This window comes from Micromonospora sp. NPDC005205, assembly GCF_040608275.1.
Classification (GTDB): domain Bacteria; phylum Actinomycetota; class Actinomycetes; order Mycobacteriales; family Micromonosporaceae; genus Micromonospora.
Genome location: NZ_JBEXHV010000009.1, coordinates 144509 through 200787, shown reverse-complemented (window position 1 = coordinate 200787; position 56279 = coordinate 144509). Strand labels below are relative to the sequence as shown.

Below are 56279 nucleotides of genomic sequence, written 5' to 3'. Positions count from 1 at the left end.
GCGGCAGGCGATGGTGCGCGATTTCCTCGCTACCGTCACGCCGGACGTGCTGGCCGAGTCTCGGCCGAGCGCGTGGTCGCCCGAGCACATCGTGTCCGTCCGGCACTGCCTTCACGTGATCCTGAACGAGGAGTGGCAGCACCTGCGCTTCGCGCTGCGTGACCTCGACGCGCAGCGCTGACACCTGCCCCTCACTGCCGCTAGGGCCGCTGTCCGGTGGCCGGTAGTCGCCGGGTCAGCTCGCGACGCAGCGCGTCGGTGCGCGGCTCCATCCAGGTGAGCCGGACGACCAGTTCGTAGGGACCGCGCCCGGGAGTCGACCACTGTCCGGCTCGCATGGGCGGACGAGTCTGCTGCGGGTCGCGGGTCACGACCACCAGCCGCGGATCCAGGCGTCCCCGCACCTGGGCGCTGGCCACGTTGACCCAGTCGATGCTGAGTGTGGTCCCCTTCGGTCCGCTCAGGTGCAGCGTTTCGTCGGTCAACCGCAGCGGCAGGCGCGGCTGATGACGCAGCTGCCAGTTGGTGGTCAGCCCGACGGCGGCGCCGATCATGCCGAAGCGCAGCAGCACCTTCCACCACGCCTCGTCGAACACCACCGTGTAGAAGGTGAGGAGAGCCGCGGCGACCAGCACGGCGAGAACCATGGCGAGGCGATGTCGGCGCGGGGAGTACCGGAACTCCACGACTGACGACGCATCGAGATCGGCCACGGTCGCCCAGTGCCCGAGTGGTCGGTCGGCCAAACGATGCCCCTCCTTCGCTCGGTCGGCATGAGTTCGTCGGGTTCGTCGATGTCAAGGGCTCCCGGTCGGGTGGGATACCCCGATATCGCTGATCTGGAGTGGATCTAGCCCTGAAACAGGCGGTCGGATCGGGTTGCTGTCGTACCCGGTGGTTAGTGTCGATGTCACCGACGGTGCCCGGTCGGCGACAACAGGAGTCGCCCGTGCGCCGCGAGCCGATCAGGAGGCGTGATGCTCATCGACTGCGACGGGTGCGCGAAGCGGGCCGACGGCTGTTCCGGCTGCCCGCTGACCGCCCTGTTCGACGAGACGTCCCCGGCGGCCGGGTTGGTCGCCGCCGAGGTCGAGGCCATCGAGGTGCTCGCCCGGGCCGGCTTCGACGTGGACGTGCTGACCGCGCCCGCGCGCCCGGAGGTCGCTCCCCGCCGTCCCGCCCGCCGGGTGGCCTGAGCCTTACACCGCGCCCGGAAGCAACCTTCTCGCGGGCCATAGGATGAGCGGTCACGGCGGGAGGAGCGGCGCGATGAGCGAGGTACGGCGGGACGACGGCGGGCTCGTCGGCGGCGCTGCGTCCGGTGGCGCTGCGTCCGGTGGCGCTGCGTCCGGTGGCGGCGATCCGGCCCACCGGGCGGTGACGCGGTGACCCCGCGGGGTTGGGCGCTGCTGACCCTGGCCGGGCTGGCCCTCGTGCTGGTCGTGCTGGCCGCGCTGCTCATCCCGTGGCACCGCCCGCCGGCACCCCGGGCCGACCAGCTCGCCGCGCTGGGCGACCTGCCGGCCGAGCAGGTGGCCAAGGGGCGAGAGTTCCGGGCCGCGCTGCGTCCCGGTGGCTACACCGCGCTCGCCGTCGGGCTGCTGATCGCCCTCGCGCTCGGGTTGACCCCGCTGGGCAGTCGCCTGGTCGAGCTGGTCGGCCGGCCGTTCGGTGGGCACTGGGCAGCGCAGGCCGTGCTCGGCGGGCTGGCGGTGGTGCTCGTCGCCGACCTGGTGACGCTCCCGTTCGCTGCCTGGCGGCAGAGCGTGCTCACCCGCTACGGGTTGAGCACCAACGGCTGGAGCGGCTGGGCTGTCGACCTGCTCAAGTCGTACGCCGTCAGCGCGGTGATCGGCGCGGTGGCGCTGTTCGGCTTCTACGCGGTCATCCGGCTCGCGCCCCGCTGGTGGTGGGCGTTCGGTGCGGCCGGCGCCGCCGTGCTCGTGGTGCTGCTGTCGTTCGTGCTGCCGGTGCTGGTGGAGCCGGTGTTCAACCGGTTCACCCCGATGGAGCAGGGTCCGTTGCGCACCGAGCTGATGAGCATGGCCGCCCGCGACGGGGTGCCGGTGCGTGACGTGCTGGTCGCCGATGCCTCCCGGCGCACCAGGGCGGTCAACGCGTACGTCTCCGGTCTCGGGCCGACCCGACGGGTGGTCGTCTACGACACGCTGCTGCGCGAGGCGACCCCGGCCGAGGTGACCGCCGTCGTGGCGCACGAATTGGGGCACGCGAAGGACTCCGACGTGGCGGCCGGCACGCTGACCGGGGCGCTGGGTGCCGCGGCCGCCGTGGTGGCGCTCTACCTGCTCGGCTCGTGGGGGCCACTGCTACGGCTGGCCGGTGTCGACTCGGTGGCCCAACCGCGCGCGTTCCCGCTGCTGGTCGCCCTGGTCACGGTGGCCGGGCTGGTTGTCGCTCCGGTGCAGGCGCTGATGTCCCGACGGGTGGAGGCGCGGGCCGACGCGCACGCGCTCGCGCTCACCAACGACCCGGAGTCCTTCGAGTCGATGCAGCGCCGGCTCGGCTCGGTCAACCTCGGTGACCCCGACCCGCCCCGCTGGGAATATCTCTACTCGGCCTCACACCCGTCCACAGTGGAGCGGATGGCCGCCGCCCGCGCGTACGCCCGGGAGGCCGGCCGATGAACCGCACCCTGCTGATCACCAATGACTTTCCGCCCCGCCCGGGTGGGATCCAGTCGTTCGTGCACAACCTCGCGGTCCGTCAACCGGCCGGCTCGGTGGTCGTCTACGCGTCGAGCTGGCGCGGGGCGGCGAAGTTCGACGCCGACCAGCCGTACGAGGTGATCCGGGAGCGCACGCGGGTGTTGCTGCCCACCCCGTTGATCGCCCGCAGGGCGGCCCGGTTGGCTCGCGCGTACGACTGCGACACGGTGTGGTTCGGCGCGGCGGCCCCGTTGGGCCTGCTCGCGGCCGGCCTGCGGCGGCGGGCCGGCATCCGTCGGGTGGTGGCGCAGACCCATGGCCACGAGGTCGGTTGGGCGGCTGTGCCGGCCGCCCGGCCGGCGCTGCGGCGCATCGGTCGGGGTGTGGACGTGACCACCTATCTGGGCGAGTACACCCGCAGCCGGTTGGCCCGGGTGCTGGACGGGGTGACCGAGCTGCGCCGCCTCGCGCCCGGGGTCGACGTGGACACCTACCACCCGAGCGTGGACGGTGAACAGGTCCGGGCCCGGCTCGGTTTGACCGACCGGCCGGTGGTCGTCTGTGTGTCCCGGCTGGTGCCGCGCAAGGGTCAGGACACCCTGATCCGGGCCCTGCCGGAGATCCGCCGCCGGGTGCCCGACGCGGCGCTGCTGATCGTCGGTGGCGGGCCGTACCGGGCGACCCTGGAGAAGCTGGCCCGCCAGGCCGGTGTGGAACGGGATGTGGTGTTCACCGGCACTGTGCCGTCGGTCGAGTTGCCGGCGCACTACGCGGCCGGTGACGTCTACGCGATGCCGTGCCGCACCCGCAACCGTGGCCTCGACGTCGAAGGGCTGGGCATCGTCTACCTGGAGGCATCCGCGACCGGCCTGCCGGTGGTGGCCGGTGACTCCGGGGGAGCGCCGGACGCCGTCCGGGAGGGGGAGACCGGCTACGTCGTGGGCGGCCGGGACGTCGCCCAGCTCGCCGACCGGGTCGCCCGGCTGCTCGCCGACCGGGACCTGGCCCGTCAGCTGGGCGCGGCCGGCCGGGCCTGGGTGGAACGGGAGTGGCGCTGGGAGGCGCAGGCGGACCGCATGGCGGCACTGCTCGCCGACTGATCGCCGCCCGCGTTCAGCTCTCCCGGGCGGGCGCGTAGTGCGGCACGTACTCCTGGCCGGTGAGCTGCTGGATCGCCGCCATCACCTCGTCGGTGACCGTCCGGATGTCCCGCGGCCCGTTGATCCGCTCCGCGACCGGGATCGGCGGGCCGAACCGCAGGGTGATCGGGTGGCGGCGGGGCAGCCGCGCGTCGACCGGCAGCACCTCCGCGGTGCCGAGCACGCCGACCGGGATGATCGGCACCCCGGCGTCGCGGGCCAGCCGGGTCATGCCGACCCGGCCCCGGTAGAGCCGCCCGTCCGGGGAGCGGGTGCCCTCCGGGTAGACGGCGACCAGGCCGCCGGAGCGGAGTACCGGGACGGCGGCGTCGAGGGCGCGCAGGGCGGCCCGGCCGTCGGCGCGGTCGACCGGGATGGCGCCCATGCCGGCGACGATCCGCCGGTTGAGCCAGCCGCCCGGACCCCGGCCGTTGAAGTACTCGACCTTCGCCCAGAAGGTGACGTGTCGGGGCGTCGAACAGACGAGGAACAATTCGTCGGCGACGGACAGGTGGTTGCCGGCGAGGATCGCGCCGCCGTCCCGGGGCAGGTGCTCCAGCCCTTCCACCCGGGGCTGCCAGCCAAACCGCAGCGCGGTGCCGACGGTCAGCTTGGTGACGTCGTACAGCAGGGGCACGTGTCCTCCGGGTCGTTTTTCAGGCGGGCGTCGGGCCGAGGTGCGCGTCCAACGCGGAGTGCAGCAGGGCATCGTCGTTGGTGGCGCCGGTGGCCAGCGGCAGGCTGCCCCAGGCCCAGAGTTGGGCGATGCCGTGCAGGTTCGCCCAGAGCGCACCGGCCAGCACCGCCGCGGGCGCGTCGGTGGGCCGGCGTGCCTGCGCCACCAGGTCGGCCAGCATGGCGAACAACGGCAGGCTCGTCTCGCGCAGCCGAAGTCGGCCACTGTCCAGCAGGTCGTGGCGGAACATCAGCTCGAACATGCCGCGGTGGGCCGCCGCGAAGTCCAGGTACGTCCGGGCCAGCGCGGTCAATCGGGTACGGGGGTCCGGATCGACGTCGCGCAACGTTCGCTCGATCTGGGCGGTGAGGTCGGCGAAGCCCTCCCGGGCGATGGCGGAGAGCAGGTCGACGTGGGTGGGGAAGTAGCGGCGCGGTGCGCCGTGCGAGACCCCGGCGCGCCGGGCGATCTCCCGCAGTGACACCGCCGACTGGCCCTCGCGCAGCACAAGGTCCACCCCGACGGCCACCAGCCGAGCCCGCAGCCCCGTCTCGTCCGCGTCCATAGACACTGTCTACCAGCCGCCGTAGACGGTGTCTACCTCGGGGTGCGAGGTCGTCCTGCCGTGTCTTGTTGGGATCAGTGTGATGTCTGTGAGTCATCCTGATGACTCACAGACATCACACTCAACGCAGTATCCGGGCCAGCTCTGTCCGCCCGCGTCGTCCGCTCGACCCCCGGCCTCGGTTGCTCCCCTGCGGGTTTCGTGAAGCGCCCAACTGGTGAGCCGCAGTGTGGGAAGTAGGCGGGAACGGATGGGGGCGTGGGGGCCGAGGGTCAGCGGATGCGGGCCAGGATGCGATCGGCGGGGGCCGGGCGGCCGAAGTGCCAGCCCTGGGCCGCGTCGCAGCCGATCGCGCGTAGCCGTTCGGCCTGCCCGGCGGTCTCCACCCCCTCGGCGGTGACGGTCAGGTCCAGCGCGTGCGCCAGCGAGACCAGGGAGGCGAGGATCCGCTCGTCGGTGCGGCCGACGGAGGGCGACCGCAGGCCGGCCACGAACTCCCCGGCCACCTTCAATTCGGTCACCGGCAGGTCCCGCAGGTAGGCCAGGTTGCTGTAGCCGGTGCCGAAGTCGTCGATGGCGATGCGCACCCCGAGGTCGGCAAGGACCCGCAGGGCGCGGACGGGCTCCTCGGCGGTGCTCATCATCGTGCTCTCGGTGATCTCCAGTTGGAGCCGCTCCGGTGGCAGGCCGGTCTGCCGCAGCAGCGCCCGGACCTCCTGCACCAACCCGGGCCGGTGCACCTGGCGTACCGCCAGGTTGACGCTGACGAAGGGCGCGGCGGCGCCCCCGGCCGACCACGCCTCGGCCTCGCGGCACGCCTCGGCCAACACCCAACCGCCCAGCTGGACGATCAGGCCGGTCTCCTCGGCCAACCCGATGAAGCTGTCCGGGCGCAGCACCCCCAACTCGGGGTGCCGCCAGCGGACCAGCGCCTCCACGCCGACCAGGCTGCCGTCGCGCAGTGAGGTCAGCGGCTGGTAGTCGAGGTAGAACTCGCCGCGCTCCAACGCCGCCGGGATCGCCGCGGAGAGCGCGTAGCGGGCCAGTTCACGCTGGTTGCGCTCGGCGTCGTAGAGCGCCCAGCGGGCCCCACCGGCGGACTTCGCCCAGTGCAGGGTGCTGCCGGCGGCCCGCATCAAGTCCGTGGGGTTGGCCCCGGCAACCTGGCGCTCGACGATGCCGATGCTCGCGGAGATCTGCAACTCGTGCCCGTCGACCAGGGCCGGTGTGCCTACCGCGGCGAGCGCGGTCTCGGCCACCGCCACCATGTCGTCGGTGCCGGCGGTGTGTTCCACCAGGATGACGAACTCGTCGCCGCCGAGCCGGGCCACCAGGTGCTCACCCATGGCCTTGCGCAGCCGCTCGGCCACCGTGGCCAGCAGCAGGTCACCGATCTGGTGCCCCAGCGTGTCGTTGACCACCTTGAAGCGGTCCAGATCCAGGAAGCACACCCCGACCCGCTGCGCGCCCCGGCCCGGTTCGTTGAGCGCGGCGGCGAGCCGTTCGGTGAACAGCGTCCGGTTGGGCAGGCCGGTCAGCGGGTCGTGGGTGGCCTGATGCCGGAAACGGGCCTCGCTGGCCCGCAGCGCCCGCTCGGCCTGGGTGCGAGCCCGCATGGCGGCGCGGCGGATCGACTCCTGCTCGTCGAGCGTCCGGTCGCGCAGCGCGCGGGCGTAGCCGGTTGCCACGGCCGCCAACAGCCGGGCCATCCGGTCCTCGACGTCCTCGGCCACCAGGCCCAGGTCGCGCACCAGGCGGAGCTGGATGACCTCGACGGTACGACCCAGCCCCTCGGCGGAAGCGATGTGCGCGGCGACCAACTCGGCGCCGACCCGGTGCCCGGCACGCAGGTCGAACGGCTCGGTGAGCAACGCGCCGGCCAGTTGCCCGGTGAGCCGGTCCAGCAGGGACTCCAACTGGGCCTGGGTCATCGGTAGGTAGCTGGTGCCGGAGACCGCCTTCGCCCAGGCCCGGGCGAAGGTCCCCGGGCGGGAGGTCGCCCCGGGCGACTCAGTCACCGAGGCGCCCGACGCCGCCCATGAAGACCGCGCGCTCGGCGTCCTCCGCGCTCTCCGGGGTGTCCGGTCGCCACTGGGGCACCCAGACCACGCCGGGGTCGAGCAGCTCGAAGCCGTCGAAGAGCGCGGTCAGCTCGGCGCGGCTGCGTACCGACAGCGGGTTGTCGGTACGCCGGTAGACCCGCTCCGCCTCGGCGCGTTCGTCCTCGCTGCGCCCGTCGTCGCTGGCCTGCGACAGCACCAGGTAGCTGCCGGGCGCCAACGCGTCGCGCAGCGTCCGCAGCAGCTCCGCCGGCCGGTCGTCGTCGGGGACGAAGTGCAGGACGGCCACGATCATCACGGCCACCGGTTGGCTCAGGTCGAGCAGCTTGTGGACGTCCGGATGGGCCAGGATCGCCTCCGGGTTGCGCAGGTCCTCCTGCACGACTGCGGCCTGCTCGTTGCCGGCGAGGATCTCGCGGCTGTGCGCCACCGCCACCGGGTCGACGTCCACATAGACCACCCGCGACCGCGGGTCGAGCTGCTGGGCGATCTCGTGCACGTTGCCGACCGTCGGGATGCCCGAACCGATGTCCAGGAACTGCCGGATGCCGGCGTCGGCGAGGTGGTGCACGGCGCGGCGCAGGAACGCCCGGTTGGCCTGGGCCATCAACGGTGCCTCGGGCACCGCGGCGACCATGGCCTGCGCCGCGGCCCGGTCGGCGGCGAAGTTGTGCGAGCCGCCGAGGTAGTAGTCGTACATCCGCGCGACGCTCGGGCGCTCGATGTCGATGGTCTCGGGTGCCCAGTCCGGCCGCTGCATGCGTTTCACCCCTCGAATCCGCGACGCGAGCATCAGCGCCCGCGCGGGTATTGTGCACCCGCCACGCACGCCAGACCATAGCGCGCCGAAGGTTGCCCGCCGACGTCGGTCGATGCGCGACGGTCCGCGCCGGCAAGAGCTGGCGCGGACCGTCGGTCGCGTCATCCCGCTCGACGAGCGGGAGGCAGGTCAGAACTTCGGCGCGTCCGGTGCCTCGAGCAGGCCCAGCCGCAACGCGGTCATCAGGGCCTGAGCCCGGTTGGCCGCGCCGAGCTTCTCGTAGAGCTTCGAGATGTGCGTCTTCGCCGTGGACTCGCTGACGAACAGCTGCTTGGCGATGCCCGCCACGCTCATGCCGTCCGCGAGTAGCCGCAGCACCTGCCCCTCCCGGGGAGACAGCTGCGGGCCGGACGGGGCGAGCCGGCGCTTCATCGCCTCGGCCAGGTCGGCCGCGGTGAACGCGCTGGGGGAGGAGGCGGCGTGCCGTGCGGCAGCCACCACCTCGTCGGCCGGGGCGGTCTTCGGCACGAAGGCGCTCGCGCCGGCCTCCAGGGCGCCGAAGAGCTGGTCGTCGCCGGCATACATGGTCAGGACCACGATGCCCATCGACGCGCTGGACTTACGCAGTGCGCGGGTGGCCTCCAGGCCGCTGCCGTCGGGCAGCCGCAGATCCATGATCACCACGTCCGGCTGCAAGGCGCCGGCCTGGCGTACTCCCTCCGCCGCCGTGGCCGCCTCACCGACGACCTCGAACTGGCGGTCGCGCTCGAAGGCGTGCCGCAAACCCTTGCGAATCAGGTCATGATCGTCGACAAGGAGGACCTTGGTACGGGTGGCCGGTATCGGACTTGTGGTCATCCTCGGGTTACTCCCCTTCTGGTGCTGCGCTGCCGCGCACGTTATCGCGCCGGGCCGAGGTGCCGAGAACCACCGCCACGGTCGTGCCGCTGGGTTGCCGCGGCCTGATCTCCAACCGGCCCCGGATACGTTCCGCCCTCTCGGCCATGATCGCAAGACCGTACCGTCCGTCCGGGCGCTGGTCAGCCATCCCCTGACCGTCATCCGACACTTCTATTTGCGCGTACGGGGGGTCGATCTCGCACGTGACCCACAAATTCGACGCCCCGGCGTGCTTGCGCGCGTTGGTCACCGCCTCCTGCGCGATGCGCAGCAACTCGGCTTCGGTGGCGGCCGGCAGCCGGGCGGTGGACTCGTCCAGCGAGAGGTGCACCCGCAGCCCCCCGGACGCGCCAACGGTGCGCGCGTACTCGGCGATCGCCGCGGCCAACCCACCCTGCCGGTCCACCTCGCTGCGCAGCTCGAAGAGGCTCAGCCGCAGCTCCTGAATCACCCGGGTGACCTCGCCGCGCAGCGTACGCAGGGCCTCGGCGGTCTCGTCGGCGTCGTCGAAGACGGTGGCCAGGGCGTTGTCGATGCCGTAGCCGACCATCACCAGTTCCTGGGCCACCCCGTCGTGGATCTCCCGGGCCAGCCGCTGCCGCTCCTCGTTGGTGGCCAGCGAGCGCACCTCGTCGAAGAGCAGCGCCGCCTCCAGCCGCAGCGCGGCCGGGCGGGTCAGCGCGGTCACCCGGGACACCACCGGCGGTGGGTACGCCTGCGTGGCGTCGGCCTCCAGCACCACGAGCCCCACCGTCCGGACCCCGGCGACCAGCGGGACGATCAGCGCGGACACGTCGCCGCCGCGGTGCGAGCGGGACTGCGACCGGGCGGCCGTGGTGGCCTGCTGGGTGGCCCAGGCGTCGGCGATCGCCGAGTCCGCGTCCAGCGTCGTCTCCCAGTCCACCCGGTCGACGCCGGCCTGGGCGAGCACCACGAGGCGACCGCCGCCGCTGGCCGACAACACCGCGCCCCGGTCCGCGCGGGCCACCGTCCGCAGCTCCTCCAGCAGGTGCTCGGAGATGCCGCCGGGGTCCAGGGTCGCTCCGGGCAGCTGCCGGGCCACCGTCCGCAGTTGGGTCAGCAGCCTGGTCGCCTCGGCGTACGGCTGGGGTTTGCCCTCACCGCGCACCGCCATCACCCGGTGCAGAGTGCCGGCGGCGTAGAGCCCCAACGCCGCCAGGATCAGCCACTGCGCGCAGACCGCGAGGTAACCCGGCTGGCCGAGCTGAAGATCACCGTCGACCCGGGTCAGCGCGCCGCTGAGCAGCAGGGTGGCGGCGGTGATCACGAGCAGCGCGGCACCCTCCGGGAAGCGGCGGCGCAGCGCGGTGACGGTCACCGGGACCGCCAGGTACGGCAGCACCGCCGAGGCGCCCAGGCCGTCGACGGTGCCACCGATGGACGCCACCGCGGCGACGTGGCTCGCGGCCAGCCCCAGCACCACCACCTCGGCCACCCGGCTCAGCGGGCCGACCCGCCGGTGCTGCGGTGCCAGCAGCGACGGCAGCCCGGCCACCGCCAGCAGCGCGATCCACCACAGCTGGGTGACGTCGCGGGTGGCGAACAGGGTCAGGATGGCGACCAGGGCCAGCATCACCACGCGGGCGGCCGCGGCGAGGGGATGCGGGTGCGGGGCGGTGGCTGTGGATGCGGACACGTGACGGATGGTAGTCAGCCTCGGTAGATATCGGCGATCTCCGCCGCGTACGTCTTGTGGACAACCTGGCGCTTGACCTTGAGCGACGGGGTCAGCTCGCCGGTCGCCTCGGTGAAGTCGTGCGGCAGGACCCGGAACACCTTGATCGCCTCGGCCTTCGACACGGCCTGGTTCGCGGCGTCGACCGCGGCCTGGATCTCCTTGCGGAGGCCCTCGTGCTCGCGCAGTTGCTCGACGGTGGTGTCGAGGGGCAACCCGGCGTTCTCCAACCAGGTCGGCAGCGCCTCCTCGTCGACGGTGACCAGCGCCGCGATGAACGGCTTGGCGTCACCGACCACGACACACTGGCTGATCAACGGGTGCGCGCGGACCAGGTCCTCGAGCACCGCCGGGGCGACGTTCTTGCCGCCGGCGGTGACGATCAGCTCCTTCTTGCGGCCGGTGATGCTCAGGTAGCCGTCGGAGTCGAGCTGGCCCAGGTCGCCGGTGCGGAGCCAACCGTCGGCGCTGATCGCCTCGGCGGTCGCGGTCTCGTTGCGCCAGTAACCCTGGAAGATCAACTCGCCGGAGATCAGGATCTCGCCGTCGTCCTCGATCCGCACTGCCACGCCCGGGAACGGACGGCCGACGGTGCCCATCCGGGTGCCGCTGGGCAGGTTCGCGGCGGCGGCGGGCGAGGTCTCGGTGAGGCCGTAGCCCTCCAGCACCGTCACGCCGATGCCCCGGAAGAAGTGGCCGAGCCGGGCGCCGAGTGGCGCGCCGCCGGAGATCGCGTCCCGGCACCGTCCGCCGAGCGCGGCGCGCAGCTTGCGGTAGACCAGCCGGTCGAAGACCACGTGCTGGGCGCGCAGCGCCAGGCCGGGCCCGCCCGGGGTCTCCAGCGCCTCGCTGTACGCGATGGCGACCTGCTCGGCGCGGGCGAAGATGCCGCCCTTGCCGTCCGCCTCGGCCTTCTGCTTGGCGGCGTTGTAGACCTTCTCGAAGACCCGGGGTACGGAGAGCACGAAGGTCGGCCGGAACGCCTGCAGCTCGGCGACCAGGTTCTTGGTGTCGGCGCAGTGCGCCATGGTGGCTCGCGCCTGCACGACGCCGATCTGGATGAGCCGGGCGAAGGCGTGCGCCAGCGGGAGGAAGAGCAGGGTGCTCGCGCCGGCGTTGAACAGGTTCGGCAGCACCGGTACCGCGTTGGCGATGTCGGCGTACATGTTGCGGTGGGTGAGCACGCAACCCTTGGGCCGGCCGGTGGTGCCGCTGGTGTAGATGATCGTGGCCAGGTCGCCGGCGCGGACGGCCTTGCGCCGCAGCTCGACCTCGGCCAGTTCGACGGTGGCACCGGTGGTGACCAGCTCGTCGACTCCGCCGCTGTCGATCTGCCAGACCTGACCCAGCTCGGGCAGCCGGTGCCGGACACCGGCGATCAGGGCGGCGTGCGCCTCGCTCTCCACCACGACTGCCACCGCGTTGGAGTCCTCGAGGATCCACGCGGCCTGCTCGGCGCTGGACGTCTCGTAGATCGGCACTGTCACCGCGCCGACGGCCCAGATGGCGTAGTCCAGCAGCGTCCACTCGTAACGGGTGCGGCTCATCAGCCCGACCCGGACGCCCGGTTCGATGCCGGCGGCGATCAACCCGCGGGCCACGGCGGCCACCTCGTCGCGGAACTGGAGGCAGGTCACCTCGGTCCATTCGGTGACGGTGCCGTCGGCGCGCGGAGTGGGGCGGGCGAACTGGACGGCGTCGGGCGCGACTTCGGCGTTGTCCCAGACCGGATCGGTGAGGTTGGCCGCGTCGCCAACGGTGACGATCGGTGGGACGGAGAACTCGCGCACCTGCACTCCTTCGTGCTCGCACTGGTGGGGCTGGTCGGGCTGGTCGGGCTGGGCGTCGGTTGTGTCGAAACCTACCCGGTGAGGAAGGGCACCCTGCTAACGGCCAGCGGGTATGGGTCCTGCCGAGCGCCGGGGGCGGCGCAGCGTGCCGGGCGGTACTCGCCGGGTAGCCTGCCCCCCATGGCGGACTCCTCCACCCAGTCGATCATCATCGGCGCCGCACCGGATCGGGTGACGGCGGTCATCTGCGACTTCGCGCGCTACCCGGAGTGGACCGACGCGGTGCGTCGCGCCGAGGTGATCGAGGAGTACGAGGACGGTTACGCCAGTCAGGTGCGTTTCACCATCGACGCCGGGGTGATGGCCGACGAGTACGTGCTCGCCTACGAGTACGCCGAGGACCTGTCCCGGATCGAGTGGCACCTTGTCGCCCCCTCGAAGATGCAGAAGGCCCAGCGTGGCTCGTACGACCTGGTGGGTAACCCGGACGGCGGCACGACGGTGACCTACACGCTGGAGGTCGACCTGTCGGTCGGCATGCTCGGGATGTTTCGGCGCAAAGCCGAGAAGATGATCATGGACACCGCGTTGAAGCAGCTCAAGCGCCGGGTAGAAGCAACCGGTGCGGCGCAGTGACGTGTCCGGTGGCACGGTAGAGGAGCCGACGGTGGGCGGAACGGATCCGGGTTCGGCCCGGGAAGAGGCGGAGCGGCTGGTAGCCACCCTGCTGGCAGGGGCGCGACTGGCCTCCGCCGGCTCGGCGGGCGGCGCGTTCGGCTCGTTGGGCGGGATGCTGTCCGGTGTCCTCGGTCACAGCGCGGGTCCGGACGCCCGCTCCGGCACCGGTGGTGCTTTCGCCACCGGTTCGGCCGAATGCTGCGTCTGCCCGGTCTGTCGGGGCATCGCCGCGTTGCGGGACCCGAGTCCGGAATTCGCCGAACGGCTCGCGACTGGCGCCGGTGACCTCGCCGCGGGTGTCGCCAGCCTGCTCCGCGCGTTCTCCCCGGCGGAACCATCCGCGGCGGGGACCGCCGAGCCGGCCGCCGAGCAGGCCACCCCGTCCTCACCGGCACCCGCCGCGAGCACCGACGACGTGCTCCCCGAGCCACCCCCGAGCGGCCGGCCCACCGCGACCCTCGACGAGCACGTGTGGCGCGATGCCACCCGTACCGGGCATGATTCTCAGCCGGCGCCGGAACGGGATGTCTGGTCGGTCGCCACCCGGACGGCGGACCCACTCGCCCCGGCCGCCGTACCACCCGTCGACGAGGCCGGGACGGCGACCGTACCGGCGCCGACCACCCGTCCCGTGGTGCCCGCATCGCGGGTGCCCGACGACGCCGACGCGGAAGCATCGGGCGACGGCGCCTGAGCGCGGGACCTTCCGACCCGGACCGGCACTGGGCCGGGACCCGGGCCGGACAGCAGCAGAGGGGGGCGGTAGCGGTGACGCTGACCATCGGAGTCGACGTCGGTGGCACGAAGGTGGCCGGCGGTGTCGTGGACGACACCGGCACGGTCCTCGTGCAGACCCGACGGGACACTCCCGCCGATGACGTGGCCAAGACCCGCGACGTCATCATCGAGTTGGTCGGCGAACTGGCTGCCGGGCGGACCATCGAGGCCGTCGGCATCGGCGCGGCCGGTTGGATCGACGCCAGCCGTTCGACTGTGCTCTTCGCGCCCAACCTGGCCTGGCGTGACGAACCGCTGCGCGAGTACGTCAGCGAGGCAATCGGGCTGCCCGTGATCGTGGAGAACGACGGGAACGTCGCCGCGTGGGCCGAGTTCCGCTACGGCGCGGCCCGCGACGCCGACGACTCGATGATCATGTTCACCATCGGCACCGGTGTGGGCGGCGGCGTCGTCCTCGGTGGCGACCTGATGCGCGGCGCGCACGGCATCGCCGCGGAACTGGGCCACATGCTGGCCGTGCCGGACGGGCACCAGTGTGGCTGCGGTCGGCTGGGCTGCATCGAGCAGTACGCCAGCGGCAGCGCCCTGGTCCGCTTCGCCCGGGCCGGCGCCCGGCAGGAACCCAACCGGGCCACCGCACTGCTGAAGCTGGCCGGCGGTGAGGCCGAGGCGATCACCGGCCCGATGGTGACCGCCGCGGCGCAGGGCGGCGACCCGGTCTCCGCCGAGGCGTTCGCCCAGATCGGCCGGTGGCTGGGCACCAGCCTCGCCGACATGGCGCAGATCCTCGACCCGCAGACCCTGGTGGTCGGCGGCGGCGTGATCGACGCCGGTGACCTGCTGCTCGGCCCCACCCGCCGCTCGTACCTCGACGCGCTCGCCCAGCGGGGTCGCCTGCCGGTGGCCGAGGTGCTCCCGGCGGAGTTGGGCAACAGCGCCGGGGTGATCGGCGCCGCCGACCTGGCCCGCCGGATCTGAGGCGGTCCACCGATGGGCGTGCCGCTGCGCGTGGTGTCGTACAACGTCCACAGCCAGCGCGACGACACCGCCGCGCTGGCGGCCGTGGTCCGGGCCGCGACGCCGGACGTGGTGATCGTGCAGGAGGGGCCGCGCCGGTTCCGGTGGCGGCAGAAGTCCGCCACGTTGGCCGAGTCGTTCGGTCTGGTGGTGGCCGCCGGTGGGCTGCCCGCGCTGGGCAACCTGCTCCTGACCAGCCTGCGGGTCCAGGTGCTGGGCACCCGCTGCCAGCGCTTTCCGCTGACCCCGGGCCGGCACCTGCGCGGCGCCGCGTACGCCGACTGCCGCGTCGGTGACGCCCGGTTCACCCTCGCCGGCTCGCACCTGTCCACCGACCCGGCCGAGCGGCCCTCGCAGGCCACGGAGTTCAAGCGCGGTCTGGACGCGGCGACCAGCCCGGTGCTGGCCGGGGCGGACCTCAACGAGGGTCCGGACGGGCCGGCCTGGGCCACCGTGTCGCGCGGGTTGACCGACGCGGCGGTGGCGGCCGACCGGGCCGAGCGGCTCACCTACTCCTGCGCCGACCCGCGCCGACGCATCGACGCGCTCTTCGTCGACCCGAGGATCACAGTGGTCGACTACGACGTGGTGGACACCCCGCAGACCCGCCGGGCCAGCGACCACTTCCCGGTCCTGGTCGACCTGCTGCTGCCTGCCACCGGCTGACCCCCGACCCCGGCTCGACCGTCGGCGTCTCCGGTTCAGGACTGGACATCCGGCCCGGTTGTGGAGAGGATTTCGCGGCGACCGGCACGCCTGCCGTACCAAAAGGAGATGTCCCCGGTGTCCACCTCCACCGACCACGGCCGGCCCGACCCGGAGGCGACCTCGCCCACGGCGAACAGCGACGGGCGCCCGGTCTCCGACCGGGGCGACACGGTCTGCGTCATCGGGGCCGGGGCCAGCGGGCTGACCGCCATCAAGAACCTGCGTGAGCACGGGTTCGGCGTGGACTGCTACGAGCGGGAGACGGGCGTCGGCGGCGCCTGGAACTGGCGGCACGACCGCAGCCCCGTGTACGCCAGCACCCACCTGATCTCGTCGAAGCCGTTCACCCAGTTCCCCGACTTCCCGATGCCGGACTCCTGGCCGGACTACCCGCACCACGGCCAGCTGCTGTCCTACTTCGAGCGGTACGCCGACCACTTCGACCTGCGTTCGCACATCTGGTTCGGCACCGAGGTGATCCGGGTCGAGCCCGTCGAGGGGGACCGGTGGGACGTGACCACCCGCTCCACCGGCGGGTACGGCCCCGAGCGCACCGCCCGGTACGCCGCCGTGGTGATCGCCAACGGCCACAACTGGTCGCCGAAGCTGCCCCGCTACGAGGGCCTGGAGGAGTTCCGCGGCGAGATCATGCACGCCTCGTCCTACAAGGACCCGGCGCAGCTGCGCGGTAAGCGGGTGCTGGTGGTCGGCGCCGGCAACACCGGCTGCGACATCGCCGTCGAGGCCGCCCAGCAGGCGTCGCGCTGCTGGCACTCCACCCGCCGGGGCTACTGGTACGCGCCGAAGTACGTGCTCGGTCGCCCCGCCGACCAGGTGAACGACACCCTCTTGGCGCTGCGGGTGCCGCTGCGGGTACGGCAGTGGCTCTACCACTGGACGCTGCGGCTGACCGTCGGCGACCTGACCCGCTTCGGCCTGCCCAAGCCCGACCACCGGGTGTACGAGACGCACCCGATCGCGAACAGTCAGCTCGTGTACTACGTGGGCCACGGCGGGATCGGCCCCGTGCCGGACGTCGCCCGGTTCCACCCGTACGCGGTGGAGTTGGCCGACGGCCGCGAGATCGACCCCGAGGTGGTCGTCTTCGCCACCGGTTACCTGCCGCGCTTCGAGTTCCTCGACGCGTCGGTGTTCGGTGACAGCGCGGGCGCGGGCCGGCCCACGCTGTGGCTCAACGCGTTCACGCCGGGGCACCCGACCCTGGCCGTCGCCGGCCTGCTGCAACCGGACTCCGGGTTGTTCACCCTGTCGCACTGGCAGACGGTGCTCTTCGCCCGGCTGCTCCAGGCCCGCCGGGACCGGCCGGAACGGGCCACTGCGTTCGCGGCCCGGGTGCGGGACCGGGCGGGGGAGCGGTACTCCGGCCCGGTCAAGGACAGCAGCCGGCACTGGTTCGAGGTCGGGCACGCCGACTATCTGCGCGCCATCCAACGCGCCCTGGTCGAGCTGGAGGGCAAGTGAGCGCGAGTAGCGAGCTGCGGATCATGCGGGGTCGGGAGTGGTCCCGGCCGGTCCGGCCGGCCCGGCGGGAGGTGCTCAGCGCGGTCCCCGAACTGGAGCAGGGGCGGCCACCGCTGCTGTTCGTACCCGGGTTCGGGCACGGCGCGTGGGCGTTCGCCGAGCACTGGTTGGGTCACGTGGCGTCGCGGGGGTTCCCGGCGTACGCGGTGAGCCTGCGCGGGCACGGTGGCAGCGAGCCGGCGCCGGAGGCGACGCTGCGGGCGTACGCCCACGACGTGGTCCAGGTGGCCGCGAGCCTGCCGCGGCAGGCGGTGCTGGTGGGGCACGGCGCCGGGGCGCTGGTGGTGGCACACGCGTTGGCCCGCTACCCGGCGCGGGGCGCGGTGCTGGTGGCGCCGGTCTTCGGCGGCTGGGGAGTGCTGGGCGCGGCGTTGCGCCGCAACCCGGCGGGTACGTTGCCGGCGGTGTTCGGCGGGCCGTTGCGGCTCAACCGGGGGCAGTTGTTCAGCCGCGAGTTGCCCGACGAGGATGCCCGGCGGTATGTGGGACGCCTCGGTCGGGCGGGCCGGCGGGCCCAGTGGGCGCTGCTGGGCGAGCCGGAGGCTGAGCCGGCCGTGGGCACGCCCCCGGTGTTGGTGCTGGGCAGCCCGGACGACCGGGTGGTGCCGGCGTCGGCGTTGACCCGGGTGGCCCGCCGCTACGGGTCGGCCCCGCTGCTCTTTCCCGGGATGGGCCACGACCTGATGCTGGACGCGCGATGGGCGGAGCCGATCGACGCGATCCTGGACTGGCTGGAGAAGGAGCCGGCGGCGCACTGAGCAGCCAGGCCGCCGGCGGTCAGCCGCCGGCCTGGTGGCCGGCCGGGCTGCCGGTCGGGGTGGCCGGTCGGGGCACCCGAGCGGCGCCGTCGGTGTCGGTGTCGGTGCCGGTCAGGCGACTGATCAGGGCGCCGCCCTCGTCCAGGGCACGCAGGTAGGAGCGGGCCCAGGCTCGGATGTCGTGCTGGTGCAGGTGGGCGCGCATGGCCCGCATCCGCTGCATGGTGTCGGCCGGGTCGGCCCGCAGCGCCTCGCGCAGCCCTTGTTTGAGCCCTTCCAGGTCGTGCGGGTTGACCAGGTACGCCTGGGACAGCTCGGCGGCGGTGCCGGCGAACTCACTGAGCAGCAGTGCGCCGGTGTCGTCGACCCGCGCGGCCACGTACTCCTTGGCGACCAGGTTCATCCCGTCGCGTAGCGGGGTCACCGCCATCACGTCGGCGACCCGGTAGAGCGCGGCCAGCTCGGCCCGGTCGAAGGGCTGGGTGAGGTAGTGGATCGCCGGCTCACCGACCCGGCCGAACTCGCCGTTGATCCGGCCGACTTCGCGTTCGATGCGTTCGCGCAGGATCTGGTACTGGCCGACGCGTTCCCGGCTCGGCATGGCGACCTGCACCAGAACCGTGTCGCGGACCTTGACGTCGCCGCTGGCGAGCAACTCGCTGTACGCCTTGAGGCGCTGCTCGATGCCCTTGGTGTAGTCCATCCGGTCCACGCTGAGGACGACCTGCCGGGGATCGCCGAGGTCCTGACGGAGCCGGTGGGCCCGGGCGGCAACGTCCGGGCGGTCGGCGAGCGCGGCCATCTCGGCGGTGTCGATGGAGACCGGGAAAGCGCCGATGCGGACGACCCGGTCGTCGACGCCGATCCGCCGGTCGGTGGCCGGCAACTCCAGCACCCGGGTCACCAACTGGGCGAAGTTGTGCGCCGCCTGCCCCCGCTGGAAGCCGACCAGGTCGGCGCCGAGCATGCCGCGCAGCAGTTCGGCCCGGCGGGGCAGTTGCATGAACAACTCCGGCGGCGGGAACGGGACGTGCAGGAAGAACCCGATGCGCAGGTCCGGGCGGAGGGCGCGCAGCAGACCGGGGACCAGTTGCAGGTGGTAGTCCTGGACCCAGACCACCCCGCCCGGCTCGGCCACCTCCGCGGTCGCCTCGGCGAAGCGCTGGTTGACCCGCTGGTACGCCTCCCACCACCGGCGGTGGTGTTGCGGCTGCTCCACCGAGTCGTGGTAGAGCGGCCAGAGGGTGGCGTTGGCGAACCCCTCGTAGTGGTCGCGCAGGTCTTCCGGGGTGAGCGCGACGGTGTGCATCCGCACGCCGTCCACGTCCGGCAGGGCGGGGGCCGGCCCGGTGCCACCGGCCCAGCCGACCCAGGTGGCCGGGGTGTGTCGCAGGAGCGGAAGCAGCGCGCTGACCAACCCACCCGGGCTGCGCCGCCACTCGCAGGCCCCGTCGGGGGCCTGGTTGTCGTCGATGGGGAGGCGGTTGGCCACCACCACGAGAGAACTCTGTCGCATCTCGGGCATTCCGATCAGCAGAGGACTGACCGCCGCGAGCAAGGAAAAACCGGTCAGTCAGCGGGGGAAGTGACGTACAGCGGTATTCCTACTGACAGTAAGTTACACCACTGTTACGCGCCCGGCGGGGCGCTGCTGTCTCGGGATGCGGGCCGACCGTCAGACGACGGCGCCGTTGTCCGGGTCGTCCTCGTCCTCGTCGCCGGGGCGCAGCCGCCAGATCAGCGTGACGAAACCGGCCAGGATGCCGGTGAACCCGAACAGCGTGACCGCCGAGCGGTCGATCGGGAGCAGCCACGGGAAGAGGAACAGCACGAACCCGACGACCACCCCGAGTACGCCGATCACCGCGTACTTGCTGACCCGCGGCAGCGGCGGCGGTGGTGGCGGGTGGTAGCCCTCGTCGTCCTCGTCGTCGGGCAGGTCGGCGCCGAAGGTGTCCAACCCGTCCAGCAGCGACGGCTCGTCCGGTCGGGTGCCGCGCCCCAGCGAGATTCCGGAGATGTCCGTCGCGTACGGCAGCCGACGAACGTCGGTGGCGGTCGGACCCGGTTCGTCGGTGCCGGAGCGGGTCAGCGGCCCGGAGGTCGACTCGTCCCGGTTGTCCCGCTCGTCCACGTCCTCCGAGGCCGGCCACGGGTTGTCACCGGGCGTGGAGGTGGTGTGGAAGCCCGCCACGATCCGCGCCCACTCGGCGTCGATGTCCGGTTCGTCGCGAGCCGGTGGCTGCTCCGGAGCGGTCTCGTCGGCGAGCTGGGTCAGGTAGTCCCGGGCGGTGGTCAGGTGCGAGCGGTCGACGTATAGCCGGTCGACCGGCCGGGCCGGCACCGTGGTGGTGCGGGTGACCGGATTGAGATCGGCGGAGGGCTGGAGGTAGGCGGCGATCCCACCGGCGGCCAGCACGTCGAGCAGGTGCTCACCGACGCGCGGATCGACGTCGCCGACGACGGCGTACTCGTTCGCGTCGAGCCCGTTGTCCCGCCGTCCCCGGCGGGCCCCACCCGCTGACACCCGGACATCCCCCTTAACGCGCCTTTCGGCGCGGCCACCGCTGCCCTTCGGCGCCAGTCCGCACGCCGTGCTCTGAATCGTGACACGTCAGGGCATGGTTCCGGGAGTGCGTTGTGTCGCGTCTTCCAAAGTCACGGCTGCTCCCGCAGGTCGCGGCGGGGCTTCTTTGTCCGTTTTTGCTAATCCTTGCCAACCGGAGGTCTCCGGGGATGGCGCTTCTCGCCGACTCGCCGACCGCCCGCATGATCTCGCTGTGACCGCGACGTCAGGTCAGGTTCTGGAGCGGGACCGCCGGGGCCGGAGTGGGAGTCGAAGCCGCCGTCAAATGGCCCAACCGACGCAGACCCCGACCCCGTATTGGCGGATCATGGACCGCAGCGGGGCCGAGCCGTCGGAACGGCTCGGCCCCTTCGAGCAGGTGCCCAACTGCGGCAGCCCCTTCCGACCCCCGCCAGTCGGCTCTGCCCGGCGTCCTGGTGCTCTACCCGGTGTCATTGTCGTTCGACGCGGTACTGCTCCACGAGACCGTCGTGCAGGCCAGCAGGGAGATCGGTATCCCTGAGCAGGTCGATGGACCACGGCACCGGACACGGGCCCGGGTGGACGTCATCAGGGCACAGCAGGGCCGCGATCTGGTCCACCAAGGCGCGGGCGTCTTCTGCGCTTGCATAGATGCCGACGCGAAGTTCCCAGATGGACGGTTGCCCGACCATACCGCCTCCTTTGGGGGAGTTACCGCCGAGGAGCCAGGCTACCGGGTCAGACCGGGTGACAGTGGCGCTTGTAGTGACCCGGCGGCACCTTGCGGTTGGCGTCCTTCTCGGCGTTCAGTTTGGCGCTGTTGTACGTCGTTCCGGTGCCAGTGCCGTAAATGACGTCCACGACGGTGGTGTCCTTGATGCGGACCACGTGGCAGCGGACGGTGACGGTGTATCGGGCCAGGGTTTCCGAGACCGCGGTGGTCGATGTTCCTGCACGGTCCGCATGGGCCGCCGTGATCGGTTCAGCGGCTGATGCTGGGCCGCCGGCGAACGCCATGGCGGCTGACGCCACGATAGGAAGCAAGGCCGCAGCTAGCTTTGGCGTACGGTTCATGGAACATCTCCTTCAATGTTTTGACGCCTGGGATGCGGGCTGAACGACTGCATCACGGACGCCATTCGATGCTGCTGGCTCCACCGACGCCGAAGATGCAAGGACCGGCTTGAAGCCGTTGGGTCGGGTTGCCGGCCTTCGGCGCCGCCCATCCGGAGTACTTGTCGGGCGCGCCGTTGCAGTCCGCCCGCAGTCGGACCTGTCCCCCGTAGACGCGGCACCAGGTGTAGGCGTACTGGCCGGTCGTGTGGATGCGCGGGCAGTCGACGTCAGGGCCGGCGGCCTGCGCCGCCGCCGAATTCACGGACATGCTGACCGTCGCGGTTGGCGTATGTGCCGAGGCCAGTGCCGGTGCGGGCGCCAGTACGGCCAAGCCGAGCGTCAGTGTGGCGGCAGCGCCGAGAGTTCTTAGCTTCATTCCAGATCCAATCTGTGATCTCCGCCGATTACTGCGACAGCCTCCGCGGCGGGACGGCGGCTGTCGCAATCAGCTTTTGCGGAGGCGGCGCAGTCGGACAAGCGAAAGCCTGTTCGGAACCATTCGGAACAAGTGATCGAACAGTTCCGTCCGGGCGTCCCACTCGGAAGAGCGCCCTGCCTTGGCCCGGGCTCGACCGCGAACATCTACGGCGCAATGAATGCGTGGCACATGGGCCTGCCACGCATTGAGTGGTCGAGATGAATCTGCCCCGGGCATCAGCCCGCTGCCCGGCCGGCCCCGTCGCGCGGTTCCTCAAAGCCGCCCGCGGCATGCAAGGGGTAGGAAAGTCGAGGCGATACGTCCGCTACGAGCTTGGTCCGTTGTGGTGAGAGCGCTCGCTTCGTAGGCTCGTCGGCGACGACGGCTGGCGCTGTCGCGAGCACACCATGGGAAGGGACGCCGGTGCTCTACTGGCTGCTGAAGTACGTCATCCTCGGTCCGCTGCTCAAGCTGATCTTCCGCCCGCAGGTGGAGGGCCTGCGCAACGTCCCGGCGACCGGTCCGGTGATCCTGGCGAGCAACCACCTCTCCTTCTCCGACTCGATCTTCACGCCGTTGATCACCGCCCGGAAGGTCACCTTCGTCGCCAAGGCCGAGTACTTCACCGGCAAGGGAATCAAGGGCTGGCTGACCAAGATGTTCTTCGTGGGCACCGGCACGATTCCGGTGGACCGCTCCGGCGGCCGGGCCGCGCGCGCCGCCCTGGACACCCAGTTGCAGGTGCTGCGGGCCGGGGGAGTGGCCGGCATCTACCCCGAGGGCACCCGCTCCCCGGACGGACGGCTCTACCGAGGCAAGACCGGGGTGGCCCGGCTCGCACTGGAGAGCGGCGCGGTGGTGGTGCCGGTGGCGATGCTCAACGCCGACGAGATCCAGCCCCCGGGCAAGCTCATCCCCAAGATCGATAGGGTGCGGATCCGGTTCGGGGCGCCGCTGGACTTCTCCCGCTACGCCGGGCTGGCCGGCGACCGGTTCGTCGAGCGCGCGGTCACCGACGAGATCATGTACGAGTTGATGGAACTCTCCGGCCGGGAGTACGTGGACGTCTACGCCCAGAAGCTCAAGCAGCCCGTCCCGACGCCGCTGGCCGCCTGAGCCGCCGCTGTCGGCCCCGGTCGGCGGTCAGGGCAGGTGGAGCAGGGCGGGGGCGTGGTGGCGGCTGGCGAAGTCGTGCAGGCGGGCCCGGGTCGCCTCGGCGGCGGGCGGGTCCGTCTCGGCAAGCGGGCCGATGGCCAGCGCCAGCGTGATGATCTCGTCGGTCACGTCGCTCATCCGGGCGTAGCTCGCCGCCGCCGAGCGGAGCAGGTTCGCCGCCGTCGATGAGTCCCCGGCGTGCCGGGCCAACGTGGCGTCGGCGACCTGACCGGCCGCGTGAGCCCACGGGGTCGTCCGGGGCGCCCGGTCGAGCAACTGTCGGACCAGCCGGGCCGCGTCCGCGCCGAGCACCCCGGCGACGTGCCCGACGGCCGGCACCCACTCCGCGAACGGAATCATCCGGGTCCGTTGCCAGTCCTCGTCCAGCTCCGTGAGCAGCGCCATCGCCTCGTCACGGCGGCCCTGCGCCGCCCGGCAGAGGGCGGCGTGCGCCAGGGTGGAGCGCAGCACCCGGTGGAATCCGGTACGCCGCGCCGCGACCAGCGCCTGCTCGACCAGATCCCCACCCGGCGCGTCCGACCCCGCGGTGTCGTCAGGCCCGTCGGGTCCGACCATCTCGGCTCCGGCCAGACCGCGCATCCAACCCGAGACCGCCACGATGTGCAGATCCCACTCCGCTGTCGGCCGCCGGGTCGACTCCGCCGCCATCGCCAGCGCCGCCGTCCAGTCACCCGCGTAGTACGACCGCGCCCACTGGTCGGCGAAGCTGGTGGCCAGGCTGTGCTCGCCGCCCAGGTCGAGGGTGAGCTGCTCGTCGACCAACCGGGCCGAGCCGGCCAGGTCGCCCTCCTCCTGCAACGCCCAGGCCAGGTTCTGCACCGCCCGGCGGCGACTGGTCAGCCGCTCCACCCGACAGTGCTCGGTCACCTCCGCCAGCTCCGGGAACGCCTCGGCGGAGCCGGCCAGGTAGCGCGCCACGGCCAGGGTGATCCGCGCGTTGGCCTGGACCTCGCGCAGCTGGAGCCGCTCGGCGAGGGACGCCGCCGCCCGTGCCGCGGTGCACGCCGGCTCGGTCTCCGCGTTGAGCATGTGCACCCGGGCCAGCTCCAGCAGCGCGCCCGCCTTCTCCTGACTGTCCGGCAGGTCGCCGTAGATGCCGATCGCCTGGTCCAGGCAGTGCAGGGTCGCCGACCGGTCGGCCCGACTCCAGGCGGCGGTGGCGAGCAGCGTCCAGGCGCGCGCCGCCCCCGTCCGGTCGCCGCTCGTGGTGAGCCGCGCGGCGAGCCGGGAGAGGAGGTCCGTGCCCCCCGCCACCAGGAAGGCGTCCCCGTCCCGATAGAACGCCAGCTCGGCGTCGAACAGCTCCAGCGCCGGGTCCGGCCCGACGTCCAGGGCCAGCGCCCGGCCGACCAGCGCCGCGGCGGTGTCCAGCGCGTGCAGCTCGTACGCGCGGCGGGCCGCCTGATGCAGCGCGTCCCGCGCCGACGGGGCGTAGGGGGCGGTGTCCAGCCCGACCGTACGGGCGATCTCGTGGGCCGCCCAGCGATGGTTGGCAAGCACCTCGGCCAGGTCGTACTGCCGGTCGTCGGTGAGCTGTGCCATCCAGTCGGCGGTGCGTTGGTGGCGCAGCACCCGTTCGGCCCTGGGCAGTCGCTGGTAGCAGACGTCGCGTACCAGGATGTGCCGGAACCGGTACTCGGACTTTCCGGGCATCGTCGACGTGCTCTGCTCGTACACCAGGTCGCGACGTTGCAGGCGGTCCAGCGCGCGCTCCACCCACTCCACCGGCCGTCCCAACGCCATCGCGACCGGCGCGGCCCAGAACACCACGCCGACCACGGCGGCGGCCTGGAGCACCGCCCGGTCGGCCGGGTCCAGCAGGTCGAGCCGGTTGGCGATGACCGCCTGCACGGTGCGGGGCATCTCCGCGCCGCCGTCGAGGTCGGGGTGGGCGGTCGTACCGACCGCGTCGAGCAGGCCGCCGTCCAGCAGCATCCGGGCGTACTCCTGGGCGTAGAGCGGGTTGCCGTCGGCAAACTCGATCAGCGGGGTACGCGAGCTGGACGGCAGCGTCGCCTGCCCGAGGAGCAGCGAGTAGAGCGTGTCGATGTCGGTGTCGTGCATGGGCGGCACCGAGATGGACATCGCGCCACTGATCGTGCCGGTCCAGGCCGGGTGCCGTTCCCGCAGCTCCGGCCGGGCGGTCGCCACGACCAGCAGCGGTACGCCGCGGGCTGACGCGCCCAACTGCTCGACGAAGGCGAGCATCTGCTGGTCCGCCCAGTGCATGTCCTCGAAGACCAGCACGGTCGGGCCGGTCGTCGCCAGGGTGATCAGGAACCGCCGCCAGGCGGCCTCGGTCTCACCGGGGGTGAGCCGTTCACCGGGTACGCCGATCAGCGGGCCGAGCGCCTCTGCCAGCCGGGTCGCGTGCGGGTCGGCGAGCTGTCCCAGCCGGGACCGTAGCCGTTCGCGCAGCGCGGTCGGGCCGTCGACCTCCGGCACGCCCACCCAGGTCTTCACGATGTCGGACAGGGCGGCCCAGGTGACGTTCTCGCCGAACGGCGGGCACTGCCCGACGAGCCAGGTGATCGGCGGGCCGGGCAGGCTGCCGGCGTGCCGGGCCAGCTCGCGCAACAGCCGACTCTTGCCCACCCCGGCCGGGCCGAACACGGTCACCAACTGGGACGTCCGTTCGGTCACCATCCGGTGCAGCGCGTTGACCAGCAGGCCTCGCTCGTGCTCCCGGTCCACCATCGGGGTCAGCTCGGCGCCGCGCGGATCCCGGTGTGGTCGCACCTGGACGGCCAGCCAGATCCGGCTCACCGCGGACCGGCCGCGCAGGGTGACCGGTGGTTGGTCCGCGTACTCCATCTCGTGTCGGGTGGCCGACCAGGTGCTCTCGTCGACCACGACACCGCCCGGTGGGGCGAACCCCTGCAGGCGGGAGGCCGTGTTGACCACGTCTCCGGTCACGAAGGCCTGCCCGCCGTCGCGGGTGGCGGAGAGGTCGACCAGGGCCTCGCCGGTCGCGATGCCGACCCGGAAGCTCAGCGGGGGCTGCGGACCGGCGGGCTGGCGGGCCAGGTTCCGTTGCAGCTCCAGGCCGGCGCGGACGCACCGCAACGCGTCGTTGTCGGTGGCCACCGGCGCGCCGAACAGCGCCATCGCCGCGTCGCCGATGTACTTCTCGACCACCCCGCCGTACTGGTGCACGATCCGGCGCACCGTGGCGAAGTAGGTCTGCTGCAGACTGCGGGCCTGCTCCGGGTCGGCCCGCTCCGCGTAGCTGGTGAAGTCCACGATGTCGACGAAGAGCACGCTTACCTGACGCCGGTCCTCCTGCACCGCTACGGCATGGTCGCGCAGCGGTTGACCACAGCTGGTGCAGAAGTTGACCTCGGTGCTGTTGGCGTGCCCGCAGTGCGCACAGTTGACCCCCAGCGGCTGGCCGCACCCGCCGCAGAAGCGGTCGTCCGGCCCGGCCGCGCGTGCGCAGTGTCCACACTTGAGGTCGATGTTCAGCTCCGTGGGCGAAAGAGGTCAGTATCGCGGCCGGTCGGCCAGTCGGGTACCCGACGTGCGGGCGGGCAACGGCATCGATCGGTCGGGGTTAGTGTTCCGTACCAGGAAGTTTCATGTCAGGGAGAGTCCCGTGCAGGTACGACTGTCCGCCTCGTGGACCGATCCGGGTGGCACGCTTTGGGCGCCGGGCGACACGGTCGACGTCGATGCGGTCACTCTCGCCGAACTGGAGGAGCAGGGCATGGTGGAAGAGCCTGAGGGTCAGTCGGGCGGGTCGGGGGAGACCACGACCACCTCGTCGAGCACGTCCACGGCTGGTAAGCCGACCGATCCGAAGAAGATCGGGCCGGGGCCGGGTGCGCCGCCGGCCGACAGCACGGAGAACTGATCGCCCGGGTGCGGTCGGCGGGCCTTGAGTCCACCGGCCGCACCCGTCGGGCGGTCTCACCCGTTGGCCGCTGCGAACCTGCCCGGCGTCGGCAGGCGTAGCCCGAGGGCCCGGGTGAGCAGGGGAGCGATCAGCGCCAGGGTGGCCAGCACACCCAACCCCGAGATGACCAGCACCCATCGTGGCCCGACCATCGCCAACAGCGGTGCGCCGACGGCGTAGGCCAGTGCCTCCGCCGCGTACGGGAACATGTAGACGGTGCCGAACACCACGCCGAGCCGCTCGGCCGGCACGTTCTGCTGGATGAGGGTGTCGGCGGCGACGTTGTGCCAGCCCGCGCCGACGCCGGCCACCGCCTGACCGGCAATGGCGAGCGCGATCACCGGGCTGATGCCGGTGACAAGCGTTCCGGCGCCGAGCGCGAGCAGCGCACCGTAGAGGACCAGGTCCATCCGGATGCGTACGCCGGTTCTCGCCAGGCACATCGGACCGAGCACCATGCCGACGCCGTAGGCGGTGCCCAGCAGACCGATCGTGACCTCGGTGGCGCCCAGTTCGGCGCGTCCGAGAGGGACGATGGCGAGGTTGTCCAACGCGGCGAACATCACCATCACCAGGAACCCGACCGAGACCGCACGGACGACGCTGTGCCCTCGGACCACCCGCAGCCCGTCGCGCAGCACCGTCTGCAGTGGCTCGGGCCGGCGGGTCGCGCCGGTCGTCGAAAGCGCCCTGACTCCGCCGATCAGCAACGCGGAGAGAACGAATGTCGCCGCGTCCACGAGCAGCGTCGCGGTCAGCCCGAGGGTCGCCAGCAGGAGGCCGCCGACGGCTGGCCCGGCAGCGAGCCCGATGTTGACGCCTGTCGCGAGTTGCGCGTTCGCCGCCGGTAGCTGCTCGCGTTCGACCAGACGGGGGAGCAGGCTGCGCCCGGCGGGAGTGAACGCGGTAGCGGCCGTGGTAGCCGCGGTGATCAGCGCCAACAGGACGGGCAGGGGTGGCGCGAGCAGCGCGACGGCGACGTACGTCAACGCCTGGGCGGTGTCGCAACCGATCATCAGCCGGCGTTGGTCGAAGCGGTCGGCCAGGGCGCCGAGCAACGGTCCGAGCAGCCGGGGCACCGTCGAGGCCAGCAGCAGCAGGGCGACCGCGCCGCCGCCGTGCCGGTCGTAGACGGCGATCAGCAGCGCCGTCCGGGCGAGTTGGTCACCGGTGTACGACACCAGGCGTGCCGACCAGTACCGACGAAATGCGACATTGCCGCGGAGTAATGACATGACCGGTGGCTCCTCACTGCTGCGGGTATGTCGGCACGGGCCCTGGAACAGGGGCGGGCGCGGCAACCTTGTCAGCGCGGTGTGGGGGCCAACAACCGCTCTTCAGCCAGTGATTGATGTCGATTTGTCCTATTTCGTCCCACCGCTCTACGCCGTAGCGTCCTCGGCAAGACAAGCGCAACGAGCACCACACACCGACCAGGAGGGCGACATGGCGACGACGACGACCACCACCACCACCACCGCGAGCGGCTGGGCCGGACCGGGCTTCTGGGCCGGACCGGGCTTCTGGGCCGGACCGGGCTTCTGGGCGGGCCCCGGCTACCAGCCGGTCGCGACCCGCTGAATCGGCCCGACCCGCTGAACCCCACCCGCTGAACCGCGAGCACGGTGACGCCGGCTGCCACTGGCAGCCGGCGCAGCCGTGCGTACGGGTAGGAGAGTGGGTGGCGACGGATAGGGCCTGTCCAGATCGGATGCCCGAGCGACGTGCCGGTCGGTCAGCGGTCGGCCATGCCGGCGCGGCGGCGCAGCGCGGCCACGTCGGTCACCACGATCCGGCGGCCCTCGGTGCGCAGCCAGCCACGGCTGGCGAACGAGCCGATCGCCTGGTTGACGCTCTGCCGGGAACCACCGGCCATCTCGGCCAGTTGGCTCTGGTTGAGCTCGATCGTGATCATCGGTGCCTGGCTCTCGCCCGCCAGCCGCACCAGCGTCTTCGCCACCCGACCGGGCAGGTCGAGGAAGACATGGTCGGCGTTCTGCTCGGTGAGCCGGCGGATCAGCCCGCCCAGTGAGCGCATCACCGCGTCCAGGATGCGGGGGTTGGAGTGCACCAACTCCATGAACGCGCCCCGCGAGAGCGCGAGCGCCGCGCAGTCCTCGATGGCCTCCGCCGAGGCGGACCGGGTGGACGCGTCGAGCAGGGAGACCTCACCGAGCACGTCCGGTGGACGGATAACCGACAGCACGGCCCGCTCGCCGGTGGGTGCGGTGCGAAAGACCGCCACCGCGCCGCGGCGCAGCACGATCAGGGACTCGCCGGGATCGTTTTCCACGAAGAGCAGTTGGCCCTTGCGGTAGGTGCGCGGGACGGCGGCCGCGATGACGCGCTGCCGCACCTCGGGCTCCAGCCCAGCGAACATCTCGACACCCGTGAGCGCGTCACCCGGCTCCGGCAGGCGAACCTCCACGGCCCAACCCCTCCCCCGGTCATGGACCACAATTCGCTCACCGGGCGAACCTGATGGGCCCCGACAAGGTGAACTGACACCGATTCGGCGTCCGGTAGCGGTACACATCAGATCATGACGGTCCGGTCGCTTGCTGTACACCCCTCGAAGCACTTCCGTGACCGTCACGGCCTGCGACGTGCCGTACACGAGGTGTCGCGACGGTGGGCTCACCGTCGGACGGGCCCCGCCGGACGCGGCCGGGCGGCGGTGGGCGAGGATGCCCGGAATGGTCTACCGCTACTTCTACGACTGCGAGTTCATCGAGGACGGCACGACCGTCGACCTCGTCTCGATCGGTGTCGTCGACGAGTACGGCCGCGAGTTCTACGCGGTCTCCACCGAGTTCGACGACTCCCGCGCCGTGCCCTGGGTTCGACGCAACGTGCTCGACAAGCTGCCCTCCCCGGCGGACCGGGCCTGGCGCTCGCGTGAGCGCATCCGCGACGACCTGTACGACTTCCTGATGGAGCCGATCCGGGACCGGCCGGGGGAGCAGCTGGAGCTGTGGGCCTGGTTCGCCGCGTACGACCACGTGGTGCTCGCCCAGCTCTGGGGCGCGATGCCGGCGCTGCCCCGGGAGATCCCCCGCTACACCAAGGAGCTGCGGCAGCTCTGGGACGACCGGGGTCGGCCGCCCCTGCCGGACGCGGATGCGGCCCGGCACGACGCTCTGGTCGATGCCCGGCACAATCTGGCCCGCTGGCGGGCGATGACCGCCCGTTGAGTGGTGGCCGCGCCGCCGGAGGTTTGACCGGTTCTGTCCCGGGCAACGGTTCGACCAGCCGAGCCGAGGGAGATTGCCATGAGCCACCAGCCGAGCAGCGCCGCGGAGGCACGCGCCCGTGTCACCGGCCTGGCCCGGGCCGCGCGGATCTGCATGCTCACCACGACTGCTCTGGACGGGCGGCAGGTGAGTCGTCCGATGGGGCTCCAGGAGGTCGAGTTCGACGGCGAGCTGTGGTTCTTCGCCTACGCCGACTCGGCCAAGGTCCGCCAGCTCCGGGTGAACCCGGAGGTCAACGTGGCCTTTTCCGACCAGAAGCACAACGTGTGGGTGTCGATCTCCGGCACCGCCACCGAGGGGTTCGACCGGGCCCGGGCCGAGCGGCTGTGGAACCCGCTGCTCAAGGCGTGGTTCCCCGACGGGCTGGACACCCCCGGTCTGACGCTGATCAAGGTGCACGCCAGCTCCGCCGAGTACTGGGACTCGCCGAACAGCACCGTGGTGAACCTGCTCGACTACGCCAGGGCCGCGGTCACCGGCCGGCCGCCGCAGGCCGGCGAGAACCATGAGGTGACCTACTGACCGGGGGCGGGTGCCCGGGGCGCGCTGTCGTCGTACCGGCGGGCCGACTACAGTTCGCAGTGACGGCCCGCCCCGGGCCGGCAACGGCGCCGATGGTCTGACCTGACACATACCCTGGGGCATATCGGGCTTTACCTGATGCTCCAGGAGGATGAGCGGATCATGCGTATCGGCGTGCTCACCGGCGGCGGCGACTGCCCCGGTCTCAACGCGGTCATCCGGGCGGTGGTCCGCAAGGGCGTCGCCACTTACGGTCACGAGTTCGTGGGCTTCCGGGACGGCTGGAAGGGCCCGCTCGAGGGTCTGTCCCGCCCCTTGGACATCGCCGACGTTCGCGGCATTCTGCCCCGCGGCGGCACCATCCTCGGCTCGTCCCGAACCAACCCGTTCAAGATCGAGAACGGCGTCGAGCGGATCAAGGACAACCTTGCCGCCCAGGGCGTGGACGCGCTGATCGCGATCGGCGGCGAGGACACCCTCGGCGTGGCCACCAAGCTCTACGAGCTGGGCGTGCACGTCGTCGGCGTGCCGAAGACGATCGACAACGACCTCGGCGCCACCGACTACACCTTCGGCTTCGACACCGCGGTCAACATCGCGATGGAGGCCATCGACCGGCTGCACACCACTGCGGAGAGCCACCACCGCACCCTGGTCGTCGAGGTGATGGGCCGGCACGCCGGCTGGATCGCCCTGCACGCCGGCCTGGCCGGTGGCGCCAACGTGATCCTGCTGCCCGAGCGTCAGTTCGACGTCGACCAGGTGGCCGGCTACGTCGAGAAGCGTTTCCAGCACCAGTACGCCCCGATCGTCGTGGTCGCCGAGGGCGCCCAGCCGCTCGACGGCCAGATGGTGCTCGCCAACCAGGAGCTCGACTCGTTCGGCCACGTCCGCCTCGGCGGCATCGGCCAGTGGCTCGCCGAGCAGCTGGAGGCCAAGACCGGCAAGGAGGCCCGCACCGTGGTGCTGGGCCACATCCAGCGCGGTGGCACCCCGACGGCCTTCGACCGGGTGCTCGCCACCCGCCTGGGCCTGCAGGCCATCGACGCCGTCAACGACGGCGACTGGGGCAAGATGGTCGCGATGCAGAGCACCGACATCGTCCGGGTGCCCCTCGCCGAGGCCACCCGCGAGCTGAAGACCGTGCCGCTGGAGCGGTACGCCGAGGCCGAGGTCTTCTTCGGCAGCTGATCAGATCGTCGGCGGCGCGGCGGGCCTGCGGGTCCGCCGCGCCGCGACCCGATGCGAGGGGGTACGGGCCGACATGTCAGCCGGAGTGCACACGGTCGCGGTGATCGGCGCGGGCAAGATCGGTGAGCTGATGCTCTCCGGGCTGCTGCGCTCGGGATGGCCGGTGGACCGGCTGCTGGCCACCGCCCGCCAACCCGCTCGCGCGGAGGAGTTGACCGCCCGGTACGGCGTACGGGTGGTCGACAACCTGACCGCGGTGGACGAGGCCGCTGTGCTCGCGGTCTCGGTCAAGCCGCAGGACGCCGCCGCGCTCCTCGACGAGATCGGCCCCAAGGTGCCGGCCGACAAGCTCGTCATCTCGCTCTGCGCCGGTCTGCCCACCAGCTTCTTCAGCCGCCGGTTGCCCGAGGGCACCCCGGTGGTGCGGGTGATGACCAACACCCCGGCGCTGGTGGACGAGGCGATGACCGCGATCTCGGCCGGCGAGCACGCCACCGGGGCGCACCTCACGCTGGCCGAGGAGATGTTCAAGCCGCTCGGCCAGACGATCCGGGTGCCCGAATCGCAGCAGGACGCTGTCACCGCGCTCTCCGGTTCCGGCCCGGCCTACTTCTACCTGCTGGTCGAAGCCATGATCGACGCGGGGATCCTGCTCGGGCTGCCCCGTCAGGTGGCGCACGAGTTGATCGTGCAGACCGCGATCGGGTCGGCGGTGATGCTGCGCGACTCCGGTGAGCACCCGGTCAAGCTGCGCGAGGCGGTCACCTCGCCGGCCGGCACCACCATCTCCGCGATTCGCGAGCTGGAGAAGCACGGCGTACGCGCGGCGCTGCTCGCCGCGCTGGAGGCCGCTCGGGACCGCGCCCGCGAGTTGGCCGCACAGGCCGACTGAGCGATCGGGGCGCGATGAAGCGACTGTTCTTTGACCGTTGCAACTTGACCATGCAGGCTGTTGTGGGGCGAGAGGTCTCCCTCCGGTTCTCCAACCTGTGCTAAATCACGGCCCCGCCATGAACTGCCATCGGAGGATTCGTGGTCATCGGTAATGGCAACGTAGATGGGGCACATCATCGGATCCCACGGCGGGACATGACCATCCGCCCGTTCCCTCTGCCGGCCGAAGGGCAACAGTCGCCTGACGTTGTCCTGCACCGCCTGCGCGAGTGGGCAGAGGCACAGGCCGAGGACTCGATTGCCTGGTATCTACGTGACAAGGCGGTCCGCCGCAGAATCTCGCGCGTGTTGCGCGGTTGCGCCATTCTGCTGGGAGTCGCAGGAGGGGTCGTCCCCCTGGTCAGCGCGGCCAGCGCCGGCAGTGGTGCCAGTTGGGGGTATGTCCTACTGGCTATGGCCGGTGGGTGCTTGGCCTTCGACCACTTCTTCGGGCTGTCGTCCGCATGGATGCGCGATATCGCCACCGCGCAGGCACTCCAGCGGGTGCTCACCGAGTTTCGGTTGGATTGGGCAACCGCAGAGCTTCGCACGGCGAGCGAAGACCACGACGTCGATTTAGTGGTACAACGGCGCGAGAAACTGATCCGCGTGTTGGTGATGCGCACCGCCGAGTTGGTGGAAGCGGAGACTGATGAGTGGCTGAGCGAGTTCCGAAGCAACATCGGTGATTTGAGTCGGAGGAGCGGGTGGTCGGCCCCAGCGGCCCAGCCCTCCGCCGGCTTCCCTCACTCCGTCGAACCGGCGGTCAGGCAGTCGGATCCAACCTGAGATCGCCCTGAGCCTGGAGCTGGGCCGAAGGCGTAGTGATCCCGCAACTCATGAAAGGCGTCGAGCGTGACGTCTGGCGCAAACCGTGTTGAGTCGTCGTCCGTGCTCTCTGCTGCGCTGACGGCCGCAGGATCCCAATGGGACAGCGCCACCAGCTCGCGCCAGAGCTCGGGGTCGTGGTGGGTGCCGTAGCGCGCCCACGCTGCCACCATTCCCGCTCGCTTGGCCATAACCACGTCCTTGCTCAGGTTGTCGCCCACGTAGAGGCAGCGGGCGGGCGGAACGTCGAGTTGCTCAGCGATCCGCCGTGCGATGTCTGGGTTGGGCTTGCGTGCCGTCGGCGGGAGGACGCGAACCTCGATCGCCGCCGGAGCCGACCGCCGGTCGACGCCGAGCGGGTGCGGCGGTCCAACGAAACGAGGCGCGTAGACCGCTTCCAGCATCGACTCCAATCCGAGAGCTCGTGCTCGGCTGCTGATGTTCACGTCCTTGGCTTCGGTGTGGCCCACTATGCGACAACCCGTGGCCTTGACAGCCTGGAGGGTGCTCTCTACGTCCCTGTAGAGGTGGAGATGGTGTCGCCGGACTTCGTTAAAGGCGGCGAAAGCTGGCAGCATGTACTCGTGTCGCGCCCGCTGGCTCATCGCGGGCAGATGTCGCTCGACCGTCGCGGTCTCGAGCAACGCGAAGGGATGTTCGGTGTTGCCGCGTAAGCGGTGCACGAATTGGAGATCGCTACGCACCTCGTCATCGGGCACGCCTAGGAGCTTGGCAGCCACGGTCACCATCGCTCGGACCGCAGGTACGAAGTACGCCACCCAGTCGTACAACGTGTTGTCCATGTCGAGGATGAGCGCGTTTATGATCGGGCGTTTGTCAGCCATTCGGAACGACCTGCCACGCAGCGATCTCCAGTCGACCGTCCGCTCCGGTGGCCAACGGTGCCCGCCAGGTCATGAAGCGCTCGAACGCGCCTTGCTGATGACTTCGGTACATCTCCAACTCCACAACGGAACCTACCACCCTGATCAGGTTGAAAAAGTTACGCCGCCCGTCTGACGATCTCGAGCCGCTGCTCCCGCCACCGACAATGTTGAAGCGTCCCAACTCCCAGCGCTCGTTGCTGTACTCCGGGAGGTGGTACGCCTCGGCACGCCAGACGAACGCACGGTGCTTGTGGCCGTGCACTACGAGGTGTACACCGTCACGCGCACCCATGCGCTGGATCCTGGGCGCATCGATGGCGATCCCGAAGCCGGTGGCATACTCGTCCGGCGATTCGAGGTCCTCGGTCAGCGCGAGATGATGGTGCAACGCGAGCACTCGTAGGGCTGAGCCAGGGCTCGACCAGGTGAGGGCGCTCGCCACCTCGCGGTATGCGGACTCCTGCACCCGGCCCATGCCGGCGAGGAAAGATTGTCCCTGCTCCAGTGAGCTGGAGTTGACTGCGGCGATGTCGAGGAGATTGCCACCGGGGAAGACAAAACGACGAGCCATAGAGAGGTGAGGAGAGGCGGGGTATCCGTAGAGTGCGCGGAAGAAATTTCGATAGCTGGCAGTGGCCTCTGCCGGTGCCACCTCGACGGGCGCGCCATATTCGTAAGCCTCACCCCGCGTCCACGCTATGTCGTGATTGCCGGGAATGACCACGAGATGCTCCATGCCCAGTCCGAGCAGACCGTTGGTCAGCTTGAAGAGACCCGCTCGTGCCGCGTCGAACTCCTCAGGGGCGGCGACATAGGTGAGGTCGCCGGTGACGAGGACCGCTCCCACGGACCGCTGGTGATGAGCAAGCGCGTTGGAGATCGCGTCGACCATTGTGGGCCGCGTCGCCCCGTCCTCGGTCTCCAAACGCCACTGATGCTCCTGTCGGAAGCGTCCGGTCGCGTAGTGCGGATCGGTGAGGTGCAGTAGCCACGGCCCTGGGCAGGCGATCGGCTCTGCGGAGAGCGCGTCGTCCTGGCGCTGTGACGCGGTGAGGAATCTTTCGCTGGAGTCAGCCGGTTGGAACGGCCGTATTTCCCAGATGGTGGTGTCCATCGCTCGTAGCTCGTCGGCGTCCAGGATCCGCTTGCCCACCAACCGCTCCAGCTGGCTCTTGGGGTGATGCGGTAACGGCGGGGCAGAGGCGAAGGAGAACTTCCCAAAGAACTCGATCGGCTCATCGGCCAGGGCCACCAAGCGCAACCAGCCCCGACTGTGCCGACTGGATCGGTAGTAGGGGGGAACGCCATCCCGCTCCGAGCTGGGCGGATTGAGGGATGTGAAGCTGCCGAGCTCATCGGCCTGCGGCACAATGACCCGCTCGACGACCGCCGGATGCACGGCGCCCGTTCCCGAGTGGAACAGTCCGATCAGAACCCGTTGCCCAGCAAGCGTCTCTCGTTCGAGCGCCTGCCATATCTCCAGCCGACCGGGTTCGTTGGGCCGCTTCCACCAGCCCCACCAGCACCATCCCCGCTCCTGCAGGACCACACGATGTTCGGGCAGCGTGTCGGCGACCAGATCTCGGTAGCGGAAGAGGAATCGAAGAGCCGGCGAACTGGTGAGAGGGGAACCATCGCTCATGCCAGTGAGCCTCCATGACGCCAACGAAATTCCCGGAGAAGGTAGGGCTGCTCTACGAGGAGCACTCTGTATACCCGAGTGGAACGAGGCGCGACATCCCTGAACCGTGCTCAGGGGGGCACCACCGAGCGATGCGACGGGCATACTGACTCGGTGTTCACACTTGCCCAGGCCCGGCACCTGGTGGCCACCCTGCAACCGCGCGTCGACGAGTTGATCCGGGTCCGGGCCGACCTGGCCGAGTTGCGCGCCGACCTGGCCGACCACGGCATGAGCGCGCTCGGCGGGCTGGCCGAGGTCAAGGCACTGGAAGCTCGGCTGCACGCCGTCGTCGACGAGCTGCACCAGCACGACATCCAGGTCAAGGGCATCGCCCCGGTGCTGCTCGACTTCCCCGGCGAGCGGGCCGGCCGCGCCGTGCTCTGGTGCTGGCTGGAGGGCGACTCCGACGTGCGCTGGTACCACCGGGCAGAGTGCGGCTTTGCCGGCCGCCGCCCCCTCTGACAGTGCGCCTCACCCGCTTGATCCACTCGGGTTCATGGAAATCGCGCTATTCGAGCGCGGCGGACGCCCCGACTTCCGTGAACCCGAGTGGATCAAGGCTGCGTGACTCAGCCTGCCGCGGACGTCGGCAGGACCGGGTCGGGGGCATCGGTCACCGCGAACACCACAACGTTGTCGACGTAGTGGCCCCGCCGCCGGTCGAAGTCGCCCCCGCAGGTGACCAGGCGTAGCTCCGCCCCGGGCGTCGGGCCGTAGACCACCGCTGTCGGAAACTGGTCCTTGCGGGTACGCAGCGACCCGGTCACCCGGAACGGCAACCGCTGCCCGCCGCGCCACACCTCCACCAGGTCGCCGGGTCGTAGCTCGCCGAGCCGGGCGAAGACCGCCGGGCCGCGTCGGGAGTCCAGATGCCCGGCGAGGACGGCCGGACCGGTGTCGCCCGGGGCCGGACCGCCGCCGTACCAGCCAGCGGTGTGGAAGTCGGTCGGCGGAATCAGCACGCCGGCGCGGTCCAGACCGAGCACTGTGAGCGGTGAGTCGACGTCGATGCGCGGTACGCGTACCCGCGTGGGTGGACCGTGTGGCGTGGGCGCGGCGGCCACCGACGGGCAGTCGTCGCCGCAGCCGGGGTGCCAGCTCGCCGCCGGCGGTGGCGGGCCGGTGGTGGCCAGCCCGACCCCGGTGCCGGCGGCCAGGCAGACCGCCGCGCCGGCCGCGACCAGCGCGGCCAGCGGTGTTCGGCGCTCACGGTGCCGCCGGATCGACGGGTCCGGCTCGGCGCTCACCAGGTGGTGCGCCGCCGCCGACGCCAGAGCAGCAGGGCCACCGCGCCGGCCGCCGCGGCCAGACCGCCGGCCACCAGGGGGTACGCGTCGAGCCCGGCCCCGGCGGCGCCACCGGCGCCGGTGTCCACCCCGCCGGCCGGGACGACGGTGCCGCCCTCGGCGTCGCGGCGCAGCTCGGCGGTGAGCCCGCCCTGTTTCGCGTCGAGCACCAGCAGCGAGTAGACAGCGCCACCGGTGAGCCGTACCTCGGCGTCGGTGCTCGGCCCGCCGGCGCCCGTCAGCTTCAGCCGCCAACTGCCCGGCTCGACCTGCTGGTAGTCGGTCGTGGTGGCGAACTGCACCCCGTCGGCGATCGTCGGACCGTTGGCGGCGGCCACGTCGAGCACCGGGGTCCGCACCGAGGCCTGTACGACCCGCACCTTCGCGCGGCCGTCGGTGGGGGCGCTGAGATCGTCGTTGAGCACCCGCAGGCCGAGGTCGGCGTGCCGCCCGACACCGGCCACGGTGAAGGCGTCCCCGCTGGTCACCGCGACCTCGGTGGTGAGCACCGGGGGGTCGCTGGCGGGCGCGCCGGCCTCGCGCATGGCCACCGCGTACCGGCCCGGCGCGAGTTCGAGGTAGTCGGAGACCACGCCGTAACCGACCCCGGGGAAGACCTGCGGCTTCGCCGCGCCCGGCGCGGCAAGGTAGACGTCCACCGCCGGGGTGTCCGGGGACAGGTGCGCGAGCCGGACGTATCCGACGGTGTCCGCGCCGGTCGCGGCGTCCGCCGGAACCGGAATGGCGGCGGTGGCGAGGGCGGTGCCGAGCAGGAGCGCGCCGGAGCCGGCCAGCAGCCGGCGGGGCACGGTACGGAGCGTGTGCATGTCGCCTCCGGGGGCACGTTCGGTGAGCGGGCGGCAACCCAGAGAACAGGGTCCCGTGAACAGGACTGTGACGCAAGTTGCCACAGCGATCTTTTTGTCGCTCGCCCCTGCCGTAACCCCTGCCCTCGCTTCCGCGCCGCCGCCTTCGCGCTTTGCGCCCTCAAGATCCGCGCAACTTCGGGGATGTTGCTGTGCCTGGTCGTCTTGAGGCAGCAACATCCCCGAAGTTGCGCAGGTTCAGGCTCTCGTTGCTGCGGCGGGTGCTCGTCTACCGCTCTCGAACGGCGAGGAGGCCGAACAGGTCGGGGACTCCGCCCGGTCCCGCTTCGACGACCCGGACCAGCCGAAGGCCGGCGTCCACTGTCGCGTTCACCAGGTCGGCGAGGGGGACGTGCCAGGCTCCCACCCGTACCCGCACGCCGGTGACGTTCCAACTGTCGAAGCTGTGTGAGGGGTCGGCGTACCGGGCGTCGACGACGACACGCGGATGGTGACTCCAGTCGGCGAACGCGCCCACGAAACACGGGTGCACACCCACGTGGACGAACCGTCCGCCGGGGCGCAGCACCCGGGCGATCTCGCGCAGCACGGCCGGGTAGTCGGGCAGGTCGGTGCTGGCCAGCACGCACATCGCGGCCGGCAGCGACGCGTCGGCGACCGGCAGGGCGCCCGCGTCACCCCTGGCCACCGGCAGCCGCCCTCGCGCGTGCCGCAACTGCTCGCCGGAAAGGTCCACCCCCACAGGCGTCCAACCCAGAGCCGCCAGTACCGGAGCGTGCGCGCCGGTGCCGCAGCAGATGTCGAGGCAGGGACCTTCGCCCGCGCCGAGCAGGTCCGCCACCGTCGCGTGCACCCGGCGCAGATAGTCGCCGCCGCCGGAGATGAAGCCCTCGTACCAGTCCGCGTGGGCGTCGTACGCCGGTGTGCTCGTCGTCCCCATTCGCCGAGGCTACGAGTCGGCGCCCACCCGGGAAACCCGTTCTTCCGGAGGCAGAAGTGGGGCGTTTGCGGCTGCTCACGTGTGGCTGTCCGAAGCCCCGCGCCGGCCGTTTCCGGGTTCACCGGGACCACGGCGGTCGCCTATTCTCGGGCGATGCGGGATCGCCGGGTGGCGCTGGCGTGGGCGGCCTTCGTCGTCGTCGCGCTGGTGTCCTGTGTGCTCGTTCTGCGCCGTCCGCATCCCCTCTCCGACCTGCACATCTACTACGGTGCGCTGTCCGACCTGCAGGCTGGCGAGCCGCTGTACGGGTATGTGGCGGCGAACGGCGGTCCGTTCACCTATCCGCCGTTCGCCGCTCTCGTGCTGTGGCCGATCACCGCCCTCAGTGAGGGCGTACTCCAGGGGATCTGGCTGGTGGCGACGTGCGCGGCGGTCGTCGCCATCGCCGGGTCGGTGGGTGTCGCGCTGACCACCCGACGTTCCCGACGCCCGCTCGTCGTGGCGCTGGCGGCCACGGTGCTGATGCTCTCCGCGCCGGTGCAGAGCAATCTACGCTTCGGGCAGGTCAGCATCTTCATCGTGTTGATGGCCCTGCTCGACGGGCTGCGCGTCGTCCCACCCCGACTGCGCGGGACGCTGGTCGGGGTGGCCGCGGCTGTCAAGCTCACCCCGCTGCTGTTCGTGGTCTACTTCCTGGCCGTCGGGCGCTACCGTGACGCCGGCCGGTCGGTGGCCGCGTTCGGGGCCTGCGCGGGGCTCGCCGCGATCGTGCTGCCCCGGGAGAGCTGGTCCTACTGGACCGAGACCGTGCGACAGACCTCCCGCATCGGCAATCTGTCCTCGTTGGGCAATCAGTCCCTGCACGGAATGTTGCTGCGCGTCGGCGTCGACGAGACGGCGCTGCCTCTGCTCTGGGCCGCCATGGTGGCACTGATCTGCGTGGTGGCGCTGCTGCGGGCCCGGCAGCTGACGCGGCAGGGCTGCCCCGGGCACGCCGCGGTGCTCGTCGGCTGCGCCACAGTGGCCGCGTCCCCGGTGTCCTGGACCCACCACCAGGTGTGGCCGGTGCTCGCCGCGATGCTGCTGATCGGCGCGTCCGGCGTCACCCAGCGGGTCGCCGGCGCGGCGCTGCTCGCCGCCGTGGTCGTCTCGTTGGGCGCGGTGCTCAGCCCGATCTCGACGCGGCCGGGGGTGCAGTTCCTTCTCGAGAACGCCCGTGCCCTCGGGGTGTGCGTCCTGTGCCTCGTCGGCTTCGGCGGCGTCGCCGTCGCCGCCCAGCGCGCAAGCAGACGACCGGCCGCCGGCAGGGCCTGGCTGCGGGTGGGCGTCACGGCAACCGTGGCTGTCGCGTTCTTCGCCGTGCAGCCGCTGCCGGCCGGGGCCGACCCCACCTTCAAGGCGTACAACCTCGACGACGTCGTCAACCCGCGATACTTTTTCGTCTGCCGTGGTCCGGCCGAATGCGCCGCCTACGCCACCGACGTGCCGGTCACCTTCGGCACCCGCGCCGAGAAGACCAAGGTGCGGGTCAACGGCGTGGTCTCCCCGCAGGTGACCCGCCTGGAGTACTACTCAGCACCGGGTGGAGCGCCCCGGGCCATTCCGCTGCTCGCCGCGTACCCGGGGCCGCGTACCTTTTCGTTCCGTTCGGCGACGATGGCTCACGGTCGCCTCGTCGCGTACGCCGCGGATGGGCGGCCGATCGCCAGCTACGACGACGAGCTCGCCGCCGCCCTCCGCGCGACGCCCAGGTAGGCGGTCGTGGGCGGGGCGGCGGCTGGCAGTGCTCAGCGGGTGGCGGCGGCCACGGCGGCGCGTACCTTCGCGGCGTCGCCCGGGGCCGGGTGATCCCAGTCGGTCGGGCTCGCGGAGTAGAGCGTGCCGTACGCCGGGGAGTCCGGCTGGTAGCGCCACCCCTCGGCCAGCGGGCCGACGTCCACCGCGTCGTAGCCGATCTGGTCCAGGAAGGCGGTCACTTCGGCCTTCGCGGCGGCGTCGTCACCGGCGATCGCGAGGGCGCTGCGGTCGGCCGCGCCGGTCGGCCGGGAGAGCGCGGCCAGGCCCTTGAAGTAGATGTTGTTGAAGACCTTGACCACTCGGGAGTCTGGCAGGTGCCGCTGGAGCAACTCGCTGCTGGTGGTCTCGCCGGAGTCCAGCTCCGGGAAGGTGCCATCGCGCTGCGGGTAGTAGTTGTTGGTGTCGATGACGACCTTGCCGGCCAGCGGTTTGACGGGCACCGCCCGGTACGCCTTCAGCGGGACGCTGACGACCACCAGGTCGCCCACCTGCGCGGCGTCCTGCGCGGTGCCGGCGCTGGCGTGCTCGCCCAGGGTCTCCACCAGGTCGGTGAGGGTCTCCGGGCCCCGCGAGTTGCTCAGCACCACGTCGTAGCCGGCGTCGACGGCCAGCCGTGCCACGGTGCCGCCGATGTTGCCACTGCCGATCAGTCCCACAGTTGTCATGCTCGTTCCCAACTCCGTCCACCCACGACGCATTCCCGACCAGACTGGTGGGTTATTCTGGCCACCCGCTGTCGGTAGCTGCGCAGACTGCTCGCGATCGTCGCAGGCCCGGCGGATGCTTGGTCGCGCTGCGGGCCTGCCCGCCCAACGTACCGCTCACGCCGACCGCGAACCGGCTCTCCGAGGACCTGCCACTCTCCGGTGCGGACCGGAGTCTGGAGGCCCGGCTCAGGGGGTGGGGAGGGTCTTCTCGATGGCTGCGCGCAGGTCGTCGGCGTCGGGCGCGACAGTGGGGGCGAACCGGGCGGCGACCGAGCCGTCCGGGGCCACCAGGAACTTCTCGAAGTTCCAGCGCACGTCGCCGGTGTGCCCGTCGGCGTCCGGGGTGTTCACGAGCGCGGCGTAGAGCGGGTGCCGGTCCGGGCCGTTGACGTCGACCTTCTCGGTCAGCGGGAAGGTGACCCCGTAGTTGACCTGGCAGAAGTCGCTGATCTCGGCGGCGCTGCCCGGCTCCTGCCCGGCGAACTGGTTGCACGGCACGCCGAGTACCACGAGGCCCCGGTCGGCGTAGGAGTCGGCGAGCGTCTGGAGGCCGGCGTACTGCGGGGTGAGGCCGCAGCGGGAGGCCACGTTGACGACCAGCATCGCCTTGCCGCGGTGGCGGGCCAGGTCGGCGGGGCCGCCGTTGAGGGCGTCGATCGGGATGTCGAAGACGGTCATGGGCCGAGGTTACGCGTCGGCCGCGCGTCGACCCGGGGTGGGCGCAGCGTACGCACTCCGTGCACCAGGAGAAATCGAAACATGCGCATCTTGACGAACTGATGACGGCGTGAGTACCGTCTCACCATCTCTTTTGGAAAGTTTCCTAACAGTTCGGGAGACGCCGCATGAAAAGATCGCTCCGCCGGGCCCTCTGGGCCGGTGCCGTGGTCGCCGTGACCGTCGCAGCGGTGCCGGTGACCACCGCGTTCGGCGCCGGCACGGTCACCACCTCCTTCACCAAGGCGCAGGACTGGGGGACCGGTCACGAGACGAGGGTGACAGTCACCAACGGCTCCAGCGCCACTGTCACCACCTGGCGCATCGAGTTCGACCTGCCGTCGGGCACCACCATCAGCAGCGCGTGGGACGCCGACGTCACCAGCAGCGGCAACCACTACGTCGCGGTCAAGAAGAGCTGGGCCGGAGGCATCGCGCCCGGCGCCTCGTTCAGCTGGGGTTACAACGGCACCGGCGCCTTCAAGGCGCCGCTGAACTGCACCATCAACGGTGCCGCGTGCGGCGGCGGAACGCCCCCGCCGACCACCACGCCCCCGACCACCACCCCACCGACGACGACGCCGCCCACCACCCCTCCGCCCACCACGCCACCGCCGACCACTCCGCCGCCGAACACCGGCGGCAAGAAGGTCGTCGGCTACTTCGCCGAGTGGGGCGTCTACGGGCGCAACTACCACGTCAAGAACATCCAGACCAGCGGCTCCGCCGCCAAGCTGACCCACATCCTGTACGCCTTCGGCAACACCACCGGTGGTCGCTGCTCCATCGGCGACAGCTACGCCGACTACGAGAAGGCGTACACCGCGGCGGATAGCGTGGACGGCGTCGCCGACACGTGGGACCAGCCGCTACGGGGCAGCTTCAACCAGCTGCGCAAGCTCAAGCAGTTGAACCCGCACCTCAAGGTGATCTGGTCGTTCGGTGGCTGGACCTGGTCCGGCGGCTTCACCCAGGCCGCGCAGAACCCGGCCGCGTTCGCCGAGAGCTGCTACAACCTGGTCGAGGACCCGCGCTGGGCGGACGTCTTCGACGGCATCGACGTCGACTGGGAGTACCCCAACGCCTGCGGTCTGACCTGTGACACCAGCGGCCCGAACGCGTTCAAGAACGTGATCGGCGCGCTGCGGTCGAAGTTCGGGTCCAGCGCCCTTGTCACCGCCGCCATCACCGCGGACGGCAGCAACGGCGGCAAGATCGACGCCACCGACTACGCCGGCGCCATCGGCAACCTCAACTGGCTGATGCCGATGACCTACGACTACTTCGGCGCCTTCGCGGCCCAGGGTCCGACGGCACCGCACTCGCCGCTCACCTCGTACACCGGCATCCCGCAGCAGGGCTTCAACTCCGACGCGGCGATCCAGAAGCTCAAGAGCAAGGGCGTCCCGGCCAACAAGCTGCTGCTCGGCATCGGCTTCTACGGTCGGGGCTGGACCGGTGTCACCCAGGCCGCTCCGGGTGGCAGCGCCACCGGCGCGGCACCGGGCACCTACGAGGCCGGCATCGAGGACTACAAGGTCCTGAAGAACACCTGCCCGGCCACCGGCACGATCGCCGGCACCGCGTACGCCAAGTGCGGCAGCAACTGGTGGAGCTACGACACCCCGTCGACCATCAACGGCAAGATGACGTACGCGAACAACCAGGGCCTCGGTGGCGCGTTCTTCTGGGAGCTCTCCGGTGACACGAGCAACGGCGAACTCATCGGCGCCATCAAGGGCGGTCTCGGCTGAGCCGAGGGCCGACGCACCACCCACACGGCGGGAAGGGACCCGCACCGTCCCTTCCCGCCCGTGACACAGCGGCCCGGCCGACGCCCAGCGCGTCGACCGGGCCGCCGCCCTTGGGCTCGTACAGCCGGATGTGGCAGACTCGCGGCTCGGCACGTCTCGATCTCACCGCCGACGGAGGTGATCATGCGACCGACACACAGCAGGCTGGCGGCGACCGCCGCCGGGCTGATCCTGCTGCCGGTTGCCCTGGTCGGCTGCGGGATCGGCGACAAGGACGAGGAGAAGTCGGCCCCCAAGCCGGCCCGGGCCCCCGCCGAGGAGGCCGCCACCCGCTCCCGTGAGCGCGTGCAGGCGTACCTCGACGCGATGACGGCCAAGGACGCCGCCGCCGGCCGCAGCCAGCTCTGCGCTCTGCTGCACGACGGCTTCGACCGTGGCGCCACCGGCCCCAACGGTGACTTCGCCGACCACTTCCAGGTGCCGGAGGCGGCCATCACGGACATCCGGTCCGGTCCGCTCGGGCAGGAGGTCCGCGTCTCGGTCTCGGTCGCGGTCGGCAAGCGCACAGTCGTCCGGCCGTTGGTCTTCACCGTCACCCGCGACGGCAGCGACTGGTGCATCGCCGGGGAGGCGCCGGACGCAACTACGGTCGCCAGCCCGACGCCGACCGGTGTGGTCCCCTCGCCCGCGTCCTGACCAGCGCCCGGCAGATTGATCTCCCATCTGCCGGAACCGTCCCCCTCGCCGCCCGGCCACCCCGACCGTCGCCGTACGCTTTCTGTCATGCGCCATGAGTGGCATCAGCTGAGCCATCCCGCGGTGGGCAGCCCGGGCCTGCAGACCAGCCGACCGACGATCGATTCCGCCGAGGACGCCGCGCTCGGTCTGGACCGATGGCGGGAACTGCCCCGCGAGCAGGTCCCGCCGTGGTCCGACCCGGCCGCCGTGGCCGCGGTCTGCAAGGTCCTCGACACAGTGCCGTCGGTCGTCGCGCCCTACGAGGTGGACCAGCTCCGGCAGAAGCTCGCCCTGGTCTGCGAGGGCAAGGCGTTCCTGCTGCAGGGTGGTGACTGCGCCGAGACGTTCGTGGACAACACCGAGAGCCACCTGCTGGCCAACGCCCGCACCCTGCTCCAGATGGCGATCGTGCTCACCTACGGCGCGTCGCTGCCGGTGGTCAAGGTCGCCCGGGTCGCCGGGCAGTACACGAAGCCCCGCTCGCTGCCGACCGACGCCCGCGGCCTGCCCGCGTACCGCGGCGACATGATCAACTCGCTGGAGGCCGACCCGGCCGCCCGGGTCGCCGACCCGCAGCGCATGATCCGCGCGTACGCGAACTCGGCGGCGGCGATGAACATGCTCCGGGCGTACCTCGCCGGCGGGCTCGCCGACCTGCACGCCGTGCACGACTGGAACAAGGGCTTCGTGAAGAACTCCCCGGCGGGGGAGCGTTACGAGGCGATCGCCCGGGAGATCGACCGGGCGCTGGCCTTCATCCGGGCCTGCGGCATGACCGACGACGAGGCGCTGCGCACCGTCACGCTCTACTGCTCCCACGAGGCCCTGGCCCTGGAGTACGACCGGGCGCTCACCCGGGTCTCCGACCGTCGGGCGTACGGGCTCTCCGGGCACTTCCTGTGGATCGGCGAGCGCACCCGGCAGATCAGCGGGGCGCACATCGACTTCATCTCCCGGATCGCCAACCCGATCGGGGTCAAGCTCGGCCCGACCACCTCCCCGGACGAGGCGATCGAGTTGTGCGAGAAGCTCAACCCGGACAACATCCCCGGTCGGCTCACCCTGATCAGTCGGATGGGCAACCACCGGGTACGCGACGCGCTGCCGCCGATCGTCGCCAAGGTCACCGCCGCCGGGGCCAAGGTGGTCTGGCAGTGCGACCCGATGCACGGCAACACGCACGAGTCGTCCAACGGCTACAAGACCCGGCACTTCGACCGCATCGTCGACGAGGTGCTCGGCTACTTCGAGGTGCACCGTGGGCTGGACACCCACCCCGGCGGCCTGCACGTCGAGTTGACCGGCGAGGACGTCACCGAGTGCCTCGGCGGCGCCCAGGGGATCGAGGATCTCGACCTGCCCGACCGGTACGAAACCGCCTGCGACCCCCGACTGAACACCCAGCAGTCGTTGGAGTTGGCCTTCCTCGTAGCGGAAATGCTGCGTGGCTGAGCTTGCGGGCCCGCAGTCGGCAGTCGGAGGATGACCATGGCTGACGCGAGAAGTGAGCTTGCGAGCCGGCAGTCGGCAGTTGAAAGGGATGACAGTGCCTGATCTGTTCGTGGACCTGCGGTCCGACACGGTGACCCGACCCACCGCCGGGATGCGGGAGGCGATGGCCGCCGCTGAGGTCGGTGACGACGTCTACGGCGAGGACCCGAGCGTCAACGCGCTGGAGGCCGAGGTCGCCGCGTTGTTCGGTCACGAGGCAGCGCTGTTCGCCCCGAGTGGCTCGATGGCGAACCAGATCGCCCTGCAACTGCTGGTCTCGCCCGGCGACGAGTTGCTCTGTGACGCCGACGCGCACGTGGTCACGTACGAGATCGGCGCCGCGGCCGCGTACGGCGGGATCTCCTCGCGGACCTGGCCCTCGGTGGGCGCGGACATCGACCCGGAGGTGGTGGCCGGGATGATCCGGCCGGACGGTTACTTCGCCGTCCCCACCCGCGCGATCGCCGTCGAGCAGACCCACAATCGCGGCGGCGGCGGGGTGATTCCGCTGGCGACCCTGCGGGATCTGCGCGGGGTGGCTGACGAGGCGGGCGTCGCGCTGCACTGTGACGGTGCCCGGATCTGGCACGCGCACGTCGCCGACCGGGTGCCACTGATCGAGTACGGCCGGCTCTTCGACACGCTGTCGGTGTGCCTGTCCAAGGGCCTCGGCGCGCCGGTCGGTTCGCTGCTGGTGGGCAGCGCGGACAAGATCGAACGTGGCCGGCTGATCCGTAAGCGGATGGGCGGTGGCATGCGCCAGGCCGGCATCCTCGCCGCCGCCGGTCGCTACGCGCTCGCGCAGCACATCGACCGGTTGGCCGACGACCACGCGAAGGCGGCCCGGCTCGCCGAGGCGGTCGCGCCGTTCGGTGTGCTGGCCACCACTGTCCGTACCAACCTGGTCGCGCTGGACCTCACCAAGCACACCCTGGACGCCCGGGCCCTGGCCGCCGCGGCGCGGGCCGAGGGCGTACTGATCTCCGTGCTCGGCCCTCGTACCGCCCGCCTGGTCACCCACCTGGGCCTCAGCGACGCGGACATCGACCGCGCCCTGGCAGCCCTACCCCGCATCCTCGCCGCAGCCTAAAACCCCACCCCACCCCACCCACCCCGGCCCTGCGGGCCCCTCACCCGGCCCCTCCCACCCCGGTGATCATGAAGTTGTTGCCACTCGGATCGGCGTGTCATGGCAATAACCTCATGATCACCGGGCGGGTGGGGCGCCGGGGGAGGGGGAGGGAGGCGCTGGGGGCGGAGCGGGGTGGGTCAGGGGTGGGACAGGCGGGTGAGGGTGGCGATGTCGGCGGCGTGGCCCACGTGCTTCTCGCTCGGGGTTTCCACGACGATCGGGACGCCAGCGGTCGCCGGGTGCGCCATCAGCTCGGCGAAGGCGGGCTCGCCGATGCTGCCCTTGCCGATGTTCTCGTGCCGATCCCGGGTGGAGCCGCACAGATCCTTCGAGTCGTTGGCGTGAATCAGCCGCAGCCGGTCCGCGCCGACAGTGGCCACCAGGGTGTCCAGGGTCGCCGTCATGCCGCCCTCGGCCGCCAGGTCGTGGCCGGCCGCCCAGGCGTGGCAGGTGTCGAAGCAGACCCCGAGCATGGGGTGCCCGTCCACCGCGTCCAGGTAGGGCCCGAGCTGCTCCACCCGGGAGGCCAGTGAGCGGCCACCGCCGGCGCTCGGCTCGACCAGCAACATCGGCCCGCCGGCGTCGGCAGCCCAGTCGAGCAGCGGCAGCAGCACCTCGCGGACCTGTCCCATCGCCGCCTCGGCGTGCCCCTCGTCTACCGAACTGCCCGCGTGGAACACCACCCCGCGCGCGCCGATCGCCACGCCCCGACGAAGCGCGTGCGCCAGCGTCTGGCCCGACTTCTCGACAGTGGCCGTGGTGGGCGAGCCGAGGTTGACCAGCAGAGCGGCGTGGATGAACGCGGGAATGCCCCGCTCGGCGCAACCGTCGCGGAACAGCGCGTCCTGCACCGGGTCGCCGCCTGGCAGTGCCCAGCCTCGCGAGTTGGAGACGTAGACCTGCACCACCTGCGCGCCGGTCGCGTCGGCGTACGGCAGGGCAGCCTTCGCCAGCCCACCCGAGGTCGGAGTGTGCGTGCCTACCGGCCGCGCGGAGATCGTCGGCATCAGAAGCACGTCAGGGTGACCGGGGTGCCGGGCGCCACCTGCGAATTCTCGCCCGGGATCTGGATCCGGACCACGGCGTTCGGGTTGATCGCCATCGTCACCGGGAAGCCCTGGCCCTCCAACGCCTGCTTGGCCTGCTGGCACGGCAGGTCGATCACCCGCGGCATGGCGACCAGCGGTGGCCCCTTGCTGACGTCCAGCTTGACCTCGGTGCCCTTCTCCACACCGGCGCCATCGGCCGGGCTCTGGCCGAGGATCTCGTCCCTCGGCTTGTCGGATTCCTTGTAGGTCTCCTTCAGCACCAGGTTGAGCTGGGCCAGGGTCGTCCGGGCGTCGGTCAGGCTCTTGCCGACCAGGTTCGGCACCGTCACCGGCGCCCTGCCCCGGCTCAGAATGAGGGTGACCTTCGCACCGGGTTTGACCTCGGTGCCGACCTTGGGGGAGCTGTCCACCACGACCCCGGCCGGCAGGCTGTCGTCGTAGCGGGGGGTGCCCTTGGCCACCACCAGCTTCACGTTGACCAGGTCCGCCTCGGCGAGCTCGAACTCCTTGCCGATCACGTCCGGTACGGGGAAACGCTCCGGACCGAGGGAGAGGGTCAGGGTGATCGTGCCACCCTTGAGGATCTCGGCGGCGGAGGCCGGGCTCTGCTCCAGCACGCTGTCCTTCGGGGCCTTCTCGTCGAAGCGCGGCTCAGCGTACGTGACGAGAAGCCCGGCGCGGTCGGCCCGCGCCTGCGCGTCGGCCTTGCTCAGGCTCACCAGCTGCGGAGCGTCCGTGTAGCGGCCGACGCCGAACCACCAACCCCCGAGCGCGGCCACCAGGCCCAGCGTCACGACCACGGCCGCGACGGCCAGCCGGCCACGGGGGCTGCTCAGCAGCGTGCTGCGCAGCGTGGCGAGCCGGGCGCCCAGGCCGTCCGTCGGCTCCGGGGCGGCCCGACGCCGCCCCGGCCCCTGGCTGCTGGCGCCCTCGGGCAGGCGTGCCCACGACGGGCGGTTGGGCGGCTGGAGCGTCGCGACCATCATGGTTGGCTGGGAGAGCGACGGTGCGTCACTGACCGGGCTGAGCACTGCGGTGTGGCTGTTGGCGTCGCCCAGACGATCCCGGGCCACCTGCACCTCGGTCAACAGCGCGCCGGCGTCAGCGGGCCGTGCTCCCGGGTCGCGGCGGGTGGCCCGCTGCACCAGGTCGTCGAGGGCCGACGGCAGGCCCGGCACCAACGTCGAGGGCGCCGGCACGTCCCGGTCGACGTGCTGCCAGGCGACGTCCACCGGGCGGTCCCCGTCGTACGGCACCCGACCGGTGAGCATCTCGAAGAGCACGATGCCGGCCGAGTAGACGTCGGTGCGCGGATCGGCGCGGCCCTCGGTGACCAGCTCCGGGGCGACGTACGCCACGGTGGCCATCAGCTGGTTGCCCTGCTCCTCGTCGGCGCTCGCCTCGACCGCCCGGGCCAGCCCGAAGTCGGCCACCTTCACGACGCTGTCGACCAGGTTGGCGACGCCACCGGTAGGCGCCTCCGCGACCAGCACGTTCTCCGGCTTGACGTCGCGGTGCACGAGACCGGCCCGGTGCGCGGCGGCGATCGCGGCGAGCATCTGCTCGGCGATGGCCAGCGCCTCGTCCGGGTTGAGCCGGCGTCGCTCGGCCAGCACGTCACGCAGCGTGCGGCCACGGACGTACTCCATCACCAGGTAGGGGAGGCCGGCGTGCGTGCCCTGGTCGTAGACCGCCACCACGTTCGGGTGGGTCAGCCGGGCGATGGTCTTCGCCTCGTCGGTGAACCGGGCCACGAAGTTGGCGATCCGAGCCCGTGCCTCGCTCGCCTGGGTCGGGTGAATGATCTTGACAGCGACGGTGCGCTCTAGGCGTTCGTCGGTGGCGGTGTACACGGTCGCCATGCCACCACGGGCCACGCGACCGCGAATGCGGTAGCGCCCGTCGATCAGCGAGCCCAGCAACGTGTCGGCGACCTGAGTGTCCATCGGCAGGCAGTCTATGTGTCCAGAGGGTGAAGGATGAACAGGATGCTACAGCCGTACGCCGAACCGGTCCGTCCCGCCGCGTTCTCGGCCCCTTGTTCGCTGGTCAGCGGCGATCAGGAAAGAGGACGCGGAGGGGCCGCCCGGGGTGCCGGTGGCTCGTCGCGGCGGCGGCGTGGCAGGGTGGTCGGGTGACCGAACCCGTACCCGACCAGGCCGCGCCCGGCCTGGAGCTCGCCGGCCCCACCGACCCGGCCGACTGGTTGACCCTGCCCGACGTCGCCGAACGCCTCGACGTGTCGATCAGCAAGGTGCACCAGATGATCCGTGACCGGGAGCTGTTGGCGGTCCGCCGCGACGGCGTCCGCCGGATCCCAGCGGACCTGGTTGCCAACCAGACCGTGCTCAAGCACCTGCCCGGCGTGCTCAACCTGCTCGCCGACAACGGCTACGACGACGAGGCCGTCCTGCGCTGGCTCTACGAGCCGGACGACACCCTCCCCGGCGCCACCCCGGCCGCCGCCCTCTCCGGCGACCAGGCCCGCGAGGTGAAACGCCGAGCCCAAGCCCAAGGCTTCTAACCCCCACCCCCACCCCCACCCCCACCGCGCTTCCGCGCCTCGCGCCTTCCGGCGTTGATCATGGGGTTGGCGGCGCGACACGCCGAGGCGAAGGTCGCCAACCTCATGATCAACCCGGCTGGGCGGGGGGCGGGGCAGCCCGGCGGGGCAGCCCGGCGGGGCGGGGGGCGGGGCAGCCCGGCGGGGCGGGGGGCTGGTGGGGTTAGTCGGCTCGGCGGGTTGCGGCTATGGCCAGGTCGACCAGGGCTTGGCGGGCCTCGGTGTCGAGGTCGACGGCGGTCAGGGCGGCCAGGGCGGCGTCGGTGAGTGTGGCGATCCGCTGTTCGGTACGGGCCAGCGCTCCGCTCCCCGAGATCACCTCGCGGAGCCGGGCCACCCCGTGCTCGTCCAGGTCCGGGTCGCCGAGGTGGCCGAGCAGCAGCTCGCGGCCCGCGTCGTCGGTGGCCTCCACCGCCGCCGCCACCAGGTAGGTGCGCTTGCCCTCGCGCAGATCGTCCCCGGCCGGCTTGCCGGTCAACGCCGGGTCGCCGAAGACCCCCAGCACGTCGTCGCGGAGCTGGAACGCCTCGCCCAGCGGCAGCCCGTACGCCGAGTAGGCCGTCCGCACGTCCTCCGGCGCGTCGGCCAGCGCGGCGCCGAGCAGCATCGGACGCTCGACCGTGTACTTCGCGGACTTGTACCGGGCGACCTTGCTGGCCCGCTCCACCGAGGTGTCCCCGGTGACCTGCGTCAGCACGTCGAGGTACTGCCCGACGGTGACCTCGGTGCGCATCTCGTCGAAGACCGGCCGGGCCCGGGCCAACGACCACAGGTCCAGGCCGGCGGAGTGCAGCAGTTCGTCGGACCAGACCAGACACAGGTCACCGAGCAGGATGGCCGCGGCGTCGCCGAAACCGTCCGGGTTACCGCCCCAGCCGGCCTCCCGGTGCCGGGTGGCGAACCGTCGGTGTACCGCGGGCTCGCCGCGTCGGGTGTCGGAACGGTCCATCAGGTCGTCGTGGATCAGGGCGCTGGCCTGGACGAACTCCAGCGCGGCCAGGGCGGTCAGCACCTGGTCGCCGTCCAGCCCGCCGGCCCCCCGGAACCCCCAGTAGGCGAATGCCGGACGCAGTCGCTTGCCGCCGCCGAGCACGAACGCCTCGATCGCCTCGGCCACCGGACTCAGCGCGTCGTCCACGGCGGCGAGCCGGACCCGTTGGCCGGCCAGGAACTCGGCGAGAGCCTTGTCGACCCGCTGCCGCAGGCCGGCGCGGTCGACGGGGGACACGGGAGCAGCGTGGGTCACGCCCCGACGCTAGCCGGTCGTCCGTGCTCGTGCTCCACCGCCACGCGTAGTCCCGCCGGTGCGGCCGGTGCGGCCGGGACCCGTCCGCCCGGCCGGACGCGCGCCGGCCGCCGCGGTGCGGCCCGGTCCGGTGGCCCGCGTCGAGCCGGCCCGACGGGTGGCCGCGGCGGCCTCCGCGAGCACCACCAGCGGCACGTCCAGGACGGCGGCGAGCCAGCCGAGCCAGAACCCGCCCGGCACGCGCCGCTGTCGTTCCCACCGGGAAACCTCGTGCCGGCTCAACGTCGGCACCCCGGCGGCGGCACACAACTCGGCGGCGGCTCGCTGCTGGCTCCAGCCACGGGCCAGTCGGCACCGGGCCAGCAGCGGCCCGAGCTGCGCGGGACGCGGCGATGCGAGCGGGATCATGGGTCCTCCTGGCGGGCGTCGGTGCGGTGACGACCCACCCGTCTGACCGGACGGACCGGCGTCACCGCTCGGTTGCTGACCCCCGCGCGAGACCTGGCCACCCCCGCCGCCCCTCCCGCACCGTCCCTTTCTACCTCGGAGGTACGACGCCTTTCCGCCGTCAGGTCGGGGCGCGCGGTGCGACACCATCCGCCGGCTCACGGCGGACTCGGCGACACCGCTCACCGGCTCCCGGCAGACCAGACGACGCCGCTCCCCGGGCCGGACGACGCCGCTCCCCGGGCCGGACGACGCCGCCCGCCGGGCCGGACGACGCTGCCCACCGGGCCGGACGACGCCGCCCGCCGGGCCGGGTGGCACCGCCGCTGGGTGGGAAGGGCCTGGGTCCTGGTGCCATCGACCGCTAGAGTCGGGTCGTGGCGCTCGGTCTTCCCTCGACACTCCCCAATCCGCAGCCGGCGATCGGGGAGCTCATCCGTGAGCGCCAACCGACCTTCTCGTTCGAGTTCTTCCCGCCCAAGACCGAGGCGGGGGAGCAGCTGCTCTGGCAGGCCATCCGCGAGCTGGAGTCCCTGCGCCCGTCGTTCGTGTCGATCACGTACGGCGCCGGCGGCTCGACCCGGGACACCACAGTGGCGGTGACCGAGCGGATCGCCACCGAAACGACACTGCTGCCGATGGCCCACCTGACCGCTGTCAACCACTCCGTCGCCGAGCTGCGGCACGTGGTCGGCCGGCTCGCCGGGGTGGGGGTGCGCAACGTGCTGGCCGTTCGTGGTGACCCCCCGGGCAACCCGGGCGGTGAGTGGATCCGCCACCCCGAGGGCGTGGACTACGCCGAGGACCTGGTCCGGCTGGTGCGCGACGCCGGCGACTTCAGCGTCGGCGTGGCGGCCTTCCCGTACAAGCACCCCCGCTCGCCCGACGTGGCCAGCGACACCGCCCAGTTCGTCCGCAAGTGTCGGGCCGGCGCGGAGTTCGCGGTCACCCAGATGTTCTTCGACGCCGACGACTACCTGCGGCTACGTGACCGGGTGGCCGCTGCTGGCTGTGACACCCCGATCCTGGCCGGTGTGATGCCGGTGACCCAGTTCAGCACCATCGAGCGGTCCGTGCAGCTGTCCGGTGCGCCGTTCCCGCCGGCGTTGGCGGCCCGCTTCGAACGCGTCGCCGACGACCCGGACGCCGTCCGTCGGCTCGGCATCGAGCAGGCCAGCGAGATGTGCCGCCGACTGCTGGACGAGGGCGTGCCGGGAATCCACTTCATCACCCTCAACCGGTCCACCGCGACCCGCGAGGTCTGGCAGAACCTGAAGGCCGGCGCCCGCGTGTGAACGCTGCGCTTGCGACACCTGTTGCCCGGCACGACGGTTGATCCGTGGTGGGCACACAGCTGAACTGGGATCAGTACGCCACGGCGTGGGCGCGGTTGCACGGCGGGTTCGACCCTCGGGTCGCCGCGCCGGTGGTGCGCGCCTGGCTGCGATTCGCGTACCACGTCGGATACGTGCTGGGTCGACTGCGGGTCAGCCCCACCGCGGTCACCGTGGCCGGGGTGCTGCTCTGCTTCTGCGTACCGTTGCTGGTGGGCCGGCCGGGGGACGGGCCGTTCCTCGGCGCGCTGTTCGTGCTGCTCGCCGCCGTGGCGGACAGCGTGGACGGTGCGGTGGCGGTCGCCACCGGCCGCACCACCCGGCTCGGCTACGTCTACGACTCGGTCGCCGACCGGCTCGGTGAGGTGGCGTGGCTGCTGGCCTTCTGGCTGGTGGGCGCGCCAGGTGGGCTGGTGGTCGCGGGCGGCGCGCTGTCCTGGTTGCACGAGTACGTCCGGGCGCGGGCGGTCGCCGCCGGCATGCGGGAGATCGGCGCGGTGACGGTGGGCGAACGCCCCACCCGGGTCTCGGTGGCGCTGGCCGGCTTGCTGGTCGCCGGGCTGGCCGGGCTGATCGAGCCGGACCTGGCCGCTGGCACCATCACCATGGCGACCGCGGTCTGGGTGCTGCTGGCCGGTTTCGGCCTGGGGCAACTGCTCTCCAGCATCCGTCGCGCCCTGCTCGACGCCGACTGAGCGGCCGGGCCAGCCCGGCTCGACGCCGACTGAGCAGCCGGCCAGCCCGGCTTGACGCCGGGCCTACCAGGCGGGGCCGATCTCGTCGGCGACGATCTGCGCGGAGAGGGTCACCATCGGCAACCCACCGCCCGGGTGGGTGGAGCCACCCACCAGCCACAGCCCGTCAACCGGGCCCCGGTTCGCCGGGCGCAGCAGCCCACCGGCGGTGCCGTAGATCGAGCCACCCGGTGCGCCGGTCGCCACGTCCAGGTCGGCCGGGGTGCGGATCTCGCGGAACAGCAGCCGGTCGCGGACGTCCACGCCGCGCCGCGCCAGCACGTCCAGGAGCCGGTCGGCGTACGCGTCGGCCAGCCCCGGGCGTCGCCAGTCGACAGCGCCCGCCGCGGTGCCCTGTCGGGCGGCGTTGACCAGCACGAACCACGCCTCGTGTCCGGCTGGGCGGACCATCGGGTCGTCGGCCACTGTGACGAACACCGCCGGGTCGGCCGCCGGTCGGGCCCGTACACCGCGCCCGGGGTCACCGAAGACCGCGTCGAACTCGGCGTCGTAGTCGTCCGGGAAGAAGACGTTGTGGTGGGCCAGCCCGGTGCTGCCGGAGACGCCGAGCAGCAGTACGAAGCCGGCGAGGCTGCGGTCGGCCAGCGTGGCCAGCCGACGCGGGTGCGGCAGCAGGTCACGGTAGACGGTGAGCGCGTCCACGTTGGCCACCACCACGTCGGCGGGTACCGGGGTGGTGACGCCGGCGAGGCGTACCCCGTGCACCCGGCCGCCGGTGGCGTCGATCCGGGTGACGGTGGCGTCGGTCTGCACGACCACGCCGAGGTCCAGGCAGCGGGTCAGCAGCGCGTCGGCGAGCGTGCCCAGACCACCGCGCAGGTACCAGCCGCCGAAGGCCAGCTCGGCGTACGGGACCGCGACCAGCGCCGCCGGTGCCCGACGTGGGTCGGCGCCGGTGTAGGTGGCGTACCGGTCCAGCATCATCCGCAGCCGCGGATCGGACAGGTGCCGGCGGCCGAGGCCGCGCAGACTGCGGCCCGGGGCGATGGCGGCCAGGTCGCCGACGCGCCAGGCCAGCGACGCGAGGTCGCGGGGAGAGTCGACGGTACGGCGCAGGATGTCCCGTGAGGAGGCGTTCCACACCCGCTCCGCCCGGCGCCACAGCCGCTGCCAGTCGGCCGCCGCCCGGTCACCGAACGCGGCCCCGATCCGGGCGGTGAACTCCTCCGGGTCGGCGCACGAGTCCAGGGTCGGACCACCATCGGGAAAGACGTGCCGGACGATCGGGTCCAGCGGAACCAGGTCCAGGTATTCGTCGAGCTTCGCCCCGGTCGCCTCGAACAGGTCGTGGAAGACCTCGGGCAGGGTGAGCAGGCTCGGCCCGGTGTCGAAGTGGAACGACCCGGCCGGG

The 56279-nt window shown here is 71.7% G+C and carries 55 protein-coding genes (2 of these 55 running past the window's edge); 27 read left to right on the top strand and 28 right to left on the bottom strand.

Annotated features, from left to right (window positions below):
* Positions 1-181 carry the final stretch of a DinB family protein gene (locus ABZU43_RS18665; RefSeq protein ID WP_355007734.1) on the top strand. Its footprint begins 539 nt before the window's first position, so only the last 181 of its 720 coding nucleotides appear in the window; the start codon falls outside the window, past its left edge; its stop codon occupies positions 179-181.
* Positions 182-200: 19 nt separating this feature from the next.
* Here ABZU43_RS18665 and ABZU43_RS18660 read toward each other — a convergent pair whose 3' ends face one another.
* Entirely contained in the window at positions 201-746 is a 546-nt protein-coding gene (locus tag ABZU43_RS18660; RefSeq protein ID WP_355007733.1) for a hypothetical protein, read from the bottom strand.
* A gap of 231 nt (positions 747-977) precedes the next feature.
* On the opposite strand from ABZU43_RS18660, the gene ABZU43_RS18655 reads away from it, so the two are divergent.
* From ABZU43_RS18655 to ABZU43_RS18645, 3 genes are all read left to right on the top strand, one after another.
* The gene (locus ABZU43_RS18655) at positions 978-1196 is read left to right on the top strand and encodes a hypothetical protein (RefSeq protein ID WP_355007732.1); all 219 of its coding nucleotides are present in this window, start codon (positions 978-980) and stop codon (positions 1194-1196) included.
* Between the two features lie 189 nt (positions 1197-1385).
* Positions 1386-2645, top strand: a complete 1260-nt coding sequence (locus ABZU43_RS18650) for a M48 family metalloprotease (RefSeq protein WP_355007731.1) — start codon at positions 1386-1388, stop codon at positions 2643-2645.
* Positions 2642-3766, top strand: a complete 1125-nt coding sequence (locus ABZU43_RS18645) for a glycosyltransferase family 4 protein (protein WP_355007730.1) — start codon at positions 2642-2644, stop codon at positions 3764-3766. The genes ABZU43_RS18650 and ABZU43_RS18645 overlap by 4 nt, the downstream gene beginning before the upstream one ends.
* Before the next feature lie 13 nt (positions 3767-3779).
* Here ABZU43_RS18645 and ABZU43_RS18640 read toward each other — a convergent pair whose 3' ends face one another.
* The 7 genes from ABZU43_RS18640 to ABZU43_RS18610 form a co-directional block, all read right to left on the bottom strand.
* Positions 3780-4442, bottom strand: coding sequence for a lysophospholipid acyltransferase family protein (locus ABZU43_RS18640; protein WP_355007729.1), 663 nt, complete (start codon positions 4440-4442; stop codon positions 3780-3782).
* A 19-nt stretch (positions 4443-4461) separates the two neighbouring features.
* The gene (locus ABZU43_RS18635) at positions 4462-5046 is read right to left on the bottom strand and encodes a TetR/AcrR family transcriptional regulator (protein WP_355007728.1); all 585 of its coding nucleotides are present in this window, start codon (positions 5044-5046) and stop codon (positions 4462-4464) included.
* A gap of 272 nt (positions 5047-5318) precedes the next feature.
* The gene (locus ABZU43_RS18630) at positions 5319-6977 is read right to left on the bottom strand and encodes a bifunctional diguanylate cyclase/phosphodiesterase (protein ID WP_355007807.1); all 1659 of its coding nucleotides are present in this window, start codon (positions 6975-6977) and stop codon (positions 5319-5321) included.
* A gap of 79 nt (positions 6978-7056) precedes the next feature.
* Entirely contained in the window at positions 7057-7866 is an 810-nt protein-coding gene (locus ABZU43_RS18625; RefSeq protein ID WP_355007806.1) for an SAM-dependent methyltransferase, read from the bottom strand.
* 189 nt (positions 7867-8055) lie between these two features.
* Entirely contained in the window at positions 8056-8724 is a 669-nt protein-coding gene (locus ABZU43_RS18620; protein WP_030337723.1) for a response regulator transcription factor, read from the bottom strand.
* 7 nt (positions 8725-8731) lie between these two features.
* Positions 8732-10423: a GAF domain-containing sensor histidine kinase gene (locus ABZU43_RS18615; protein ID WP_355007727.1), complete on the bottom strand. Its 1692-nt coding sequence runs from the start codon at positions 10421-10423 to the stop codon at positions 8732-8734.
* 14 nt (positions 10424-10437) lie between these two features.
* Positions 10438-12252, bottom strand: coding sequence for a long-chain fatty acid--CoA ligase (locus ABZU43_RS18610; RefSeq protein ID WP_355007726.1), 1815 nt, complete (start codon positions 12250-12252; stop codon positions 10438-10440).
* A gap of 180 nt (positions 12253-12432) precedes the next feature.
* On the opposite strand from ABZU43_RS18610, the gene ABZU43_RS18605 reads away from it, so the two are divergent.
* The 6 genes from ABZU43_RS18605 (at position 12433) to ABZU43_RS18580 (ending at position 17693) form a co-directional block, all read left to right on the top strand.
* Complete coding sequence (locus ABZU43_RS18605; RefSeq protein ID WP_355007725.1) at positions 12433-12888, top strand: SRPBCC family protein; 456 nt, start codon at positions 12433-12435, stop codon at positions 12886-12888.
* Between the two features lie 31 nt (positions 12889-12919).
* The gene (locus ABZU43_RS18600; protein ID WP_355007724.1) at positions 12920-13624 is read left to right on the top strand and encodes a hypothetical protein; all 705 of its coding nucleotides are present in this window, start codon (positions 12920-12922) and stop codon (positions 13622-13624) included.
* 74 nt (positions 13625-13698) lie between these two features.
* Positions 13699-14646 (top strand): ROK family glucokinase, encoded by a 948-nt coding sequence (locus ABZU43_RS18595; RefSeq protein WP_355007723.1) that lies wholly within the window; start codon positions 13699-13701, stop codon positions 14644-14646.
* 12 nt (positions 14647-14658) lie between these two features.
* Positions 14659-15351 (top strand): endonuclease/exonuclease/phosphatase family protein, encoded by a 693-nt coding sequence (locus tag ABZU43_RS18590; protein ID WP_355007722.1) that lies wholly within the window; start codon positions 14659-14661, stop codon positions 15349-15351.
* Positions 15352-15468: 117 nt separating this feature from the next.
* On the top strand, positions 15469-16875 hold the full coding sequence (locus ABZU43_RS18585; RefSeq protein ID WP_355007721.1) for an NAD(P)-binding domain-containing protein: 1407 nt from the start codon (positions 15469-15471) through the stop codon (positions 16873-16875).
* Between the two features lie 23 nt (positions 16876-16898).
* The gene (locus ABZU43_RS18580; RefSeq protein WP_355007805.1) at positions 16899-17693 is read left to right on the top strand and encodes an alpha/beta fold hydrolase; all 795 of its coding nucleotides are present in this window, start codon (positions 16899-16901) and stop codon (positions 17691-17693) included.
* 19 nt (positions 17694-17712) lie between these two features.
* Here ABZU43_RS18580 and ABZU43_RS18575 read toward each other — a convergent pair whose 3' ends face one another.
* The 5 genes from ABZU43_RS18575 to ABZU43_RS18555 all read right to left on the bottom strand — a co-directional run bounded on the left by ABZU43_RS18575 (position 17713) and on the right by ABZU43_RS18555 (position 21733).
* Complete coding sequence (locus ABZU43_RS18575) at positions 17713-19209, bottom strand: trehalose-6-phosphate synthase (RefSeq protein WP_355007720.1); 1497 nt, start codon at positions 19207-19209, stop codon at positions 17713-17715.
* Positions 19210-19368: 159 nt separating this feature from the next.
* Positions 19369-20220 carry a DUF308 domain-containing protein gene (locus ABZU43_RS18570; RefSeq protein ID WP_355007719.1) on the bottom strand — a complete coding sequence of 284 codons (852 nt, stop codon included), beginning with the start codon at positions 20218-20220 and terminating at the stop codon, positions 19369-19371.
* Between the two features lie 491 nt (positions 20221-20711).
* Positions 20712-20933: a hypothetical protein gene (locus ABZU43_RS18565; RefSeq protein ID WP_355007718.1), complete on the bottom strand. Its 222-nt coding sequence runs from the start codon at positions 20931-20933 to the stop codon at positions 20712-20714.
* Between the two features lie 46 nt (positions 20934-20979).
* Positions 20980-21315 carry a hypothetical protein gene (locus ABZU43_RS18560; protein WP_355007717.1) on the bottom strand — a complete coding sequence of 112 codons (336 nt, stop codon included), beginning with the start codon at positions 21313-21315 and terminating at the stop codon, positions 20980-20982.
* 52 nt (positions 21316-21367) lie between these two features.
* Positions 21368-21733, bottom strand: a complete 366-nt coding sequence (locus ABZU43_RS18555) for a hypothetical protein (RefSeq protein WP_355007716.1) — start codon at positions 21731-21733, stop codon at positions 21368-21370.
* Between the two features lie 465 nt (positions 21734-22198).
* On the opposite strand from ABZU43_RS18555, the gene ABZU43_RS18550 reads away from it, so the two are divergent.
* Entirely contained in the window at positions 22199-22891 is a 693-nt protein-coding gene (locus ABZU43_RS18550; RefSeq protein WP_355007715.1) for a lysophospholipid acyltransferase family protein, read from the top strand.
* Positions 22892-22918: 27 nt separating this feature from the next.
* On the opposite strand, the gene ABZU43_RS18545 is transcribed toward ABZU43_RS18550, so the two are convergent.
* Positions 22919-26410: an adenylate/guanylate cyclase domain-containing protein gene (locus tag ABZU43_RS18545; RefSeq protein ID WP_355007804.1), complete on the bottom strand. Its 3492-nt coding sequence runs from the start codon at positions 26408-26410 to the stop codon at positions 22919-22921.
* Between ABZU43_RS18545 and ABZU43_RS18540 the strand changes: the two genes are divergently transcribed.
* Positions 26409-26804, top strand: a complete 396-nt coding sequence (locus tag ABZU43_RS18540; RefSeq protein WP_355007714.1) for a hypothetical protein — start codon at positions 26409-26411, stop codon at positions 26802-26804. The two genes, ABZU43_RS18545 and ABZU43_RS18540, sit on opposite strands and share 2 nt — an antisense overlap.
* Before the next feature lie 56 nt (positions 26805-26860).
* Here the strand turns inward: ABZU43_RS18540 and ABZU43_RS18535 are convergent, their stop codons facing one another.
* Complete coding sequence (locus tag ABZU43_RS18535; RefSeq protein WP_355007713.1) at positions 26861-28081, bottom strand: MFS transporter; 1221 nt, start codon at positions 28079-28081, stop codon at positions 26861-26863.
* A gap of 211 nt (positions 28082-28292) precedes the next feature.
* Here ABZU43_RS18535 and ABZU43_RS18530 point away from each other — a divergent pair, with 211 nt between their 5' ends.
* Entirely contained in the window at positions 28293-28427 is a 135-nt protein-coding gene (locus ABZU43_RS18530; RefSeq protein WP_355007712.1) for a hypothetical protein, read from the top strand.
* A 154-nt stretch (positions 28428-28581) separates the two neighbouring features.
* Here ABZU43_RS18530 and ABZU43_RS18525 read toward each other — a convergent pair whose 3' ends face one another.
* Positions 28582-29274 (bottom strand): Crp/Fnr family transcriptional regulator, encoded by a 693-nt coding sequence (locus ABZU43_RS18525; protein WP_091407574.1) that lies wholly within the window; start codon positions 29272-29274, stop codon positions 28582-28584.
* Between the two features lie 268 nt (positions 29275-29542).
* Here ABZU43_RS18525 and ABZU43_RS18520 point away from each other — a divergent pair, with 268 nt between their 5' ends.
* The 5 genes from ABZU43_RS18520 to ABZU43_RS18500 all read left to right on the top strand — a co-directional run bounded on the left by ABZU43_RS18520 (position 29543) and on the right by ABZU43_RS18500 (position 33535).
* Entirely contained in the window at positions 29543-30040 is a 498-nt protein-coding gene (locus tag ABZU43_RS18520; protein ID WP_091407578.1) for a polyadenylate-specific 3'-exoribonuclease AS, read from the top strand.
* A gap of 78 nt (positions 30041-30118) precedes the next feature.
* Positions 30119-30622 (top strand): pyridoxamine 5'-phosphate oxidase family protein, encoded by a 504-nt coding sequence (locus ABZU43_RS18515; RefSeq protein WP_355007711.1) that lies wholly within the window; start codon positions 30119-30121, stop codon positions 30620-30622.
* 162 nt (positions 30623-30784) lie between these two features.
* The gene (locus ABZU43_RS18510; RefSeq protein ID WP_091408060.1) at positions 30785-31813 is read left to right on the top strand and encodes a 6-phosphofructokinase; all 1029 of its coding nucleotides are present in this window, start codon (positions 30785-30787) and stop codon (positions 31811-31813) included.
* A 73-nt stretch (positions 31814-31886) separates the two neighbouring features.
* A complete protein-coding gene (gene proC / locus ABZU43_RS18505; protein ID WP_355007710.1) occupies positions 31887-32705 on the top strand; it encodes a pyrroline-5-carboxylate reductase in 819 nt (272 codons plus the stop codon).
* Positions 32706-32902: 197 nt separating this feature from the next.
* Positions 32903-33535: an SLATT domain-containing protein gene (locus ABZU43_RS18500; protein ID WP_355007709.1), complete on the top strand. Its 633-nt coding sequence runs from the start codon at positions 32903-32905 to the stop codon at positions 33533-33535.
* On the opposite strand, the gene ABZU43_RS18495 is transcribed toward ABZU43_RS18500, so the two are convergent.
* Positions 33493-34419 (bottom strand): HAD-IA family hydrolase, encoded by a 927-nt coding sequence (locus ABZU43_RS18495; protein WP_355007708.1) that lies wholly within the window; start codon positions 34417-34419, stop codon positions 33493-33495. The genes ABZU43_RS18500 and ABZU43_RS18495 overlap by 43 nt on opposite strands.
* Positions 34412-36103 (bottom strand): metallophosphoesterase, encoded by a 1692-nt coding sequence (locus ABZU43_RS18490; protein WP_355007707.1) that lies wholly within the window; start codon positions 36101-36103, stop codon positions 34412-34414. The genes ABZU43_RS18495 and ABZU43_RS18490 overlap by 8 nt, the downstream gene beginning before the upstream one ends.
* A gap of 153 nt (positions 36104-36256) precedes the next feature.
* On the opposite strand from ABZU43_RS18490, the gene ABZU43_RS18485 reads away from it, so the two are divergent.
* A complete protein-coding gene (locus ABZU43_RS18485; RefSeq protein ID WP_238680104.1) occupies positions 36257-36607 on the top strand; it encodes a DUF2203 domain-containing protein in 351 nt (116 codons plus the stop codon).
* A 107-nt stretch (positions 36608-36714) separates the two neighbouring features.
* Here ABZU43_RS18485 and ABZU43_RS18480 read toward each other — a convergent pair whose 3' ends face one another.
* The 3 genes from ABZU43_RS18480 to ABZU43_RS18470 all read right to left on the bottom strand — a co-directional run bounded on the left by ABZU43_RS18480 (position 36715) and on the right by ABZU43_RS18470 (position 39198).
* The gene (locus ABZU43_RS18480; RefSeq protein ID WP_355007706.1) at positions 36715-37392 is read right to left on the bottom strand and encodes a class F sortase; all 678 of its coding nucleotides are present in this window, start codon (positions 37390-37392) and stop codon (positions 36715-36717) included.
* Positions 37389-38258 (bottom strand): DUF4397 domain-containing protein, encoded by an 870-nt coding sequence (locus tag ABZU43_RS18475; protein ID WP_355007705.1) that lies wholly within the window; start codon positions 38256-38258, stop codon positions 37389-37391. Before ABZU43_RS18475 ends, ABZU43_RS18480 begins: the two co-directional genes overlap by 4 nt.
* Before the next feature lie 268 nt (positions 38259-38526).
* Positions 38527-39198 (bottom strand): methyltransferase domain-containing protein, encoded by a 672-nt coding sequence (locus tag ABZU43_RS18470; RefSeq protein ID WP_355007704.1) that lies wholly within the window; start codon positions 39196-39198, stop codon positions 38527-38529.
* Positions 39199-39351: 153 nt separating this feature from the next.
* Here ABZU43_RS18470 and ABZU43_RS18465 point away from each other — a divergent pair, with 153 nt between their 5' ends.
* Positions 39352-40953: a glycosyltransferase 87 family protein gene (locus tag ABZU43_RS18465; RefSeq protein ID WP_355007703.1), complete on the top strand. Its 1602-nt coding sequence runs from the start codon at positions 39352-39354 to the stop codon at positions 40951-40953.
* Positions 40954-40985: 32 nt separating this feature from the next.
* Here the strand turns inward: ABZU43_RS18465 and ABZU43_RS18460 are convergent, their stop codons facing one another.
* Together ABZU43_RS18460 and ABZU43_RS18455 are read right to left on the bottom strand one after the other, a co-directional pair.
* On the bottom strand, positions 40986-41660 hold the full coding sequence (locus ABZU43_RS18460) for an NADPH-dependent F420 reductase (RefSeq protein ID WP_355007702.1): 675 nt from the start codon (positions 41658-41660) through the stop codon (positions 40986-40988).
* 228 nt (positions 41661-41888) lie between these two features.
* Entirely contained in the window at positions 41889-42380 is a 492-nt protein-coding gene (locus ABZU43_RS18455; protein WP_355007701.1) for a glutathione peroxidase, read from the bottom strand.
* A gap of 167 nt (positions 42381-42547) precedes the next feature.
* Between ABZU43_RS18455 and ABZU43_RS18450 the strand changes: the two genes are divergently transcribed.
* The 4 genes from ABZU43_RS18450 to ABZU43_RS18435 all read left to right on the top strand — a co-directional run bounded on the left by ABZU43_RS18450 (position 42548) and on the right by ABZU43_RS18435 (position 47492).
* Positions 42548-44173, top strand: coding sequence for a glycosyl hydrolase family 18 protein (locus ABZU43_RS18450; RefSeq protein WP_355007700.1), 1626 nt, complete (start codon positions 42548-42550; stop codon positions 44171-44173).
* A gap of 183 nt (positions 44174-44356) precedes the next feature.
* The gene (locus ABZU43_RS18445; RefSeq protein ID WP_355007699.1) at positions 44357-44869 is read left to right on the top strand and encodes a hypothetical protein; all 513 of its coding nucleotides are present in this window, start codon (positions 44357-44359) and stop codon (positions 44867-44869) included.
* Positions 44870-44956: 87 nt separating this feature from the next.
* Complete coding sequence (locus ABZU43_RS18440; RefSeq protein WP_091407607.1) at positions 44957-46363, top strand: class II 3-deoxy-7-phosphoheptulonate synthase; 1407 nt, start codon at positions 44957-44959, stop codon at positions 46361-46363.
* A 94-nt stretch (positions 46364-46457) separates the two neighbouring features.
* Positions 46458-47492: a GntG family PLP-dependent aldolase gene (locus ABZU43_RS18435; protein ID WP_355007698.1), complete on the top strand. Its 1035-nt coding sequence runs from the start codon at positions 46458-46460 to the stop codon at positions 47490-47492.
* Between the two features lie 179 nt (positions 47493-47671).
* Here ABZU43_RS18435 and ABZU43_RS18430 read toward each other — a convergent pair whose 3' ends face one another.
* Positions 47672-48541 carry a deoxyribonuclease IV gene (locus ABZU43_RS18430; RefSeq protein WP_355007697.1) on the bottom strand — a complete coding sequence of 290 codons (870 nt, stop codon included), beginning with the start codon at positions 48539-48541 and terminating at the stop codon, positions 47672-47674.
* Entirely contained in the window at positions 48541-50529 is a 1989-nt protein-coding gene (gene pknB / locus ABZU43_RS18425) for a Stk1 family PASTA domain-containing Ser/Thr kinase (protein WP_355007696.1), read from the bottom strand. The genes ABZU43_RS18430 and pknB overlap by 1 nt, the downstream gene beginning before the upstream one ends.
* 188 nt (positions 50530-50717) lie before the next feature.
* Between pknB and ABZU43_RS18420 the strand changes: the two genes are divergently transcribed.
* Positions 50718-51107, top strand: coding sequence for an Rv2175c family DNA-binding protein (locus ABZU43_RS18420; protein WP_091408069.1), 390 nt, complete (start codon positions 50718-50720; stop codon positions 51105-51107).
* Between the two features lie 202 nt (positions 51108-51309).
* Here ABZU43_RS18420 and ABZU43_RS18415 read toward each other — a convergent pair whose 3' ends face one another.
* Both ABZU43_RS18415 and ABZU43_RS18410 read right to left on the bottom strand, forming a co-directional pair.
* Positions 51310-52392, bottom strand: coding sequence for a polyprenyl synthetase family protein (locus tag ABZU43_RS18415; RefSeq protein ID WP_355007695.1), 1083 nt, complete (start codon positions 52390-52392; stop codon positions 51310-51312).
* 9 nt (positions 52393-52401) lie between these two features.
* Positions 52402-52800 carry a helix-turn-helix domain-containing protein gene (locus ABZU43_RS18410; protein ID WP_355007694.1) on the bottom strand — a complete coding sequence of 133 codons (399 nt, stop codon included), beginning with the start codon at positions 52798-52800 and terminating at the stop codon, positions 52402-52404.
* A 416-nt stretch (positions 52801-53216) separates the two neighbouring features.
* Here ABZU43_RS18410 and metF point away from each other — a divergent pair, with 416 nt between their 5' ends.
* Positions 53217-54134 carry a methylenetetrahydrofolate reductase [NAD(P)H] gene (gene metF / locus ABZU43_RS18405; RefSeq protein ID WP_091407621.1) on the top strand — a complete coding sequence of 306 codons (918 nt, stop codon included), beginning with the start codon at positions 53217-53219 and terminating at the stop codon, positions 54132-54134.
* 44 nt (positions 54135-54178) lie between these two features.
* Entirely contained in the window at positions 54179-54868 is a 690-nt protein-coding gene (locus tag ABZU43_RS18400; RefSeq protein ID WP_112582773.1) for a CDP-alcohol phosphatidyltransferase family protein, read from the top strand.
* Positions 54869-54931: 63 nt separating this feature from the next.
* Here ABZU43_RS18400 and crtI read toward each other — a convergent pair whose 3' ends face one another.
* Positions 54932-56279 carry the 3' portion of a phytoene desaturase family protein gene (gene crtI, locus ABZU43_RS18395; protein WP_355007693.1) on the bottom strand. The gene runs 140 nt beyond the window's last position, so the window shows 1348 of its 1488 coding nt (coding positions 141-1488); its start codon lies beyond the right edge, outside the window; the stop codon is at positions 54932-54934.

Bases quoted from the DNA above. Each gene is read 5' to 3' on its own strand.
- ABZU43_RS18655 (WP_355007732.1), top strand. From the start codon at position 978: ATGCTCATCGACTGCGACGGGTGCGCGAAGCGGGCCGACGGCTGTTCC.
- ABZU43_RS18645 (WP_355007730.1), top strand. From the start codon at position 2,642: ATGAACCGCACCCTGCTGATCACCAATGACTTTCCGCCCCGCCCGGGT.
- ABZU43_RS18635 (WP_355007728.1), bottom strand. From the start codon at position 5,046: ATGGACGCGGACGAGACGGGGCTGCGGGCTCGGCTGGTGGCCGTCGGG.
- ABZU43_RS18630 (WP_355007807.1), bottom strand. From the start codon at position 6,977: ATGACCCAGGCCCAGTTGGAGTCCCTGCTGGACCGGCTCACCGGGCAA.
- ABZU43_RS18625 (WP_355007806.1), bottom strand. From the start codon at position 7,866: ATGCAGCGGCCGGACTGGGCACCCGAGACCATCGACATCGAGCGCCCG.
- ABZU43_RS18620 (WP_030337723.1), bottom strand. From the start codon at position 8,724: ATGACCACAAGTCCGATACCGGCCACCCGTACCAAGGTCCTCCTTGTC.
- ABZU43_RS18605 (WP_355007725.1), top strand. From the start codon at position 12,433: ATGGCGGACTCCTCCACCCAGTCGATCATCATCGGCGCCGCACCGGAT.
- ABZU43_RS18590 (WP_355007722.1), top strand. From the start codon at position 14,659: ATGGGCGTGCCGCTGCGCGTGGTGTCGTACAACGTCCACAGCCAGCGC.
- ABZU43_RS18580 (WP_355007805.1), top strand. From the start codon at position 16,899: ATGCGGGGTCGGGAGTGGTCCCGGCCGGTCCGGCCGGCCCGGCGGGAG.
- ABZU43_RS18575 (WP_355007720.1), bottom strand. From the start codon at position 19,209: ATGCGACAGAGTTCTCTCGTGGTGGTGGCCAACCGCCTCCCCATCGAC.
- ABZU43_RS18565 (WP_355007718.1), bottom strand. From the start codon at position 20,933: ATGGTCGGGCAACCGTCCATCTGGGAACTTCGCGTCGGCATCTATGCA.
- ABZU43_RS18560 (WP_355007717.1), bottom strand. From the start codon at position 21,315: ATGAACCGTACGCCAAAGCTAGCTGCGGCCTTGCTTCCTATCGTGGCG.
- ABZU43_RS18555 (WP_355007716.1), bottom strand. From the start codon at position 21,733: ATGAAGCTAAGAACTCTCGGCGCTGCCGCCACACTGACGCTCGGCTTG.
- ABZU43_RS18540 (WP_355007714.1), top strand. From the start codon at position 26,409: ATGTTCAGCTCCGTGGGCGAAAGAGGTCAGTATCGCGGCCGGTCGGCC.
- ABZU43_RS18535 (WP_355007713.1), bottom strand. From the start codon at position 28,081: ATGTCATTACTCCGCGGCAATGTCGCATTTCGTCGGTACTGGTCGGCA.
- ABZU43_RS18530 (WP_355007712.1), top strand. From the start codon at position 28,293: ATGGCGACGACGACGACCACCACCACCACCACCGCGAGCGGCTGGGCC.
- ABZU43_RS18520 (WP_091407578.1), top strand. From the start codon at position 29,543: ATGGTCTACCGCTACTTCTACGACTGCGAGTTCATCGAGGACGGCACG.
- ABZU43_RS18515 (WP_355007711.1), top strand. From the start codon at position 30,119: ATGAGCCACCAGCCGAGCAGCGCCGCGGAGGCACGCGCCCGTGTCACC.
- ABZU43_RS18510 (WP_091408060.1), top strand. From the start codon at position 30,785: ATGCGTATCGGCGTGCTCACCGGCGGCGGCGACTGCCCCGGTCTCAAC.
- proC (WP_355007710.1), top strand. From the start codon at position 31,887: ATGTCAGCCGGAGTGCACACGGTCGCGGTGATCGGCGCGGGCAAGATC.
- ABZU43_RS18500 (WP_355007709.1), top strand. From the start codon at position 32,903: ATGACCATCCGCCCGTTCCCTCTGCCGGCCGAAGGGCAACAGTCGCCT.
- ABZU43_RS18495 (WP_355007708.1), bottom strand. From the start codon at position 34,419: ATGGCTGACAAACGCCCGATCATAAACGCGCTCATCCTCGACATGGAC.
- ABZU43_RS18490 (WP_355007707.1), bottom strand. From the start codon at position 36,103: ATGAGCGATGGTTCCCCTCTCACCAGTTCGCCGGCTCTTCGATTCCTC.
- ABZU43_RS18475 (WP_355007705.1), bottom strand. From the start codon at position 38,258: ATGCACACGCTCCGTACCGTGCCCCGCCGGCTGCTGGCCGGCTCCGGC.
- ABZU43_RS18470 (WP_355007704.1), bottom strand. From the start codon at position 39,198: ATGGGGACGACGAGCACACCGGCGTACGACGCCCACGCGGACTGGTAC.
- ABZU43_RS18465 (WP_355007703.1), top strand. From the start codon at position 39,352: ATGCGGGATCGCCGGGTGGCGCTGGCGTGGGCGGCCTTCGTCGTCGTC.
- ABZU43_RS18460 (WP_355007702.1), bottom strand. From the start codon at position 41,660: ATGACAACTGTGGGACTGATCGGCAGTGGCAACATCGGCGGCACCGTG.
- ABZU43_RS18455 (WP_355007701.1), bottom strand. From the start codon at position 42,380: ATGACCGTCTTCGACATCCCGATCGACGCCCTCAACGGCGGCCCCGCC.
- ABZU43_RS18450 (WP_355007700.1), top strand. From the start codon at position 42,548: ATGAAAAGATCGCTCCGCCGGGCCCTCTGGGCCGGTGCCGTGGTCGCC.
- ABZU43_RS18445 (WP_355007699.1), top strand. From the start codon at position 44,357: ATGCGACCGACACACAGCAGGCTGGCGGCGACCGCCGCCGGGCTGATC.
- ABZU43_RS18440 (WP_091407607.1), top strand. From the start codon at position 44,957: ATGCGCCATGAGTGGCATCAGCTGAGCCATCCCGCGGTGGGCAGCCCG.
- ABZU43_RS18430 (WP_355007697.1), bottom strand. From the start codon at position 48,541: ATGCCGACGATCTCCGCGCGGCCGGTAGGCACGCACACTCCGACCTCG.
- pknB (WP_355007696.1), bottom strand. From the start codon at position 50,529: ATGGACACTCAGGTCGCCGACACGTTGCTGGGCTCGCTGATCGACGGG.
- ABZU43_RS18410 (WP_355007694.1), bottom strand. From the start codon at position 52,800: ATGATCCCGCTCGCATCGCCGCGTCCCGCGCAGCTCGGGCCGCTGCTG.